Origin of the sequence: Microcystis aeruginosa NIES-2549 (assembly GCF_000981785.2) — a bacterium.
Taxonomy (GTDB): domain Bacteria; phylum Cyanobacteriota; class Cyanobacteriia; order Cyanobacteriales; family Microcystaceae; genus Microcystis; species Microcystis aeruginosa_C.
Genome location: NZ_CP011304.1, coordinates 3,340,723 through 3,398,393 on the forward strand (window position 1 = coordinate 3,340,723; position 57,671 = coordinate 3,398,393).

Genomic DNA, 57,671 nt, shown 5'->3' on the forward strand with positions numbered 1-57,671 from the left:
GGAATTTATTCCTCTCATTTACAGCTGCACTGGGTCACTTTACAAAAACAACCTGAACTTGCCGGTATTTTTCAACAGATTTGTCAAGGGAATCAACCAATGATAGTCGATCCAATTATTGCTTATAAACTTAATAGTATGGGTTTAATTAAACTCAGAGAAAATCAAGCAATTGTCAGCTGTCAGTTGTATCAAAAGTACTTTATAAGCCAATATACTGGTTCAGTATAAATAAATTTTTGAACCATGGTGTTAAGACAGCGATCGCTCAAGCCAATCAGTATTAAATATCGTCTGATAAATCCGATTATGAACGTCCATTTTCCCGTGACGCTTTACCACTAATCCAGATAAAAATAACTCAGGTAAATAGGGATTGTTATCAATCTGTATTGCTTTTTGATGGAGGATTTGTCGATACAAGGTTAATAATTGGGTTCGGTTTGGACTTTGAAGAAGGCGATCTTGAATAGTTTTTAAATGTTCGGGTTGATCCTGCATCTCCCAATCTTGAATAATTTTTTCTGCTACTAAGTTGGCCAACCATTGTTCTTCTTGATTAGAGGGTATTGGTTGCTCACTGTCCCGCATCAGTTGACAGAGTTTTTGAGTTAAGAAAGGTTGCCCTCCCGTCCAGCTTAAGACTTGTTTGAGCATGGTCTGAAGATTGCTGACTTTTTCTGTTAACCCATATAATAAAGGTTGGGCTTCGTGTTCCTTAAAACTTGCTAATTCAATAGCGTTACCAATATTAAAAGGTGTTTTCTGGGGGTCAGTAATTAAAGCTGAAGGTGTGGTAGCACCAAAAAAGGCAAAAGTTAGCTCTTGAAATTGAGGTTGAATCGCTCTCTGGTTATAAAAAGAACGAATTAAAGCAAAAAAGTCAGAGACATCAAATTTTAACCCTAAAATGCTATCAATTTCATCAATAAATATAACAGTCGATTGTCTAGATTGCTGCTGATCAAAATCGTCATTAACTAGAAGAAACTCTTCCATAAATTCTCCTAATCGTTGTACAGGAGGCAGATCTAATTGTTCACTCCACCAAGCTTTAAAAGTTTTCAATTGTTTGATTAATCCAAAACTACGGAGCAGATCAACTGCTAATCCTTTATACCATTGTTCGGGGGTAATATTGTCTGTTCCTAGCCGAGTTAAGTCAATTACTGCACATCTAATTCCCTCCTTTTGTAATTGGCTCATCATCCGCACCATTAAGCTAGATTTTCCCATTTGACGTGCATTTAAAACATAGCAAAATAGACCTTGTTTGAGAGCTTTATAAAGATTGCGATCAGCTTGTCGAACCACATAATTTGGTGCATCCATCGGTAAACTTCCCCCCACTTGATAGACAAATTTGGGAGGTTGTTCAGAACTTTTAAGCAGGTCATTTTCAAAGATAAGTTCTGCTTGGGTTGCTTTCAGTACCTCTAAAGTATTTGTGAGTTCTTTTGTCCTTTCTTCTACTCTTTGTTCTAAGGTTTGATAGAGTCTTGAGTTATCAATAGAGATAGCAGCTTGAGCCACTAAAATATTTAACAGTTCAACTCTTTCTGAGGTAAATGCGCCTGTTGTTAAATTATTTTCTAAATAAACAATTCCTTTTAATTGACCTTGATTGAGTAAAGGAGTACAAAGAATAGATTTAGTTTTTTTAGCCACAATATAATAATCGTTGGTAAATTGACCTTCAGATGTGGCATCATTTAAAACGATAGTTTCTTTTGTACGAGCGACATAATTAATAATGCTAGTGGGTAAAATGGGAATTGAGTTATTATGGTCGATAGATTCTATGGGAATTGATTGTAAGATATTCAGCGTTTCTTGATCAATTGTTCCTTGAGCTTCAATGACCAAATTTCCTTGCTGTTCTAAAATCAAATAACCTTTCTGCGCTCCTGCATTTTCAATAACAATTTTCATTAAGTTTGTTAGGAGATTTTCCAGTTTAATTTCTCCAGAAATCGCTTGCGAGGCTTTGAGAATAGTGTTTAAATCAAGAACTGCTCCGTCATTACCAGTGGTTGAAATAGTGGTACTCAGTCCTTTAGATTTGTTTTGATTGCTGATACCTAATAAATATTGAGGGTATTCTTCTTCTAATTGTTTAACTTTGGCCTTTGCACCCCAACGAATGTAACAATGATAGGCATTTCTGAGGTATAATTTCCCGATTTCTTCTCTACCTAAAGTAAAATAAAATTCAGAGGCGCGTTCATAAGCTAAAGCCTCTTCATGGATAAATTCATACTTTTTTGCTCCTTGAATTGCTTTTTCATAAAATTCTTGAGCTTCCCAGTTTTGACCTAAGACTCTCGCTTTTTCTGCTTCGACTAAATAATATTTATGTTGAAAATTTGCTGGACAATGACTTGCCCATTTTGCCATCTTCTGCTGGTTGTTATCTACTTGTTGTAGTAATTTTTCTTGCTGTTTTATATCACAATTATTGTGATGAGCTAAAAAAGAAAGAGAAGAATAAAAACTATGTTGAGGAGATGGTAAATACGAATCACTACTTTTTATGTATTGTTGTGTTTCCAGTCCATAATGACAAGCTTGATCATAATCTTTTAAAAAATAACAAATCATTGTTTTGAGCAAATAAAAAATACACAATAACCATTCATTAGACTTGTCAAGCCAATTTTTAAGATGTTGATTTTCTTCTATCTGAGAACTACCAATAACTAATTTACTTGGGGCTTCATGAATCAGATTTAGAATAAAACTATAAGAAATTTCGAGATAAAAAATTGAATAGTCTTGTTGGGTTTTATAAATTAATTGTCTGTATTTTGTATAAGTTAGAGAAACCTCCTGCAAATTATATCCTCCAAAGCACTTGATAAAGCAATAAGTTATGGCTGCATAACTAGCAAATTCATTATCTCCGGTTTCTATTCCTTTCTGAATCCCTTGTAATAATTTTTCTTCTGTAACTATATTTCTAAGAGACTGTTTCCAGTGCCATATAAATCCATAGTACAGATGACTAACTTTGGCTTCTAATTTGGGAATATTCAATTGCTCTAGCAACTTTAAAGAAACTTTTCCAAATTCGTACCCCGAATCTATATCATTTAGAGTTCCACAGAGCATGATGCCATAAAATCCATAGATACCGGGAGATTGAGAAGGATTGCCATATTGAATGCAGAGATTGACTTGAATTAGAGTAATAAGAATACATAATAAAAAATTCGTTTGTATTGTTATACCAGAAATCTGTTGCAATATTAATATTACGGCTAATTTATAGGGATCATTCATGGGAGAAAGATTAAGTAAACTTTCAATATTTTTTTCTTCTAGAAAAATTTGAATTTTTTCTTTTTCTTGCTTAATTTTTCTTTCGATCTCCTCTGTTTTTTGAGAAATATCTATTCCTAATTCAGCTAAAAAATTGAGACTAATATCGATTACTTTTTCTTGTTTAAATTTAGCAAAATATGATGAAATCATGTCTTGATATGCTGGCACTTTGTCAATGCTATTTTTAGCATTTTCAAGAACAATTTTATAAAAATATTCGACCTGCTCAAATTTGTTATTCAAATAGAGAGCTTCTATAAGTCCTAAATGAATTTCTAACGTTAACTTATAATGGGTTTTCCAACTATTAACGACTAGCAAATTTAAAGAAATTGTCATATATCTTAGATAGGCTTTATAAGCTGATGATGCTTTGGCTTTTTTCCCTGCTTGAAGATTTAATTTGGCTAACTTATCTTTTTCTAATTGTTCAGTAATTAATTCAGAACCTTCGTTCAGATGATTGACAATATCGAAAATATTTTTCTGCAACTCATCTTGTTTAATATTTTTCAGAAGTAGGCGACCAACTTGTAAATGAATCGGCTTCTTTTCTTCTTGTGGAATTAGAGAATAAGCTGCTTGTTGTACTCGGTCATGTAAAAATTTATAGGGAATATCTATGGAGGACTCAGGCTCGTTTTCTAAAAGTTTACTCGATAATTCTTCGGAGTTCCATAAAAGAGGAACTTTATATTTATTATCTAAAGGAATTACCAGTCCTTCATCTAAAGCTGATTGTAGTTCTTGAGCAGTGATTTTTTGAGATTTATTATTTATAATTGCAATAATTTCTAAATTAAATTGGTTGCCAATACAAGCTGCTAGTTTAAGAATATTTTGAGTTTTATGATTTAACTTTTTGATTTTATGAACCATCAAATCAACGACATTCTCAGTAATAGATACCCTTTCAACTTGTTCGATATCCCATTGCCAATAACCTCGTTCATTATTTTCTGAATTAATCAAAGGAGATTGAGTAGGATTAAATATTAATAAATTATCTTGATACAAAGAATAGATAAGTTGAGTCAGAAAAAAAGGACTGCCACCCGTTTTTTTAGCGATTAACTTAGCGAGCGGTTGAGAAATTTCTGTTGAACAATTAAGGGTATCAGCAATTAATTGATTAATGTGCTTAAGTTTTAAAGGGGAGAGGGTAATCTCCAAAATTGGGACTTGTGCTTGTTTAATATTCTCTAAAGTGTGTACTAGAGGATGGACAGGATTCACTTCATTATCTCGATAAGCTCCGAGCAGAAAAAAATATTTAATATCCGAATCTGATATTAATTGCTCAATTAAGTTCAGAGAAGGTAAATCAGCCCATTGCAAATCATCAATAAAGATCACTAAAGGATATTCTTTTTGGCAAAAAACATTGAGAAATCGTTTAAAAAATAAATTAAAGCGATTTTGACTTTCTGTTCCCCCTAGTGATTCGGCTGGGGGCTGTTTGCTAATAATTTTCTCAAGTTCAGGAATAACATCGATAATAATTTGACCATTACTACCTAAGACTTCTAATATCTTCTTTTTCCAAGTTTGTAGAATTATTTCTGGTTCACTTAGCAGTTGACGAATTAAGTCTTGAAATGCTTGAGAAATAGCAGAATAGGGAATATTTCGCTGTAATTGATCGAATTTTCCCTTAATAAACCGTCCTCGGTGGCGTGTAATAGGTTTATGAATTTCATTAACTAATGCAGATTTGCCAATCCCTGAATAGCCGGAAATTAGAACGATTTCTGTTGTTCCTTGACTGACTCTCTCAAAAGCGGTGAGAAGTTGATTAATGTTCTGTTCTCGACCATAAAGTTTTTGCGGAATCTGAAATCTTTCCGCTATATCCTGACTTGCTAAAGGAAATTGTAAAATTTGTCTTTTCATCTTTAATTGATTCAGACAGTTTTCTAAGTCTGCTTTAATTCCCCACGCACTTTGATATCTTTCCTCTGGCGTTTTCGCTAATAATTTGCTAATGATATTAGAAACAGTTAAGGGAACATCTCGACTGAGTTCATGAACAGGTAAAGCTTGTTGGGCAATATGACAATGAACCAACTCCATTGGGTCTGTAGTTTCAAAAGGAAGTCTGTGGGTTAACAGTTCATAAAAAGTTACACCAAGGGAATAAAAGTCACTACGATAATCAAGTCCACGATTCATTCTCCCTGTTTGTTCTGGGGCAATATAAGCTAATGTTCCTTCTAATTGATGAGGGGGAACAAGCGTAATTAATTCTTGGGATAAACGAGTAGAAATGCCAAAATCAATGATTTGAAGTTGTCCCGTTTTTGGGTTATAGACAATATTAGAAGGGTTAATATCTTTATGGATAATGTTAGCTTTATGGATGGCCGCTAATCCCTCAGTTATCTTAATGGCAATCATTAGAAATTCTTCTAAGCTTAATTTACTTTGGGAGAGTAATAATTTTAAAGATTGACCACCACAATCTTCAAAAAGTATTACTAAGCTATTTTCATATCGCTGTAAGTCATAAGCTTTAACAATATTGTCTACCTTAAGAGAACGGGTAATTTCATATTCTTGTTTATAACGAGTTAGCTCTGAGGGCGTAGGATAGTTTTCTTTGAGAATTTTGATAACAATCGGCTGATTATTTTGATTTAAAGTAGCACGGTAAACCAATGAATTGGGACTTTCGTAAATTTTTTCGACGATTTGGTAGTCTTTCATAATGTTTTAACCCAGTAAGCCATAGGATAAACCCATGTTTAAATTTTAACACTTATTCTATGGCTAGGCTAGGTCTTAGGTATTTAATTAGCTACAAGTTGTTGGAAGATAAGGAACCGGTGGAAAGGGATCGCTAACTATTTCGTTTGGGTTGTTCACATCTACCTTGCTTGTTAACCATGCACGCGGGACATCATCTAAATTAACATTCTCGTCACTGGGTTTGGGAGGATAGGGCAATGTCATAATAAAGAAAGGCCCTTTTTGTTCTAGAGAAGGTTGAGGAATTTCTTGGAGACTTCCTTCAAAGGTATCCCATTTGACTTGGAGGAGAAAATAGTCGATTTCTTCCTGATCAAAAATTGCTCCAAAACTATTATCGGGAAACCAAGGTTCTAACAAATCTCCTTTTTTCCTGTTAGTAAATCTACCATATCTATATATGTCGGACTTTGGCGTTGAAAATCATTGTTCTTAAAGTCGAGAAATATCCGCCGTATTTGTTCGGCCTTTTCATGTTTTATCCAAGAAATAGCTACGAGTTGAGCCAATTTTTTGCACTGTTTTACAATTCGATTATAATAGTTATGTGTAGTCTTTAGACCATCTGAATCTGACGCACGGGAAGCTTTATTGGTATCGGTACTAACAACAAAGCTGTGTAATTGCTTGAGACTTTGAGATGTAATCATGAGCAGAAACTCCTTTGATTTGAAGATTTGTTGAAACAATAGAGACGCTAAATGATGGCTAAACTCCGTAAAAAAATTTCTTTAAGATGCTAAACCATAAAATCGTTGAGGATTTTCCCAAACGATTTTTTTAACTATCTCCTGAGATAAGTTGTCTTCAAGTCCTATAACTTTTTTTACCCCATCAGCCTGATGATCCATGTGAGGATAATCAGACCCGAAGATTAAGTTATCAGAACCGATAAAATCAATGACCTGAGCCAAACAGGGTTCCGAGGGTTCCACTGCAATGTAACACTGACGGCGAAAATACTCCGATGGTAGTAATTTTACCCGACCTTGGACTTCCCAATGTAAATTTTTATACTCTTCGTCAAGCTTCCATAACCAATAGGGAAGCCAACCACACCCTGATTCTAGAAACGCCACTCTCAGCCTCCGATGACGTTCTAAAACCCCCCCTTCAATTAAGGCTAACAGTGCCATCATTTGTTCCATCGGGTGAGAACAAGCATGAAGCGCAAACCGACTATTAAATCGCTCTGCACCAGTGGTGGGTAAGCGGCTATGAGTGCCTTCATGAATTCCTACAGCCATGTCCAAATCCTCGCAGGCCGTCCAAAAGGGTTCATAGGCTGGATCGCTCAAAATTCTGCCTTTAACGGGGTTAGGGCGCAAAAAAACCGCCTTCCAGCCCAACTTTGCCATGCGGTGTAGCTCTTTGACCATATCTTCGGGATCGTGTTGATTGACTGCAGCGACTCCTTTCAGTCTAGCGGGGTCATAGCTACAAAATTCTTCCGATAACCATCTATTATAGGCACGGACAAAAGCCCCCATCACTTCGGCGGGTAGGCTATCAATGGCAAATAACCACAGTCCATAAGTAGGATAAATAAAAGCCACATCGACCCCCATTTGTACCATTGCTTGAACATGGGACTCTGGGTTATAGCGATTGAGATAAGCGTGGGGATGAGCTTGCATCATCTGCTTATTCCCTTCTGCTTGGACTTGTGGGGAGATTTTTTGACTAATCGGTTCTCCTTTGATTTTCATGTCAGCAGAAGGAGCAAATTCCCTAAATTTAGGTTCTAGGTATTGTCCCCACATTGCGGGGGGTTCAATGACGTGGGAATCAGCATCAATAATTTTGTACCCGTTGAGCATAGCGATTTTTCGGCAATTTTCTACCTAAATTATATTTGATTGGGAAAAAGCGGTCCCTTTTTTTAGGCTTTTTTTTAATCCCCTGAAACCGCTACAAGTCAGAGGGTAAAAGGGTTTTGATGATTTTAGTCGCCCGATTAATTCATTAGTTCTACTTTCAGTGATGAGGTAGTCATACCATAAAGTGACCCTTTAAATCTAATACAAATCTAATATAAATCTCATATAAAAGTTAATATTCTGCTCAAAAAAACCTATTAGAAAAGTATTAACTTTAGAGATTGCCATTACTCAAAATAAAACTTATTCTGGTATCAAAGGTCATTGAACAAATCACTTTTAACCCAAAAGACAAGGCATTTTGCTTAAGGCATTATGGCTAATCTAAAAAATTCAGAAATGGATTTTTTTGAGTGTCTTAAGATTTTTAGCCACTCACCTTATTATTTCAGGATAGATAATCATGCAATTACTGTCTTCTTTTGAATTACTGGTACAGCCGATCATTCCTAGCAATTTAGCTAAGATGCTTCAATTAGAATCTGTCGATCCTTTAGTGCTACAATCTTACTTTCTAATTCTTTCAAATGTTAGTTCCGAATCAGTTACAGCAATTCTAGAATTTACAGCAGACACTGGTGGGAATTCTACCTTCAAGGGTAGTCAGGACGGCAACTTTAAACCTGTCTCTGCTTTTCTGGATCTGACTGCCGCCATGCCATTGAGTGAACCTAACTTTGAAATTACTACCCCTTCTACAGCTAAAGCTATTCTGGCACTCGGTGCTAAATCTACTGCTACTTTTCTCCTTCAGCCCGATGTCATCCCTGTAGCTAAAGCTATTAAAGACCCTCAATCTCGTGATTTGAGCTTTGAACTACGAGGAGCAGTTGAAATTTCGGTATCAAGACCTCAATCACTTCTTGTTTCTCCTCAAACGCGGGGAACATTCTTTAAAACGGCTTCAGATACTAATATGCCTCTAGAAGTTTTTGCCGAACAAGCTTACGGTTTACCGACGGCTAATAGTAATTTCATCTAGTATCACTGCTTGAGTTAGGGCAGACTTCTATTCTTTAGTCTTTGTTATTATTAAGCATTAATTCCTGCTTATCTAAAGATCAGATTGTTCTGTCCTAACCAATTAAATACTAAAAAACAACCAGAGGTCTTACAAGTATGAATACTAAGTTTAAATTTATCCCCTTAAGTTTCCATTGGTGCGCTATTCACCCTCAACCAATCGGCGTTGTTTATTTTATTGGTGGTGCATTTTTTGGAACTTTTCCTAATTTTTTCTATCGTTACCTTCTTCAAGAAGTGTTTGAACAAGGCTATACGATTGTCGCTATTCCCTATCGTTTCACTTTTGATCATTGGTCTGTAGCGATCAATATTTTTAAAGACTTAGAGGAAGTTAGGAAAAGTCTTTATCAAGAGGCTCTTTCTTTAAACTATACCACTAACATTGGAATCTACTTGGAATCACCAATTGCTCAAAACTCTTATTATGTATGGATAGGACATAGCTTAGGTTGTAAATATATCCAACTTTTGGAAATCTTAACTGAGCTAGATTCTCCCGATTTAGAGGATTTAAAGAAAAGTCCAATTTTAAGGCAATGTGGCATCCAAGAACAAGCAAAAAATATTAGAAAATCCCTGGATGGTATCACTCTAGCAGATGTTTCACTCAAAAACCAGCCATCTATCTTTTTAGCTCCTGTGATTGCAGGAATTCAGAATGCTATCCCCATTCCTTTTTTAGCTAAATTGTTGCAGTATTTCGGTTTAGATGTACGACCTAGTGTAAAAGAGACGAAGTGCTTAATTAGTCAAAGTAGCTATTTTCAAATACTAGATATAATTGCTTTTAGCAAGGATAAACAAGCCAGTAAAACAGTAGAATGGTTCGATCATATATTCGAGGCAAAAAAGCGGTTGAAGGCTTTAATTGTCTTACCTGATCGTATACATCTTGCTCCTCTTGGCTATCAAGACGGTGATCGAGAAGTTGCCAAAACAGTAATTTACGCTCTTGAAAAATTAAGAACGAAACTATCAATGGTTTTGTTTCAATAGAAGTGCGCTCCTGAAAGCAATGCGTAGCAGTAAACTTATCTTGTGGCTTGGTTGACGAATGTAATGTTTTATCACTGCGATCGCTCCTTCTTCTCGATTGGATTGAAATAACGAAACCCAACACTAATTAAGGTGTGTTACTGCGGTGACATACCTTTTACCTATCAGTTATAATGGAAAGGTTTGAAGCCTAGACTTTCATCAAATGATGCTCATCTCTCTGAAAAATCCTGGTATCGTATCGTACATAGTGTAATGTCGTTGTCACTACATTATGTTAAAATAATTAAGTTTGGAATTACACACCCATCTTATGAGTAGTAAAACAAAAAGTAAGACTCCGCGTAATACCCTAAATTTGCGAATTAAGCCAGAAGAACGCAATTTGATCGATATGGCAGCCAAAGTGCAAGGTAAGAATAGAACTGATTTTATTTTGGAAGCCGCGCGGAATGCTGCGGAGGAAACTTTGCTCGAACGTACTATTTTTTTGGCTAGTCCAGAGGCTTATGCAGAATTTATCGCACTTCTAGATGCACCACCTCAACCTAATGAACGTTTACGCAAAACCATGCAGACGCTCGCACCTTGGGAGAAGGAATGAATTTGACACCACCTGAACCTCTGGCTAGTTATCACTCAATCACTGATTTTTCCTGCGGAATTACTTCTCTTGATGATTGGTTGAAGCGTCGAGCTTATGCTAATCAAGCCAGTGGTGCAACTAGAACTTTTGTTACCTGCGTTGACAATAGGGTAGTTGGGTATTACGCCTTTGCTTCCGGGGCGATTAGTATACAATCAGCTAATGGTAAATTTCGGCGGAATATGCCTAACCCAATTCCAGTGGTAATTTTGGCACGATTGGCAGTAGATACTTCTTACCAAGGTCAAGGTTTAGGATGCGGTTTATTTCGTGATGGTGCGCTACGGGTTGTTAAAGCGGCTGATACCATTGGTAGTCGGGGAATTATTGTTCATGCTATTTCAGAAGAAGCTAAGAATTTTTATTTGGCTTTAGGTTTTGATGTGTCTCCTCTTGAACCGATGACGTTGATGATTACTCTTAATGATTTACGCGCTTGTATTGCTTAGTGCGCTACAGGGGCAACACGGGGTCAACCACAGGGGGTTTGCCCCTACAGGTACGTTTAAGTCCAGAATAACTTTGCTTATGGCCTCATGAACAAGATGTTTGCCCTGATACACTTTACTTAGATTCAGTGCGATCACCAGTTATCTTTAATTAAGTTTCTCCCTTACTTAAATTATTACAAAACAATTGAATTTCATTGATTATGGTTTGATAAGAATTAACAATTTGATGGGCGATGATTAAAACCTTTTCCTCTGCGTTTCGATACATGACATCCGATTGATTAGATAATTCTCTTAAAAATATCTCTAACTGTTGTAGGGCTTGGAGAATTTTATTGAGTTCTTGATTAATTCTATCTTGAATTGATAAATTAGTCATAATTCAACCCCCTGAGCAATTGCTTCTAAAATATAAGGATGAGCCTTTTGAACTTCTACTAAATCCACCTCAAAATCCTGTCCATTATCTAACTCTGCTATCGCCTTAAAATAATCTTTCTCTGGTAAATCCCAAACCGCTAAATCAAGATCAGAATGGGGAGTTATTTCTTCATAATTTAACAATGAACCAAATAAAACAACTTTCGTGACTCCATACTTCTCTTTAAGGAGACTAGCACATTTTTGAGCAATTTTTAACCCTGCTTGTTGCCGTTGTTTCATCTCTAATAGAAATTGTTCGCGGTTTGCTCTCGCTGCTAAAACTTCAGCAATAATCTCTTGTTTTCGTTCTTCAGTTAACTGTGTCATTATGATTACCCCTAAATCATTGAATATCAATAGTTTCTATGATAGCAATGGTTGTGATAAGCGATCGCCGATCTTCTCGATTGGGCTTCGGCCGTGAGCTCAGGCTTCGACGGTGAGACTTCGGACGTTCGGTGAGACTTCGGACGTTCGGCGAGACTTCGGACGTTCGGCGAGACTTCGGCGTGAGACTTCGGCGTGAGCTTTTGTCGAACGCTCAGTCGAACGCTCAGTCGAGCCGCGTGAGCTTTTGTCGAACGCTCAGCCGAACCGCCTGTCGAACCGCCGCGTGAGCTTTTGTCGAACGCTCAGCCGAACCGCCGAACGGTTGAAACAACGAAACCCAACAATATTTTATTTAAGGTGTGTTACTGCGGTGACACACCTTTTACTATCAGTCATCAGGAGAGCTTATTTATTTTGGTTCTTCGGTTTGTCTTATGCAATGGACGGGGTTATAAGGAATGAAACCTTTATAGAGACAGACATTACCGCAATTTTTGTCAATTGTTTGCGATCTGGAGCGAACTAATCAATTAAATCTCTTGCCAGATAAAGATTGAGTCGATTTATGCCCCCATATCGAACCATACCAAGTCCCGAAGAGCCTTTATTTTCTGCTTAGATCAGTTAAAATTGAGGAATGATCGGCCTAGAAATTGGGTTTATCTTCGTACTTAACCTTAACATGAGAGGGAATCAAAGATGCTGGCAATATCGATGTTCTATGGAATCATCGTTTATAGGTATTTTATAGATAACAAACAACACCATATACGGCACATTAACGCTAGGTATCAAGAGGATGAAGTAATTGTCTCAATCCCTGATGGTGAAGTCCTTGAAGGTTCGAGTTAAACTAAAATGATCATCATCTTGCTTGTTAACTAACGAACAATTGACAAACTGATGATCCTGTTATACTAAATTAGGTATAAACCTTAATCATTAACCCCAACATGGGAGATAAACCCATTTACTGGATTGGGACTTCAAGGGAAGATATTAGAGATTTTCCTGAAGACGCAAAGCGTAAAGCAGGTTTTCAACTGAGAGCTATTCAACAAGGAGAGAAACCCAATGATTTTAAACCCATTCCCATTATTGGTCAAGGAACAGAAGAAATTAGAATTTGGACAGGAGAAACCTACAGAATCTTTTATGTAGCAAGGTTTAAAGAAGCGATTTATGTCCTTCATGCTTTCGGTAAAAAAACACAGAAAACCTCGAAAAAAGAAATTGAATTGGGACAAAAACGTTATCAACAAATGATTCAATTTAGACAACAATTACAGGAGGGATAACCATGACACAATCTAACCCTATTGAGATCACTTTTGGTAGCGATAACATCTTTGAAGATTTAGGATTTAACAGTGAAGAAGCAACTAACTTAAAAATTAGAGCCGATTTGATGTTAACCTTGCGGTCTTTTATCCAAGAAAAAAGATGGACACAGCAAGAAGCCGCCACTTTTTTCGAGGAAACACAACCGAAAATTAGTGATTTGATGAATGGAGAAATTAGCCGTTTTACTGTTGATAAATTACTCAGTCTTTTAGATAAAACGGGAATGAAAGTTAAACTCGAAATCTTCACCAAGTAACTTAAAATCATCAACAATTGACCATGAACAAGGGTTACATCCACATGGGAAAAGGATTTAATTCTTCTTCGGTTAAAGCTTCTTTTAACCATCCCATGCTAACAGGAACATCATACAATCTTCCTGCCCCTAAACGCTTCCACATATGACGCATTCCGGGGACAATGACTTTAGCTACCCTTAAACCAATATCAGCACGAGTCTGATCTAATACTAACATTTCCATCCCCTTTGACTCAACAATTCGCTGACACAATTTAACATCCTCTAATAAATCATCACTGGCTAATTGTAAATAATCATAACTTTTTTTCGGTATTATTTTACTATCGGGAACTAAATAAGATTGATTGCTTAACCTTGCCGTTTGCCACCATTTAACCGCCAAAGGATCAGCAGAGGGAGGATAAATCGTTGTCCCATCTTCCTTAAAAGATAACACATTCGGTAAGATTTGATTAACCTCCGTTAACGCCCGACTAATAGCAATTTTCGGGTCAAAATGCGCCCCATATCCTAATAAAATATCCTCCACTTCCCGCCCCTTTCTCGGACTAATAGCAGCAAAACAGGGAATATTCAAATCACTGGTAATATCTAACACCCATAGCTCCCGATTTAACCCCTCATAATATTGCTTTAATTGCTCAAAATATGGCTCATTAAAGCTCTCTAAATTAACGGAAGGTTTAACTAATTGATTATACCACCATAAAGCCACACAATCTCGTTCCAATAACTCCATAAACCCTTGTAAAATCGCTTCCTCTATCGTATTTCCTGCGGCGCAGCCATTAGAATCAGCCCAACAATCTAAGGGTTCAGATTGAGAATAACCATAATAACAATATACCGTCGGTAAATATTTAAAATCTTCAGCAGTTAAAGACCATACAGGAGTCCAATCAATGATTCTAGTTTCATCAAAAGGTTCAGGGACTTTTTGAAACCATCCTTGATTATTCGCATTCCATTCTTCTCGATGTTGATATTGTTTTTCACTAAAATTCATACATTTGTTAGGATGAATAGCTTTATCTCCTAACTCTTGATAACTGGCTTTTTCTCTGATTTCATTCCCTTGAAAAACCCCCGAATACCGCTCAATAGCTTCACAAAATCCACTTGCTTTTGCTTGACTATCTGTACGGCCTTTTCCCGCACTTCTACCTCCAATATTTTGCCGTAAACTGTCTAAATCATCAAAGACACTGCGAAAATGATGTTTAGCTACATAAGTATGAACTAAAGCATTCCCTTGTATCTTATTTAATTCTCGCACAATTCCCGTAATATGACCGATATGATGTTGATAGGTTCTTAAGGTTTCTTCAGGAGAACAAAAACGATGTCCCCCATCATTGGTAAACGCCTTTTTCCGATGTCCCAAAACCACAGGTAAAGGTGTTTTATTCTGAGAATATCCACAACTAGGACAGTTCGGACGTTTAACTAAAATATGCTCTTGAAATTGTAAATTTAAAGTATCATAAGTCATCAGCATTCCTTCTAAACGTTGATTTTTACCTTGAATAATCCACTTAAAAACCTCCATAGCCGTCAGATTTAAAACCGTCTGTATTGTCGCTGAAGAAAACCCTAAAGGAGAAATTAAAGAAATCTTATTTTCTCTCTGTCTAATAATAAATTCCTCCACGGGACGATTATCTCGTAATCGTTGAGCCAAACAATGCCAACAACCAGTTTTATCGGGATCAAATAAGGGACCAATCCAGGCTAGGTTTCCCAGGGGATTAACTAATAACCAAGGCTTGTGCGAGGCTAAAGCTTGTTGATTAATACTCTCTAAATCAGGATGAAGATAATTATCGGTTAAAATAATGGTTAAATCCCCTTCATCTGCGACTTGAACTTGCAAGGAATTTAAAATATTGATCAAATCTTGCTGGGGAATTGAGCCTAGGCTTTTAACCGTAACCTTCAGAGATTGTAATCGTTCAAAAGCTTCGGACTGAGAAACCTGAAGATGATGGCATAAAATTGCTAAATTAGACGGCAATAATTCTTTTTTTTCTAATAAAAACCCTCGTTTATATAACTGAAAAATTGCTTTTTGAATTGCCAGACTATAATTAATAATAACTGCAAGCGAATTAGGATTATTGGGATTAATTTCTTGATTTTGTAACAATTCTAACTGAAGAATATCAATAATTTCATCAAAATTACGTTGACCATCGATTAATCTTACTAAACGATAATAAAGCGGCTCTTGAAAACAGATAGATTCTCGCTCAGATAGAAAAAATACCGTATTTGGTTCTAAGGTTTCAATTGAGTAGGCAGGATTCCAATCAAGCTGGTTAAACACAATTTTTACTCTCTTTTTAAGGGATGTTAAGGTTAATTATATACCTATAATATAAGGTTGATAGCAGTTATCTTAATGGTGAGGTGCGAAGTTTTCGTTTTCGGGAACAGGGAACGGCGAGGGAGCAGCCCATTTATGCCAAAATATAAAAGCGATCGCTAAAATTGATTAAATTTATGCAATATGGAGACAAGTAATTTAGCTTCACTCTCGCCTCTAAGAAGAAATTAAGCTAGGGATTTAGTCAATTTGGTCAAGAATAATCGGTTAGAGGTGAGAAATCAGACCCCTAATTTCTTCCCTGCCTAAAATTTCTCAATTTTTCGGAATAAATTTGAGTACCAAAATCAGGGTAAATAACCCAAATATAAACTTAATAAAGTTTTAATAGACATTTAAGCCCTAATAGATCAATCTTACCTTTTTTAAAGCCGATATGCTGCCTCGATAATCCTTTTAAGACTTGAAAACTGGCTATTCTGTCAGGGGTTGGCCGTGAGAGAGGTCAATTTTCAAGGATAATTTGTAACAGAGTGTTGAAAATTCCTTTAATCTTAGTTATGAGCGATCGCCCACCAGAACTAACCCTAGCCGACCAGGCCCCTGCCAACTACGAATGTCGCTCCTGCGGCTACGTTTACGACCCCAGCAAGGGAGATAGTAAAACCAACACTCCCGCTGGAACCCCCTTCGAGGAATTACCAGAAACGTGGCGCTGTCCCGTGTGTGGTGTGCGTCGTTCCCAATTTATCAACATCGGAGCTAAAGATGCTCCTTCGGGATTCCAAGAAAATCTTAGCTATGGTTTTGGAGTCAACCGTCTCACTCCCGCACAAAAAAATATTTTGATTTTTGGGGCTTTAGCGCTAGGATTTGTTTTCTTTATTAGTTTATATGGTTTAAACTAACTCAAGCACTCATTATCTTTAATCCAACGGCTCTTATGAGCCTGTTACCCATCGGCCACAAACCTTAATCTGTCCCGATTCCTTGACCAATACCTCTGAACCATTGATGAGAAAACTGAAACAATTCGTAATAGTTCTAGCTGTAGCCTTTTTCTGCTTTAGCTGTAGTAATGTGCCATCCCTGAGCAGTAGTCCTTGGCAAATCCTCACCCTCGACACTGACTCTACTTTTGCCGATATCGCCTTTACCGACGACCCGCAGCACGGTTGGTTAGTGGGGACCAAATCTACCCTCTTTGAAACCACCGATGGAGGGGACAGTTGGCAGCAAAAAGTCCTCAACCTTGGCGACGAAAAAGTTAGCTTTAGCGCCGTCAGTTTCCACGACCAAGAGGGTTGGATTGTCGGTAAACCCTCGATTCTTCTCCATAGCGAAGACGGGGGCAGCAGCTGGTCCCGTATACCCTTAAGTGAAAAATTACCCGGTTCCCCCTACGGAATTATCGCCCTCAACGACAAAACCGCCGAAATGGTCACGGATTTAGGCGCTATCTACCGCACCAAAGACGGAGGCAAAACTTGGCAAGCTTTAGTGGAAGGTGCTGTGGGTGTGGCCCGGACAATTGTTCGTTCCCATGATGGTAAATATGTGGCCGTTTCCGCACGCGGTAACTTTTATTCCACCTGGGAACCGGGGTCAACAGAATGGCAACCCCACAATCGTCTTTCCTCCCGCCGTTTACAAAAAGTCGGTTATGGTGAAAAAGGGGAACTGTGGGCCCTGGCCCGGGGTGGTCAACTACAATTTACTAGCCCTAATGATCTCGATACATGGGAAGATAAGGTATTCCCCGAGTTTTCCACCAGTTGGGGACTTTTGGACCTCAACTACCGCACCCCCGAAGAAATTTGGGTCGCTGGTGGTAGCGGCAATCTCTTGGTCAGTGATGACGGCGGCCAGTCTTGGCAAAAAGATCGCGCGGTGGAAAGTGTCCCCTCCAATCTCTATCGAATTGTTTTTATCAATTCCGACAAGGGTTTTGTCTTGGGACAAGATGGGGTCTTACTGAAATATAATCCCCCCAGCGAACCGGCCTAAAACTTGTCTCAGGGTCAAGAAAGTCTCTATTATAGAGATTGAATTTTTCAAGTCCTATCATTCCGAGGAGAACCGTCCATGTCAGGTAGTACCGGCGAACGTCCTTTTGGCGATATCGTTACCAGTATTCGTTACTGGATTATCCATAGCATCACCATCCCCATGCTGTTTATCGCAGGTTGGTTATTCGTGAGTACCGGTTTGGCTTACGATGTTTTTGGCACTCCCCGTCCCGATGAGTATTACACTCAAGAGCGTCAAGAATTACCGATCATTAATGATCGCTTTGAGGCCAAAAATCAAATCGAGCAGTTTAATCAGTAGTTTACTTTAATTAAGGATAAAAACAATGGCTAGTGGTAATCCCAATCAACCCATTTCTTACCCCATTTTCACCGTTCGCTGGTTGGCAGTTCATACCTTAGCTGTCCCCACTGTCTTCTTTATCGGTGCAATTGCGGCAATGCAGTTTATTCAACGCTAGGAGAACAATTATGGAAAGAACACCTAATCCGAATCGGCAAGCCGTCGAGTTAAATCGTACTTCTCTTTATCTAGGTTTACTCCTAGTTGCTGTCTTGGGAATTTTATTTTCCAGCTATTTCTTTAACTAATTAGTCCCGATTTATTGTCATCGCAATTAGGAGGTGTTATTCATGTTCGCAGAAGGTCGTATTCCTTTGTGGTTAGTCGCCACCATCGCCGGTCTAGGCGTTATCGCTGTGCTTGGTCTTTTCTTCTACGGAGCTTATGCCGGTTTAGGTTCCTCTATGTAATTCCATTCCGGGTAATTTTCCCCAGCAAAAAGCCGTTAGTTATTTCTATAACTAGCGGTTTTTTCACTATTCGGTTAAAGGTAAAGCTCGATCGAACTTTATACTAATACTAAATCCCTTGAGTAACGCACAGAAAAAGGGGAGAATAAATAATCAGTTTTTAATAACCGGATTTAGGATAAATCCGTTTTTAATAGTGTGATTAACAAAAAAAAGGAGTCAAAGACTTGACTCCTTTAGTTATAGGGATGATTTAGCTAAAACTAAACTTCTTGTTTACGAGTGCTAAGATCACCCAATTTTTGGAATAAACCGAATTCCACTTGTTCTTCCAGATCTGGATCGACCCCGGCGAATACGTCGCGGTAGATGGTACGAGAACCGTGCCAGATGTGACCGAAGAAGAATAGTAAAGCAAAGACAGCATGACCGAAAGTAAACCAACCTCTTGGAGAAGTGCGGAATACCCCGTCAGACTTCAGGGTTTCGGTGTCAAACTCGAAAGCTTCACCGAGTTGCGCTCTACGCGCAAATTTCTTCACATCAGCAGGATCGCTGAACACCTGACCATCGAGAGAGCCACCGTAGAAAGAAACGGTAACACCACTTTGTTCGATACTCAGTTTCGATTCCGCACGACGGAAAGGAATATCAGCGCGAACGATACCTTCCGAGTCAGTCAGGACAACGGGGAAGGTTTCAAAGAAGTTAGGCATCCGACGCACGCTAAGGACGCGACCTTCGCCATCTTTGAAAACAGGGTGTCCTAACCAAGATTTAGCGATACCGTCACCGCTATCCATGGCACCAGTACGGAATAAACCACCTTTAGCGGGGCTATTACCGACATAATCATAGAAAGCCAGTTTTTCGGGGATTGCTTGGTAAGCTTCGGCGATGGTGGCCCCATTGGCGATGCTGGCCTCCACACGACGCTCAATTTCTTCTTGGAAATAGCCCTTATCCCATTGGTAACGGGTCGGGCCAAAGAGTTCTATCGGCGTGGTAGCATTACCGTACCACATGGTTCCAGCCACAACGAAAGCGGCAAAGAAAACGGCGGCGATACTGCTAGAAAGCACCGTTTCGATATTACCCATTCTCAGGGCTTTATAGAGTCTTTCGGGGGGACGAACGGTTAAATGGAATAAACCGGCGATAATCCCAACGATACCCGCAGCAATGTGGTGAGCTACCACACCCCCGGGGTTAAAGGGGTTAAAACCAGCCGGTCCCCATTCCGGAGCTACGGGCTGCACATGACCGGTTAAACCGTAGGCATCGGAAACCCACATCCCAGGACCCCAAAGGCCTGTTTGATGGAAAGCACCGAAACCAAAGCAAAGTAAACCGGATAAGAACAGGTGAATACCGAACATTTTCGGCAAATCGAGGGCAGATTCGCCCGTGCGGGGATCGACGAATAATTCTAAATCCCAGAAAACCCAGTGCCAAACGGCCGCTAGGAATAGCAGACCGGATAAGACGATATGAGCGGCGGCAACGCCTTCAAAAGACCAGAAACCGGGGTCAACACCAGTTTCGCCGGTGACGCTCCAGCCACCCCATGAACCGGTGACACCTAAACGGGCCATGAAGGGCAGCACGAACATTCCTTGCCGCCACATCGGGTTTAATACGGGGTCACTGGGGTCGAAAATAGCAAGCTCATAGAGGGCCATGGAGCCAGCCCAACCCGCTACCAGTGCGGTGTGCATCAGGTGAACGGAAATTAAACGGCCCGGGTCGTTGAGAACGACTGTGTGTACTCGATACCAAGGTAGTCCCATTGACTACGCTCCTCCTATTAACAATTTAGTGTCCACTTAGACGCTTTTTATATTCAGGGTCAAAATATAAGCCCAACAATCTCGACTGTTAAGTGCAAGAGTTAGCCAACCTACATTATCCCTTGAAAAGTGTATCTATTCTAAAGAAGTGTAACTATTGTTAGAACAGATTTCAAGTGCTTGCGATCGATCTTCCGCCAGAATATTCCAGATAGGGGTGTAGGGTGTGGGGTGTGGGGTGTGGGGTGTAGGGTGTGGGGTGTGGGGTGTGGGGTGTGGGGTGTGGGGTGTGGGGTGTGGGGTGTGGGGTGTGGGGTGTGGGGTGTGGGGAGAATAAATAAAAATAATCTCCCGTCTCCTGAATCCTAACTCCTGAATCCTAACTCCTAACTCCTGAATCCTGATAACTGATAACTGATAACTGATAACTGATAACTGATAACTGATCACTTCCTCAGTAGTTCTTCGGCATTTTGCAGGATTTCGAGGACTTGTTCGGCACTAATCAAGCGTTTTAGCACCACTTGCCCGATGGTGGGGACAGTATCGGCAATTTCGGCACTCTTGGGGGCAACTTCCACCATAATCACGGCTTCTTCCACCTTATAAAGCCATAAAACCTGTTCTCCCTCTAAAATACCGATATTTAATCGCTCTATCTGCGGTGGTCGTCGCCAACTACTCGCATGGTCCCACAAACCGCCAAATTCCCACACCCGTCCTATTGTCCAACCTGCCGTTAAGAAAAAATATTTCACTTTGTTACTCAATCTAGAATCAATCTCTAGCTTTCTGGCTTAATTAGTTTTCAGCCGTCAAATTTTATCAAAAAACTGCTAACGTCCCGTTAATTTCACCACCCCAATGCCCCCAAAGTATAGACCCAAGACCGCCCCTGCTAACAGGGATTGGGTGAGAGGATCTGTAGAAGGGGTTAAAATCGCGCCTAAAATCACCGCCCCCAAAACCACGAAACGCCAACCCGATAACATCGTTTGCGAGGAAATAATGCCTAAAAAGCTTAAAATCAATTGAATAACGGGAATTTGAAAGGCGATGCCAGTACTAAAAAGTAAAAGTAAGACAAATTCAAAATAGCGCTCGATCGACCAAGCTTGTTCGACCACTTCCGCCCCATAACTGACAAAAAAGTTTAAAGCGGCGGGAATCAGGGCAATATAGGCAAAAAATAAACCAGCAAAAAATAAAACACTTGATCCTAACACTACCGGGACAATTAAACGCCGTTCGCGACGGGTTAACCCCGGCAGCACAAAGAGGATAATTTGTAAGAGAATGACCGGACTAGCCACCAGTATGCCGCTATATCCAGCTACTTTTAGGGAGACGAAAAAAAATTCTCCCGGGGCCAACTGCAAAAATTTTACCCCTTGGGCGGGGACTTCCAGCACTTGTACTAGGGGTTTAACGAAGATAAAACATCCCACCGCACCCACAGCCACGGCAATTAAACTATAAAAAATCCGGCGCCGCAACTCCTCCAAGTGGTCAAATAAGGACATTTCCACTTCTCCGGGTAACTCATCGAGGAATTCAGGACTGTCTGGGGGTGGGGTTTTTACTTCTGTCGATGACATGGCTTTGGCTCGATCGTTCTCTACTCAAGCCTTTATCCTAGCATTGATAACCCTTAGCTATTAGCCGTCAGCTATCAGAATCATTCCAACATCGTCGGGTTTGCTCGGTGACAGGTTGCCAATCCAGAACTCAACCCACCAGAGCGGCATCGCACTTTAACCCACAGTTTCAATAAATGTGCATGGTGCGTTCCCCAAAAATCGATCGGTGGAGCAGTAGGACTTGCATTAGGGAACGCACCCTACAGCGATAGCGATCGCACTTTCGGCATATCACGCCTAAATGGGGTGATATGCCGAAAGTTTCCATATATCACCCCCAAAAGCTTGTTAGCCAGATTAGCATATTGCCAAAAACCTTGTTGGCTCTCTTATTTTTTGTGTGATAAGTTTAACTTATATAGTAGTGATCGATCTCTGTGTCCTTTGTGCCTCTGTGGTTCGTTCCATCGGTTTTCAGTTCACCGATTACTGATGACTGTTTACCGATCACTGAACAAACCCCACACCCCACCTCTCCGAACAGTTGTCAAGACTCCCAGCGAAAAATCCTCGTTTGTTTACACAGCTTAATTAAGAGTTGTAACTTTTAATGAACAGGAAGGGAGTGTAGGGCTGAGAGCTTGCTATAGTGAATCCTAGCCGTTTTTTCACGGCTCGTCATTATCATCTCAGAGCCTTTACTCGTCTCAATCATCATCCCAGAGTAAAACCAATAATCCCTATGGTCAGCACGATCCAAAAACCAGAATTCGAGGAAATCCGTCCGGGTATAAAAGTTCCCGCTAAAGAAACGATCCTCACTCCCCGCTTCTACACCACTGATTTTGAAGCGATGGCGGAAATGTCGATCGCCGCTAACGAGGAAGAACTGAAAGCGATTTTAGAGGAATTCCGTACCGATTATAACCGGCATCACTTCGTTCGCAATCAAGAATTCGATCGCTCTTGGGAGCATATTGATGGCGAAACTCGTCGCTTATTCGTGGAATTTCTGGAAAGATCCTGCACGGCCGAATTTTCCGGCTTTCTTCTCTACAAAGAACTCGGCAGACGTTTAAAAAACAGAAATCCCGTCCTCGCAGAATGCTTTAACCTCATGTCCCGGGACGAAGCGCGTCACGCTGGATTTCTTAATAAGGCTTTATCGGATTTTAACCTCTCCCTTGACTTGGGATTTTTAACCAAAAGCCGTAACTACACCTTCTTTAAACCGAAATTTATCTTCTACGCCACCTATCTTTCCGAAAAAATCGGTTATTGGCGCTATATCACCATTTATCGTCATCTCGAACAACATCCCGAAGATCGGGTTTATCCGATTTTTAACTTCTTCGAGAATTGGTGTCAAGACGAAAACCGTCACGGGGACTTCTTTGATGCGATCATGCGTGCGCAGCCTGATATTCTTAATGATTGGCGCGCTCGTCTCTGGTGTCGTTTCTTCCTGCTTTCGGTCTTCGCTACGATGTATCTCAATGATACTCAGCGTTCCGGTTTCTACGCCATTCTCGGTTTGGACGCTCGCGAGTACGATAAGTATGTAATCGAGAAGACCAATGAAACCGCCGGCCGCGTCTTCCCGATTGTTCTTGATGTGGATAGTCCTGAATTTTATGATCGCCTAGAAATTTGTGTTCGCAATAACGAGGGATTACGGGCGATCGATAGCGAAAACAGTGCCGCACCAGTTAAATTCCTGAAGAAATTGCCTATCTTCGCCTCTAATGCTTGGCAATTCCTCAAATTGTACCTGATGAAACCGATTCGGGTCGATAAATTAGCCGGTAGCGTCCGTTAAAAAGTTTGTTTTCTTGAGACATGGTGAGGGTGGGTGAAACCACCCTTTTTTTGTCGATAAAATTCTTAAGAAAATCCTCTGACATTTCTATCCTCGCTAGACTGGATCCTAGGGGTGTTAACTAGCTTTTTACTTTTTACTTTTCACTGTCAAAAATATGGCTATTTATAGTGAATTACCCACAGGACAACGTCTCTATCTCGATAATCAAGGGCTGCAGACGATTGTAACCCTCGCTAGTGGTGCTGTGGGACAACAACAGCAGTCTAGCAGTAGTTTTGCTACGGGAGTTTGGACAAAAGAACCCCAAATAGAGATAATTCCCCAAGGGGCAATTATTGAAATCATCAGTGAAACCGGACCCCACAGAATCCAAATTCAGGGAAGCAGTATCGGTTTTTCCTCCCCTCATACCTCTGGAGTTTCTCAGTCCTCTCAATCGACAACCGCTACCAGTTTCTCCTCCTCACCGATGCAACCGATGCAACCGATGCAACCGATGAAAATGGGTAATATGTCGATGAATTTTGCCCCCATGGAAATGGAGATGGGAGATATGAAAATGAGTATGGGAGACACAAAAACCGTCAGTCAAGTGCGATTTTGTAGTCAATGCGGGGCAAAAGTAGCGGCAACCGATCGCTTTTGTAGTAGCTGTGGTCATCAGTTACAGCAATAAAACCTGTTTAGCTAAATCTATAACTCCTTTTGTGGCAAAATTCTGTTTATATTGGCTGAATTGACCCGCTTCTAACCAGATTAACCCATAGTGATCGCAGTTTTCCCACCAAATCGGTTGTTTGTCTATGTCCAACATTCTTAACAGTGGGGACAAGGGAGGGAAACACTCCCTCCCTTCCCTGATGGGTTACACAAAAGCTAGAACCTCTGGAAGTGTGTTACAAGGGATAGTCTGGCAACGAGGTAAAAAGCACTTTCGGAGCTTCTCGATTTTCTGTGATCATCAGTGCTTATCATTCGATGGAAACTTTTTTTTGAGAATCGGTAGAAATCCTAAAACCAATACTGTACCCAAGATACTTAAGGAGGGTTCAGGGACACGCGTCAAGACAAATCCATTCATCGTAAAGATGCGATTTATATTGCTAGTATTGGTAGTTTGTCCAGTGACACCAAACTGATTACCCCCCGTCCAAAAACGCGCAATAACATCATTGATTCCGTCAGCCTGAAATTTCAACACGGCACTTCGACCCTGATTCAATCCGTAAGCTAAATTGTCGTGAACATTGCTGAAGGATGTTGCCCCGTTTGTACTAAGTTGCACATCCACAACACCATCTTGGTTGTTTGTATCAGTCAAAGGTATCGTGAGCAAATAGGAACCAGCCACTAAGCCAGCAAATTTTAAATCCTGTCCGAGATTTATACCATCACGCCCAGCAAAGTCGCGCAATAACAAATTTGTACCACCTCGATCAATCATGCGAAAAGCCGATGGACCGGAAACAGAAGCCAGCGTCACACCAATGCCGGTACCGCTATCCATTGAGCCAGTGTAACCAGTGGAGCCAGATAAATATGTGCGAGTCCCCGGTGCCGAGTTGTTGTTAAAAATAAATCCTGCATATCCAGAAGCGACGCTGCTATCGTTGGGACTGAAGTCAACTGATAGCTGCGATGCTGCTTGTCCGGGGACAGCAGCCGCCATCATCAGGCCTGCACCCGCCGCTAGGGCGATGGGAGCCAGCTTCAACTTGTCAAAGGTGCTATTTTTCAGTTTTGCATCCATAATTGTTTGATCGAGATTGATAAATTCGTTTGCGATCGCTGTTTCCGTCGGTTGGGTGAAGACACAGCAATACCCAACACCAAAAAGCACCGATGATCATACACACTTACCCCCCCCCACATTGTAGCTAAAAATACAATTTAATAAAATCTTTATATTTTTCTTCTGCCAAGGTTCTACCTGTAAGAAGAAAAGGGAAGGAGTGTCTCCCTCCCCTGAGCGGTTAGACAAGAGCTAGAACCTCTGGAAAGCCTTACAAGGGAGATCCTTGCAACGAGGTAAGACTATACAGAAACGAGAAGAGCCAAGTTATCTTTGAAACTGCTATAATTAATAAAATCTCAAGAATAGTAAAATTATATGAATGCACTAAAATACCAAACAATCATCAAAAATGGTCAACTTAGTTTACCTCCCCTCGACTTACCAGAAGGAACAGTTGTCGAAGCGATTTTATTGATTAAAGAAGCTGCTGAAATGGATGAAACCGACTATCTGCTTTCCACAGAAGCTAACCGTCAACATCTCCAAGAGGCAATAGAATCTCTGAAAAATCCTGATAGTTATATTTATGTAGATGCTGCTAACTGATCAGGAAAGTCGCCTTTCTAACCCGAAGTTTTGATGAGTTTCATCAATGGGCGATCGCAGATAAAAAAGTTTACGCTAAAATTGTCAGCCTGATTAAAGATGTTCAAAGAAAGCCTTTTTCTGGATTAGGAAAACCAGAAGCATTCAAACATGAACTATCAGGATTGTGGTCACGACGCATTACAAAAGAACATCGCCTAGTTTATAGCCTGTCTGATGAAGAAATTGTGATCATTTCCTGTAAATTTCACTACTAATAATCCCCAGAAATTCCAGAACTAGCTGAGAGCAAGGCTCTTCTGGTTTTTGTGTGGAAGGAAGAAGAATAGGGATAATTTGGGTGCATCTCAATTTTGGACAAATATCTAGAGGACATTTTGGGCGCACGCGGTGCGCCCCTACCATTGGCGCAATAATATTAATAATATTATTGTAGGGGCGAATTGCATTCGCCCTCTTTGAATAACTTCTGCTGCTCACCTATAGGTGAGGGAAAGTCACAAATTTAACACTCTTGAACACTTTAAACAGGATTTAGTATTACACAAGAGCTAGAACCTCTGGAAGTGCGTTGCAAGGGAGATCCTTGCAACGGGGTAGAAACGAGAAGAACCCCTTACTGATTAATTTTCCACAAAAGTAAATTTACCATTTTTACCATCGGCATCCATTTTAATTTGTGCCACGGAGAATTTATCCTGAATGATTTCCCCTTCGGGAGTAAAAGCAATATTTCCCAGGACAGTGACATACTTACCCGCTAAAATTTCCTGATTTAATTGTTGGCGAATTTGTTCGAGGGAAAGTGTACTGAGTTTATTTTTATCATCTACCCGTTTTAAGGCCTCGACAAAAACTTGAATTCCCGTAAAAGCTTGAGCGGTAAATTGGGGAGGTGCTTTTTTATTTTCTGCTGTATAAGCGGCGACAAAATCCCGATTAATGGGAATATCTAATTCCGGGTTATAAGCTTGAGCGATGAGAATGCCATCACATTGAGCTTGACAAACTGGGAAAATATTAGAAGTATTTAAACCATTGCCCCCAATAATTAACCCCTGATAGCCTAATTGCCGCAACTGTTTGACCAAATTGCCCCCGTCAGCAACCAAACCAGAAATAACCACTAAATCTGGTTTAATATTGATAGCGGCGGTGGCTTGGTTTTGAAAATCTGTATCGGTGGTTTGGAATTTCTGCACGGTGACAATATCGAGATTTAAACTCTTGAGGGTTTCTTGAAAAGTTTCCGTTTCCGATTTACTAAAAGCATCATTTTGGGCAAAAAATACCGCCACTTTTTTAATCTTGGGATCGATTTTTAAAGCGGTTTTAATCGCATTGGGAGCGACCACAGCCACAGGAGCGGACACCCTACCCACATATTCACCGATCTGGGGGATACCTTTAGCGGTATTAGACGGACCAAGAATGGGAACTTTAGCTCGATCGGCGATCGGACTAGCGGCAAAAGCTTGCTGGGACAGGGACGGACCGAGAATAGCCACCACCTTATCTTGAGTGATCAGGGTATTAATGGCGTTGATCGCCCCCTGTTCATCCCCAGCCACATCCTGGATAATAACTTTAATCGGTGTTCCATTGACTCCGCCCTTTTTATTAAAATATGTTTCGGCTATCTTGACACCGATTACCTGTTCCTGTCCCAATAGGGCGACATTGCTGGTTTGAGCCAAAGCTGCACCGATGGGAATAGCGCCAGTGGCGGCCTTTTCTGCGGGACTGGGGTTTTGACCGGTGGGAGTGCCGGAATTACAGGCCACCACTAGACCGAAAGTGACTAGGGATAAGATTAAGGGGATTAATAAACGTTTTCTGAGCATCTTAACTCTCCGGGGATGGTATTGTTGATGACAATATTATTTCGCGAATCGGGTTGATTTCAGCAATTATTGACGCGATCAAACCGGATTTTACTCCCTTAGCCCCCTTTCTTTCCCTTAATTTTGTCGATTAACCTCCCCGTCTAACCTCCGTTTCCTAAAAACGATTTGCCTTTTCTGGTTCTGTCGCCTAACCTAGTAGTTAGGGAATTTATATATCGCCCTTCCTGTCCACAAACCCCAGCAAGCGAAAACATCCATTTAAGATTATGACTAACCCCGTTATTCACGCCTTTTTCCTCGGACGAGCGATCGCTGAAGTGATCGGTGAACAGCTAGAAGATGCGTTGACCAACGCTTTAAGCGAATTAGGCAAATTTGATGCCGAACAACGGGAAAACCTGCGGCAATTCGTCGAAGAAGTGCAAAAGAGAGCCGATCGAGCCGTGGAAAAGGGAGTATATACTGGTACAGAGTCCAGTGGTTCCTCCAGTGCCGATGTGCAGGAAAACATCGACGAAATGCGGGCTGAAATCGCCCAATTGCGCTCGGAACTAAAAAACCACCGTAATTAACCAAAAACCCTCTTTTAGTCGCTTTAAAGCCCCAAAAATTGCGTGTCAGCCTTTCTACCCGTCCCCGTTACCCCAGAGTTAAACCCAGCAATGCCGGCCCTCGAAGTCGCCCAAAATAGCTATCGTTGGAATCGAGAAAACTATTCCATCAATCGTCGTCGTCTAGATATTTGGCGATTCGTTCTGACCGTACTTTATCAATTCTGGCTCAACGGTAAAAAATGGAGCTATAACGGCGGCTATAGCGAGGAAAAACTCGCCGGCAGACGCAGAAAACAAGCCGCTTGGATTCGGGAAACCATGCTAGAATTGGGGCCGACTTTTATTAAAGTCGGTCAACTGTTTTCTACCCGTGCCGATCTTTTTCCCCTCGAATATGTGGAAGAACTCTCGAAACTACAGGATCAGGTTCCCGCGTTTACCTACGAACAGGCCAGCAAAATTATCGAGGCATCCCTCGGTAAACCCCTCAATCAACTCTTTAAAAGCTTCGATCCCATCCCCCTGGCAGCCGCTAGTTTAGGGCAAGTTCACCGGGCCCAACTGAAAACCGGGGAAGATGTGGTGGTCAAAGTCCAACGGCCCGGATTGAAAAAATTATTTAGTATCGATCTGACCATCCTAAAAAAAATCGCCCAATACTTCCAAAATCATCCCAAATGGGGTAAAGGTCGCGATTGGACGGGGATTTATGAAGAATGCTGTAAAATTCTCTGGGAAGAAACCGATTATCTCAACGAAGGTCGTAACGCCGACACTTTTCGCCGTAATTTTCGCGGGGAAGATTGGGTGAAAGTACCAAAAGTCTATTGGCGCTACACCTCTCCCCAGGTTTTAACCCTAGAATATCTCCCCGGCATCAAAATCAGTCATTATGAGGCCCTAGAAGCGGCCGGACTCGATCGCAAATTGTTGGCTAAACTGGGGGCAAAAGCCTATCTAATTCAACTACTCAACAACGGCTTTTTTCACGCAGATCCTCACCCCGGCAATATCGCCGTTGATAGTGATGGCTCCTTAATTTTCTATGATTTCGGCATGATGGGACAAATTAAAACCAACGTGCGCGAAAAATTAATGCAGACTCTCTTTGGAATTGCCCAAAAAGATGCCGATCGCGTGGTCACTTCTCTGGTGGATTTAGGAGCATTAACTGCCAATGGTGATATGGGAGCAGTGCGGCGATCGATCCAGTATATGCTCGATAACTTCATGGATAAACCCTTTGAGGAGCAATCCGTGGCCTCTATCAGCGATGATCTCTATGAAATCGCCTACGATCAGCCTTTTCGCTTTCCCGCTACCTTTACCTTCGTCATGCGGGCATTTTCTACCCTGGAAGGGGTAGGCAAAGGACTCGATCCCGAATTTAACTTTATGGAAGTGGCCCAACCTTTTGCCCTGCAATTAGTAAATGATATGACAGGAAATCATGGCAGTAATATCCTCGATGAGCTAGGACGGCAAGCAGCCCAAGTGAGCAGCACCGCCCTGAGTTTACCCCGACGCATCGATGATACGATCGAAAAATTAGAACGGGGTGATATCCGTGTTCGGGTACGTTCGAGCGAATCTGATCGACTTTTGCGGCGATTGGGTATGATTCAAATGGGAACCAACTATACTTTACTGATCAGTGCTTTGGTGATCTCGGCGACGCTTCTATTTGTCAGTGGTTTTGGTTGGTTAACTTTAGTGCCGATGGCGATTTCGCTGCTGCCGGGGATAGCTCTTGTGAGACTTTGGCGAAAAATTGAACGTCAGGATCGCATGATGTAATTGATCGCAGGATAATAAATATTGTGTTAGCATCAAAAATTTCCATGAACAACCTTTCTTTTGGAGGAACAACCGATCCTGGTGTAGTGCGATCGGTTAATCAGGACAGTTATTATATCGACCCCGATCGGCGCTTTTTTATCGTTGCCGATGGTATGGGGGGTCATGCAGGAGGCCAGGAAGCTAGTCAAATCGCCACTAAAACTATCCAAGCTCATCTAGAAGAACACTGGAATTCGTCCCTGGCTGCCGGGGAATTGCTGCAGGAGGCAATTACTGCCGCTAACGAGAAGATTATTGAAGATCAGCTGAAAAATCCCGAAAGACAGGACATGGGGACAACCCTAGTCATGGCTATCTTCCGAGACGATGGCCCCTGGTACACCCATATTGGTGATTCCCGTCTCTATCGTTTTCGTGAGCAAAAATTAGAACAGGTGACGGAGGATCATACTTGGATAGCTAGGGCGGTAAAAATGGGCGATATGTCCGAAGAAGAAGCGAAAAACCACCCTTGGCGGCACGTTTTATTTCAATGCCTTGGTCGTCGCGATTTGCCCCCAGTGACGGTGTCTCCCCTCGATGTACAATCTGGCGATAGTTTAATTCTCTGTAGTGATGGTTTGACGGAAGAAGTGTCCGACGAGGAAATTAGCGATTATTTGCAAACTGGTGCCGATTGTCAGGAAATTGTCGAGAATTTAGTGGCAGCGGCCAAAAAAGCTGGCGGTTCTGATAATATCACCGTGGTCATGGTAACGCAAAATTGAGAGGAAGTTTAGCGATCGCTGATCGCTAAACTTGCACTTCTACTCGATCGCTCCTGCTTGTTGTAATAAAGAAACGATCGCCTGATGGTGATTAAACTTAGCTAACATTAAAGCGGTCATTCCCCCTTGATTTTTCTGATTTAAGTTCACTTTTCCCCTGTCTAACAAGACTTTAACCGTGTCGAGACAACCGTGATAACTCGCCCACATTAAAGGGGAAGCGCCGCTAAAATCGAGTTTATTGACATCAGCACCGATATCGATTAACCGGCGCACCAGTTGACTATTATTGCCCTCACAAGCTTTCATGAGGACGGTTTTGCCATCGGGATAAACCGCGTTGGGATTAGCCCCGTAGTCGAGGAGATAACGGCATATTTCCGTAAATTGGCGCTGTAGAGCTAAAGTTAACGGTGTTTCTCCCTGCTGAGTTAGGTTAGGCTCCGCTCCCTGTTTTAACAATTCTAAAACGATCGCTTCGTACCCCTGCACGGTGGCGATGATCAGGGGTGTATCGCCAAAATGGTTACGGTGATTGACAAAAGCACCGGCTTGTAGTAAGGCCTGGACGATCTCTAAATGTCCTTCGATCGTCCCTAAATGCAGGGCCGTTTCTCCGGCCTGATTTTGATTGTCAACACTGGCCCCCTGAGCGAGTAAAAGTCGGACAATATCGAAATATCCCTCAGCAGCAGCGAGCATGAGGGCAGTTTCTCCCTCCTCCGTGATGATATTCGGATTTGCTCCCGCTTGCAGTAAAGTTTGCACGCTGGCGAGATTTCCCTTCTCTACAGCCAAAATTAGGGGAGTTTCCCCAGATAAAGTGGGAGAATCGAGGGGCATACCACGGGTAATAAACAATTCGAGGACTTCTGGGCGATTAGCCTTGAGAGCCTCTAACCAAGCTTCTTGACGTATTTCTTCATCTACACCACTATCGAGCAGTAAACCGACAATTGCGGCGTAATTTTGGCTTATCGCTACAGATAAAGCCGTATCTCCATCCCGATCTCGCATATTGACCCGAGCGCCGGCGATTAATAACTGTTCTGCGATCGCTGTATGACCCTTATAAGTGGCAATCATTAGTGCGGGTGTACCATCTTGGTTGACCTGATTGATATTAGCACCAGAGGCGATTAGTTGAGCGAGTATTTCACCGTGATTGAGGGCAGCCGCTAACATGAGGGGGGTTAAACCTTGAGGTTGTTTACTTTTGTTGATATCAGCCCCAAATTCTCGTAAAATTGCTACAATTTCCCTATGACCCCCCTGCACCGCATAGATTAAAGCCGTAGTATTTTGGGCATCAGTGGCGTTGACATTTGCCCCCTGACTCAGTAAAGCTTGAACCCGCGCGAGATTGCCCTGACGCGTCGCTTGCATTAACAAGATATCCCAATTAGAAGCCATTAACAGTGACCGATCGGCAGAAAGTATTTTTTCTATTATCGATCTTTATAGGCAGGTAAACGGACAGAAAAGCTACTACCCCGTTCTAATTCTGAGGTGACGGCAATAGTTCCCCCATGAGCATCGATAATGCGACGGGAGAGATAAAGTCCTAAACCATTGGTGGAACTTTCTGGGGGACCAGAGTGCAGGCGCTCGAAAATCCTGGGTAGTTCTTCTGCTGCAATGCCTATACCAGTATCCTCGACGACAATGGTGACAAAATTATCTTCCTCTGTAGCGGGGATAAGATGAATTTTCACGTCACCCTCTTGGGTAAATTTAATTGCATTGCCGATGAGATTGGTAAAAACGCGCCGCAGTTCTAAGCGATCGCCAATTAGGGAAACTTCTCCAGTATTTTCGGCATTTAAGCTTAATTCTAGTCCTTTTTCTCGGGCAAGGGGAGCTAACTCCTGACACACTTCTTCGAGAATATCGACAATCTTTAATTTAGTCAAATTCAGTTTTTTTTCACCGTTTTCATGAAAATAAACTTCCAAAAGATTATTAACCATTTCCAAGAGATTCTTATTACTGCGAATAATCACCTGAATGGCTCGAATCATTTCGCCAGTAATTTCACCGTATAAACCTTCTTGAAATAGTTCTAACATCCGATTAGCCGACATTAAGGGAGTTCGCAAATCGTGGGTTATCCTCGAAATAAAATCTTCTTTTTGTTTAGCTAATTGCTCTTTTTGTTGTTTGGCAGTCGCCGCTTCTTTTTCCGCTTCATAGAGGCGTAGGGCGTTTTGGAGCGCTTGATTTAAGCGCAAGGGAGAAAGACGAAATTTATTCAGGTAATCCCAAGCACCGGCTTTCATCAGATCGACGGCAATTTCTTCGTCTCCGTGACCGGTTAAGACAATTAGGGGTGTTTTAACTCCCTGTTGCCGAATTTCCCTCACCAAAGTCAAACCATCTCGATCGGGTAGACGATAATCGATAAATATACAGTCAAAAAGATCATTGAAAATCAGTTCTTTAGCATCTTGATAGTTAGTGGCTTCTGTTATTTGTATTTCCACCTCCGATGCTCTTAAGAATCGGCGCACGGCCATCCGATCCACTTCATCATCATCAATAATTAGAATCCTTAACTGGTTTGACATCGCCAATTTAAATCTGAATTGGATTACTAAGTAAGTGGGTTCAATTAAATTGAAGATAAATTTTGTCTTTGATCGCCCCAACTTCCCCCTTAATAAGGGCGGAGTTATGGGCGGGGGTATCTGACAATTTTTAACACCCACCTACTTGGGCTATTATGTATAATACACTACCAGTAATCGGGTTCGGTAGTCAAGACATTTTCCAGATGGATTGTGACAGCGTTTTTCCTAAAGGTGAAGTGCAACCTAATTTGCCGATGACGAACGAATCCTGACGACTGGCTCCCCCAAAAGGAAAGGTTATACTAAATCTGGTTATTAAAAACTGATTATCTATTGCTCCTTTTGCCGTTCGGCTGAGCTCACGGCCGAAGCCTCTTGCCTTTTGCCTTTTGCCTGTCCTGATATGTAGCCTATACTCAACGGATTTAGTATTAGATATGTGTAATTAATTTTGTCTAGCTACTTATAATCGGAAAAAATACTTAAACAAAACGGCAATGCTTCAACAGAGCGCTTTCCAGTCGGGAATGATATTCTTTTTCGCCGATAGTATAGGCCCCAAATCTAGCCAGATGGGGGTTTTGCATTTGGGCATCAAATAGACAGAAATTCCTTTCTCTGAGATGTTCAACTAACTTGACCATGGCAACCTTAGAACCATCGGGAATTTTATAAAACATCGATTCCCCGATAAAAACCCCGCCAATGGCTAAACCTAAAATCCCCCCCGCTAATCGATCCCCTTGCCAAGTCTCGAAACTGTGGGCCCAACCGGCTTGGTGTAATTGCCGATAGATTTGCATTAACTCTGGGGAAATCCAAGTCAGGGAGCGATCGGCACAACCGGCACAAACCCCAGCAAAATCGCGGTTAATAGCCACCGTAAAGCGATTTTGATTCAAAACTCGTTTTAGGGACTGGGGATACCTAAAACGCTGATCGAGAGGGATAAGAGCGCGATTTTTACTAGAATACCAATCCAGTCTGCCCCCCTCATCGGCCATGAGAAAGTAACCGCGTGCGTATCCTTGTATAATAGAGGCGGTATCCACGACTCCCCCCAAGAATTCAGTTTCGTAGCCTGATCATTCTCTAATTATGCCTGATCATCCCCCACCAATTCCGCCGATTACTTTACCACCGATCGAAAATCCCCAACAGGAACAAACTTGGCTGCGCACGGCTTTACATCGTTGGTTAGATGCAGAATTTATTCCCGAAGCTATTAATGAAACTATCGCTGAACGCGCTAGTCAGATTTTTCTGCGTCAGCGTTTGGAAGGAGAAAACGATCTCGGTAGCTTGGTGATTGCGATTGTTACCGAGATGCAGGCTTTTGATTTTCGCGAAAGTTTTTATAGTGAATTTGCCATCGCTAACGCTGTCAGTGATTTAATTTTAGATAGTTTAGGGATCGATCGCTGTTGTGGCCAAAGTTAGACAGTTTTTCTCCGCTATTGGAGTTTAATTTCTATTAGCTGCTCTGCTAATTTTTCTGTGCGAATGGGGTACTGCTCATTTAAGAAGTTAACAAAATCTTCTTCGGGATGTGCCACGACGATATTACTATAGTTTTGGGCTAATTCCTTTCTGTCCAGAGACTATACTGGGTGGTATTTTGAGCCACAAGCATCTGAAAGGGAGAAACAGCGAATAAAGCGATCGCTATCCAGCCCGTTAGGGAGGAATCGAACAATTCTAGGCATAACCAATAAAGGCAAGGAATGACTAAGATGCTTAAGAAAATCGAGAAAGTTCTGGCCGAATTTTCGATGGGGATTAACTGCATCCAGAAGCGCGCTAACAAATGGTATAGGGGAGGATGTTCTGGATTCCCCATCATAGAGCGCAAGGCATCGGATAGAGAGCGTTCGGAATGAGGATGTTGAAAATATTGTAGGTCTTTCCTGTCAATAATTTCACCGTTGAAAGCCTGCTCCCGCACATCTTGAGTCGTGTATCCCGAAAAACGCATGATACTTCTAACTTCATCGGCACTATAGACTTTTTGATCTATATGAAAAAACCGCAATCCGATACCGATTACTAAAATAGTGATAATCAAAAACTTTCCGAAATTAGCAGCCGATTGATCAGGTAAATATTTTTTCTGGTCTATCATAAGTTGATTTGTCCGTAGGTCATCAATCAACAAGAATTAATTGATAGTTGTTTTAAAAGTTTAATTAATTTCCAGCCCAGCGATCTCAGCGATTGTATAGGCTGGTCTGCCCTTAACTTCTTCGTAAATTCGCCCGATGTATTCCCCTAATATGCCAATACTGATCAATTGTACTGAACCCAAGAAAAACACAGCGATCAAGATAGTAGCTAAACCGGTAACGGGAGAGTCGGGTTGCTGTAAGCGCCAGTAGAGAACCAGTAAAGCCATCAACAGGGCAATTAAAGCGGAAAATAAGCCCAAATAAGTGGAAAGACGCAGGGGAATCTTAGAAAAAGACACCAAGCTATTAATCGCTAAAGCTAGGGATTTTTTAAAAGTGTACTTGACTTCACCGGCAAACCGGGGATCCCGCTCAAATTTAACAGCAGTTTGTCGGAAACCAATCCAAGCGCGCAAACCGCGAATATAACGATTCCGTTCTGGCATAGAATTTAATAGGTCCACTACCTGACGATCCATCAGACAAAAATCCCCCGTGTCCGCAGGGATATCCACGTCGGCTAATTGTCGCAGCAATCTATAGAAAACGTAGGCAGTCAGGCGTTTAAACCAACTTTCTTTTTTCCGTTTTGTTCTCTGGGCGTAAACCACATGATAACCTGCTTGCCAAGACTCGATCATTTTGGGAATCAATTCCGGTGGATCTTGCAAGTCGGCATCGAGGACAACAATAACTTGACCCCTAGCGAAATTGAGTCCTGCTGTTACTGCTGCCTGATGGCCAAAGTTGCGAGCAAAGCTAATATAACAGACCCTAGCATCTCTTTCCTGTAGTTCCCGCATTAATTTTAAGGATCGGTCCCCACTGCCATCATTAATCAGAATCAGTTCCACAGAATCATCTAAACTATCCATGACGGCACTGACACGACGATAGAGTTCTGGAATGGTTTCTTCCTCGTTATAAATCGGAATAATTAGCGAATATTTCGGCATTTTCGAGAGGTTGAACGGACAAAAGCCGTGTTTTTATGGCGGCCGCTACGCTAAATATTCTGCCAAAGTATCGCTTTTGTCAACTTAATAGATTACTGCTAAGCTGCATTGCATTTAAACTGCAAGCCATGAAAGGGAGGCTGATTTCTTGGTCAGCAGCAATAATCAAGCTGATTGCGATCGCTAACGCCGCCAGGGATTTAATTTTAAATAGTTTCGGCAGCGATCGCTATTGTCGCCAAAGTTAGACGGTTTTTCTCTGCTATTGGATTAAATGGCCAAAGAATGATCGAGGGTTGCTTGCCGACGCAAACAATTCCAGTAGGCTGCATAGAGATCCGTCTGTTGACTGTGCAGGGAAGCGATCGCAGGAGCGGCAGGAAAAGGCCAGAGACGATCAAAAACCACTTCTCGATGAGCCAGACGAAACTGTAGCAAATAAACAGAAGAAGGAGCCTGTAAATTATCCATTAATTGCGCTGCCAGCCGATGCAAAGACTTAAGACTCTCTCTTTCCAGACTAATCGGTTGACTGTAGGCGTTGGGGATCATGCCCTCCCCGATCACCTCCCCGTATTCTAAACCCTTAGATGTCACCGTGATCGGCAACCAAAGATCCCCAAAGGAAGAATCTCCCTGACTGGTTTTATAGTGCAGGGTATGGGAAACCCAAGCGCGTCTTTCCTCGATATCCCGACAAGCTTGATAAACTTTTTTACCCGGAAAACTCACCCAATTAGGCAATTGAATTGTTAAGGGACACCAGATTAAATTATTTTGGCTAGTTTTAGCCGACTCTATTTTTGACCACAAAGAAGCCGTACCCGTCACCTCCACCACCAAGGATTTAGGAACCGCGTTTTTTAGGGCAATCACCATCTTTTCGGTAACGGGCGATAGCCGAGACATCTGACCACTGGCTTGAGCTTCGGCATTAACGAGAATGATAACTTTGTCCATTTCTTGTTGTGGGTTGGGTGAACTTGAACGAGCAGCGGTGAGGTTGGTTAAGAGTGGGAACTGACTGGGGTTCAATGCTTCTGTAGTCGCCATGGCAAAAGCTATTTCTCTGGATTTTAGCGGATTATACAGGAGCGCAACTGTTTTTTACAGATTTTTTCAAAAACAACCATCTTCGAGGCGGGATTTTTCTTCTCCCCCTCATAGAATACCCTAAGTAATCAGTGATCAGTAATCAGTGATCGGTGAACTGAAAACTCAACTCTGAATAACTGCTAACTGATCACTGAAATTACTCGTCTTCGGCGAAAATAAAGCGAGTTAGTTCACTAGGATCGGGTTCGGGGCTAGATTCGGCAAATTTAACCGCTTCCTCGATGTCAGCTTGAATTTTCTGCTCGATTTCTTTTAATTCCTCTCTCGTGGCCAGATCTCGCTCGTAGAGGTAGGCGGCAAAGCGAGTGATCGGATCTCTTTCGCCCCAGAATTGTTTCTCGTCAGCACTGCGTAACTCGTCCGGATCTGCTAGAGAGTGACCCCGGAAACGATAGGTTAAGGCCTCAATTAAAGTCGGCCCCTCACCGGCGCGGGCGCGGGCCACGGCCTCTCTGGCGGCGGCATGAACGGCGACCACATCCATACCGTCCACTTCCACACCGACCATACTAAAAACACTGGCTTTTTTATAGATTTCCGGTTGAGAAGTGGCTCGATCGTGGGCCATACCGATCGCCCACTTATTATTTTCCACCACATAGATAATCGGTAACTTCCAGAGGGCGGCCATATTCAGACACTCAAAAAACTGGCCATTATTACTCGCCCCGTCCCCAAAGAAACAGACCGTTACCTGATCGGCACCGGCATCAGCCATGGCTTCGCGACGGTATTTACTTTGAAAAGCCGCTCCGGTAGCGACGGGAATCCCTTCGGCCACAAAAGCGTAACCCCCTAAAAGCTTATGTTCGGCGGAAAACATATGCATGGAGCCGCCCCGTCCTTTACTACAGCCAGTAGCTTTGCCGAATAACTCCGCCATTACCTCTTTAGCGGGAACTCCGGCACTGAGGGCGTGGACGTGATCGCGATAGGTGCTAGAAACGTAATCTTCTCCCTGACGCAAGGCTTTAATAATACCGCTAGATATCGCTTCTTGACCGTTGTAGAGGTGGACAAAACCGAACATTTTGCCCCGATAATACATTTCGGCACATTTATCTTCAAACATCCGCCCCAAAACCATATCCTCGTATAGGCGAAGACCTTCAGCTTTGGTAATAATGATGGAAGCAGGATTAAAGGTTGGTAAAGTACGTTCGGAAATCATAGGGTCTGTAGTATCATTTAGACAACAAAAAAGCAAGGGGAGAGGAAGCAGTAGATTTTTCGAGAATTCTGGCAGTGAATTTTTTGGTCTTAAACCAAGGGGTTCTTGGTATTTTCTCTCTCAAATCTAATCTTAGTCAGTCAGAGATTGGCTAGGATAAGATGGTATCTTGTTATTTTACTCGCTCCGCTCTCACTTACATCATTTAATTCACTAAGGACTCTCCAGAGTTGAGGTACAGCTAACCGTGCGCATTCCTCTCGACTACTACAGGATATTGGGAATCCCCTTTCAGGTGAGTGCCGAGCAAATTGATTTGGCCCACGCCGATCGGGGACGGCAATTGCCACGTCAAGAATACAGTCAAACAGCGATCATCGCCCGTCAGCACTTGTTAGATGAAGCTTACCAAGTGTTAAGTGAGCCAGATCGCCGTCGTGATTACGATGCCCAATTTTTTGACCCCAATCCCTTGCTTCTCAACCCGGAAAGCAGCACCGAAAACCTAGATTCTCACGGGGGGGAGGTGGCCGCCGCTTCGCCAGAATATCTCACTCCCCAGATTACCATTGCTCCCGCCGATCTGGTGGGAGCTTTACTCATCCTGCAAGAGTTGGGAGAGTACGAGTTAGTGATTCGTTTGGCCGAAACTTATCTAGATTCAGAGCCAACTACTCGCCCAGATATGATCTTAACCCTGGCTTTGGCCTACGGGGAATTAAGTCGGGAATATTGGCAGGATAAAAATTATGAACAGGCGGCCAGCACCGCGGCCAAAGCCCTGACTTGGTTGGAACAAGAACAAATGTTCCCGCAAGTGGCCGGCGAGATTCGCCATGATTGTGATCGCCTGCGTCCCTACCGGATTCTGGAATTGTTATCCCAAGAAAAAAAACCTAGTCTTGCCCGTCAGCGCGGTTTAAATCTCTTGGAGGAGATGTTAGAGGCTCGCGGCGGCATCGATGGCCCCGGCGATGACCGCTCTGGGTTGGGGGTGGATAATTTTTTACGCTTTATTCAACAGTTACGGGTTTATTTGACTCAGGCCGAACAGGAGAAAATCTGGGACAAAGAGGCACAACGCCCCTCGGCGGTGGGTAATTATCTGCTCGTCTATGCCTTGATTGCCCGCGGTTTCGCCCAAAAACAACCCGCCGCTATCGTCGCGGCCAGCCAGCGCCTGCAGCAATTACAAAAACATCAGGATGTCTCCCTAGAGCGATCGATCGGCGCCCTGCTGCTCGGTCAAACCGAACAAGCAATCACAATTTTAGAAAAAAGTCAAGAGCGAGAAATATTAAATTATATTAGGGAACAATCCGGGCAATCTCCCGATCTTCTACCCGGTTTATGTCGTTACGGTGAGCGCTGGTTACAAACAGAAGTTTTCTGCCATTTTAGTGATTTAGTCGAGCGGAAAGCCTCACTCAAAGAGTATTTTGCCGAGGAAGACGTACAAAATTATTTAGAAGAATTGTCAGGGGTTCCTGACGAAAAAGTTCCCGTGTCGGTTCGAGAAAAGACTGGCGAACCCTTAGAATCGGAAGTAAATGTTCTCAAAACCCACACCCCCCCCAGCCATTTAAACCCAGTGCCAGGAGCGACACCGATGAGGGAATCTACTTATTCTTCTTCCCACTCTCGTCCCCAAAAACCGTCTTTAGCTAGAGTTAACGGTGAGCGGACAGGCACTGCTGTACCTGCCCTGAGAGCCACCGCTCAGGAGAAAACTTTCACCCCCTATACTCAGGGTACTGTGGTGGTGACGGCAGCCGATCATCAACCGGCACTTAATCCCCCCCGTCGTCGTCCCCGTCGCCCCCGCCCCCCAGCAGCTGGCAACTCCGGGCCGGCAGCCGTAGAAACGGTAAAAACCGACCTAGTCGCACCGAAACGCAGACGACCGGCCCGCAGAAAACTACGACTCGATCGAGTGGCGATATTGGGGGTAGGATTAGTGGGAACGATCGCAGTCTTGGCCCTGGGGGTGAAGGCAATTGTCGATAGTCAATCTCCTTTGGCAGCCTTGCAGGGGGAACAGTTACCGATTTCTCTGCATACTCCCATACTGGAAATTCCCTCGGCTAATGCGGAAGCGATGGACGGGACTCCCTTGGGCAAGGAAACAGCTAAGGAGACGATTCAAGCTTGGTTAGCGGCAAAATCGGCCGCTTTTGGCAGTGAACACCAAAAAGAGCCATTGAAAGAGGTTTTAACGGGTTCGGCCTTAGAAATTTGGCAAAAACGGGCGGCGGCTTTACAGGGAAATAACTATTGGCGCTACGATCATCAGGTGGATGTGCGATCGGTTACTAATAATGTGAAAAATCCTAATTTAGCGACGGTGGAAGCGATAGTCAACGAAAAGGCCATGTATTTCCATAATGGCAAGGAAATTGTCGAGCGTTCCTATAATGAGTCCTTGAAGGTGCGCTATGATTTGGTACGGCAAGGAGATAAATGGTTGATCGAAAAAACCCAAGTTTTACCCTAATTTTTGCCGATTAAATGCCCCAAAAACTAGGTTTTAAGCTGCTCGCACCTCCAATTAAGAGTGTATGGCAGCTTTTTCAGTGATCGCTAAACAGTAAACAGTAATCATTGGGGAGTGGGGAAGTGGGGAGAAGGGGGCAGGGAGAAAAAAGCTGATCACTGATCACTGATCACTGAATTCCGACTGCCCCAAACGAAAACTTTGTACCTCACTATTAAGATAACTTCTATATCTTTAGACTGATAAATGCTCGATTCTCTTAATATTTTTTAACATAAAATATGCTTTTTGATTGCTGTAATTAGTTCCCTAGAAGTCAAGCTAATGAGTTATGATCGTGGGTAGGAACCATAGTTCTTAGAGGAAAAAAGCGGGGCAATCTCAATTTTTTGCCTACCGACAAGACCATGATTTTGATGTTTTAAAAATCTCGCATAAGTCTTTAAGAACTTTTAAAATCAGCATTCACACAGGAGGGATATTATGACAGGTAAGAGTAAACGCGGTTTTGCCTCTATGGATCAGGCTAAACAACGGGAAATCGCTAGTAAAGGTGGTAAAGCTGCTCATCAAAAAGGCACAGCCCACGAATTTACCCCCGAAGAAGCCCGGGAAGCGGGACGAAAAGGCGGTGAAGCGGTTAGCCGAGATCGCGCCCACATGGCGGCTATTGGACGGGAAGGGGGCAAAAATTCCCACAAAGGCAGTCGCAAAAACTCAAACGCCGAAGAAAATTCCCCAGCCAACGAGTCTATGGGTGAAAATTCCTCAGATTTTGGCAACTCGGAAGCAAATAGTTGACTTTGGTTGACTTTTTCTCCGACTAAGAGGGTGTTGGGGATATTTAAGCTGTCAGCCGTCAGCTTTTTTCTCCCTGCATCCCTATTCTGGCGTTGCGGCGTTCCGGTGTTCTTAGGGTTCGATACTGACAATCCAAGTACCAACGTAGAGACGGACGGGAATATTGCCGGAGGCAGTCACATCACAGGTAAAGTAATAAGTGCCTAATTCGGGATTTCTGACATTAGACATGACGATTTCAACTTTGCTGGTCGGATCGATCGCTTGTTCGGGGACAATTTGAATAACGCGAGCATCCTTATCCCAAACCACTTCCTTTAAAGGCAAAGATTTACCGTTGATGCGTACCTCGATTTTATTGGTGTCAAACTGGCCGTTAAAATAATCGGGATAGGAAATAAAAAAAGCTGAAGCCCCCTGGGAGAGTTTTTTCGGGGGAATATAGAGTTTATAACGATCCATTTGCTTGGGACGACCGCCAAATTGCAAGAAATAATCTAAGATATCCTTGCGATCAACGCCACTAAAAATGGTTAGGCCGGGGTTGCCATTGGCTAAAGTTATTTTTGGTAAAATAATTCCCGCACCCACCGCTAAAGATAGAGCGATCAAAGCGGGTGTCCTAGCATATTTAATTACTTTTGTCAAGACTTTTAACATAAATTTTAACCCAAGGTGAGGGGGATGGTGATGGCCGCAAGGGGCCGAATACAGTTCAACTGTAACAAAACGCGCTCGTTTCTGACCTAGACCTTTGCCAGTCCGATAAGTGTCTTGGTTAACGCTTCATCGCTCGCGCCATCTCCCGTTGATCCTGACGACGTTTCAAATCTTCGCGTTTATCGTGTAATTTCTTGCCTCTACCGAGGCCAATGCTGATTTTTACCCAACTACCTTTAAAATACATCTTCAAAGGCACAAGAGTTAAGCCTTTCTGTTCCACTTGACCGATGAGTTTGCTGATTTCCTTTTTGTGCATCAACAATTTTCTCGTCCGGCGCGGATCGTGATTAAAATATTCGCTACTCTGTTCGTAGGCGGAAATATGAACATTAATTAACACCGCTTCACCATTGCGGACTAAAACGTAACCATCCCGCAGGTTTACCTTACCGGCGCGCACAGATTTAACCTCGGTCCCGAGTAACTGCACCCCCGCTTCAAAAGTCTCTAAAATCTCGTAGAGATGGCGTGCTTGCCGGTTATCACTGATAATTTTGATTTTGTCGTCTTGATTAGCCATATAGTCAAGTGAAAAGTGAAAAGTAAAAAAGCGATTGGTAGAGGCAGTATCGGCTAATTATCTCGATTTTTCCATGTCCTTATATTTATATCTTAATCGCTCTTTTGCTCTCTGGGGACTGACTGCTTGCCGCTCTTTGGTGATCACCGGCCTTGTCAGGGGGAACGAGAAGGGGGAAAATGAGAGCAGTGTTAAATTTTTATGAAGTTTGGTTCTGTGGACAAAATTCGTACTGTTTCCGATAGTAAGCGTGATTTTTATACTCGCCACACCCGCCCCATCAATTCGGTATATCGGCGCGTGGTTGAGGAATTATTAGTCGAGATGCACCTGCTCTCCGTTAATGTAGATTTCCATTATGATCCAATTTATGCCCTTGGTGTGGTTACTTCTTTCGAGAAGTTCATGGAAGGCTATCGTCCGGGGGAGGATAAACCGAATATTTTTAATGCTTTGTGCCAAGCGGTTAATGGTAATCCCGAAGTCTATCGTCGTGATGCCGAAAATATGATCGCTATTGCCAAAGAAACTAATATTGATTCCTTGCTTTCCCAACTGCAAAACCCTGCCCTAGGTGGTGACAATCAGTTGTCTGATAGTTTAGTTTCGGTGATTAATGCGGCTAAGTTTAAGTATAGTCGCCTCTTTGCCATCGGTCTCTATACAATTTTAGCCGAAGCACAACCAGAGATGATCAAGGAAAAAGAAAAACGCGAACCAATTTTGCAAAAGTTCTCAGAAATTCTGCATCTCTCCAGCGAGAAACTGCAAAAAGACCTCGATGTTTATCGCGGTAATCTTGATAAAATGGATCAGCTGCTCAAGGTTATCGAAGATGCCCTAGAAGCAGAAAAGAAAAAACGTCAACAAAAAGAACAGGAAAAACAAACCACCCCGCAATAAAGGCTCTCAACCGGAAATTACCGCGTGCAGACAAGGGAATAGGGAACAGAAAAAGGATTAAATCGGCTCTCTTTCTTTACTGTTCCTTCTGACCTCGTTCTACAATTAGGATCGGCAACCCTTAATATTTATTTCCCGTGACTAACTCCTCCATCACCGCACCCGTAACCGATATTTTGGCAAAAGCGCGGTCAGGGGCGGATTTATCGGCGAAAGAAGCGATTATCTTGCTAGAAACTACCGATAACCGTTTAATTGCCCAGATTCGGGAAACGGCCGACTTTTTGCGTCGTCAACAGGCGGGAGATACCGTCACCTACGTTATCAATCGCAACATTAATTTTAGTAACATTTGTGAGCAGCATTGCAGTTTTTGTGCATTCAGACGCGATGAAAACGAAGAGGGGGCTTTCTGGCTTAATTTAGAGGAAATTATCGCTAAAGCGGCGGATGCCGTCCGTCGTGGGGCGACAGAAATTTGTATGCAGGGAGGATTAAACCCAAAAGCCAAGATTAAGGGCAATTCCTTAGACTATTACCTCGAAATTGTTAAAAACCTGAAACAAGCCTTTCCTGACCTGCATTTACACGCTTTTTCACCCCAAGAAGTCCAATTTATCGCTAGAGAAGACGGTTTAAGTTACGAAAAAGTTATCGCTTCCCTGCAAGAAGCAGGAGTGAATTCTCTGCCGGGGACGGCTGCCGAGGTGTTGGTGGATGAGGTAAGACGGGTAATTTGTCCAGAAAAAATCGATGCCGCCACTTGGTTAGAAATAGTCGGTACTGCCCATCGCTTAGGATTACATACCACCAGTACCATGCTCTGCGGTCATATTGAAACCCCTAGCCAACAGGTGCAGCACCTCGAAAAAATTAGAAAACAGCAAGAAATCGCCCTAGAAAATAATTATCGGGCTAAAATCACCGAATTTATTTTATTGCCTTTTGTGGGACAATCAGCCCCCAAACCCCTGAGAAATCGAGTCGGACGAGATCAACCAATTTTAGCCGATACATTAAAATTAACAGCAGTGGCGCGGATTTATTTGGGCAATAGCATTAAAAATCATCAACCCAGTTGGGTAAAATTGGGCTTACAGGGGGCGACAGAAGCCTTAAACTGGGGTTGCAACGATCTCGGTGGCACTCTCATGGAAGAACATATTACCACTATGGCCGGGGCCCTGGGCGGTACTTGTTTGACCGTCGAGGAGTTAGAAACGGCGATTAAATCCCTCGATCGCCCCGCCCGTCAACGGGATACAATCTATTAACTAGGACTTGCTGAATAAGTTTTTTTAGCTTAATCAAGCCCAACAATCTCCCCCTTGCCGGCAATCACTTCGCCGATTTGGTAGGCATTAATCCCAGAGGATTGTAGTTGATTAATAGTCGATTGCGCCAGATCTGATGGGACAATGATCACAAAACCGATACCCATATTAAAAGTATTAAACATGGCTTCGGAATTAACCGATCCCATCTGGGCTAACCAGTGAAAAATCGGCAAAATTGGCCAACTTTCGCGGTATATCTGCACAGAATGCCCTTTACCTAAGCAGCGGGGCAAATTTTCCGGGATGCCGCCCCCGGTAATGTGGGCCATGGCGTGAATATCTAACCCAGAGCGCAGCAGTTCTAGCACAGGTTTGACATAAAGTCTAGTAGGAGTTAACAAAACTTCACCTAAGCTAGAGCCAGCCAAAATTTCGGGGCAATCTTGCCAATTTAAGCCCTGAGTCTCGATAATCTTACGAACAAGACTAAAACCGTTACTGTGAACCCCACTACTGGCTAAACCGATAGCCACATCGCCGATTTGCACCTTACTGCCGTCGAGTAATTGACTTTTTTCGACAATACCGACGCAAAAACCCGCTAAATCGTACTCTCCGGCCGAATAAAACCCCGGCATCTCCGCCGTTTCCCCTCCCAAAAGAGTACAACCACTATCACGACAGGCCCTAGCGATTCCCGATACCACCGCCGCTAACTGTGACGCTTCCAGTTTACCGGTGGCGAGATAATCCAAGAAAAATAAGGGTTCGGCCCCGGAGGTTAAGACATCGTTGACGCACATGGCCACGAGGTCAATTCCCACCGTATCATGGCAATTGAGACTATGGGCAATTTTCAGCTTGGTTCCTACGCCATCAGTTCCCGATACTAACACCGGTTGCCGATAACCGGAAGGTAACTGAAAATAGCCCCCAAAACCGCCTAAACCGCCGATAACTTCAGGACGGAAGGTACTTTCCACATTTTGGCGAATTTTCTCGACAAAAGCGCGTCCCGCTTCCACATCCACGCCCGCTTCTTTATAATCCATGCCCAATTGACCGATTGTAACTCTCAAATTTTACCCGGATTTCGGTCGCACTCGCTCCCTTTTCCAGTGCAAGTCGGCTAATTTTTGCCGGCACTTATGCTGGGGTTTCGGGATTTGATACTAAAATCCTGTTTAAAATGTATAAGTAAGTAATCCCAATTAATTGTTAGATAGTGGGACAGGCTTCTGGTTCTTTGTATTTTATCTTTAATTGTAACCGGCTACTTAGTTGATGATAGGTGGTGCGTTACGACGGATTGTTACCTTCCAGTCAAAGCAGCAATTTTTGTCGTCTAACGCACCCTACTGGACTGTTTCAGCTAATTTGGTGTATTAGAAAAATGCTATAAATTCTATAATCTAAGACTTTAAGCCGAAATCTATTGCCCTATTTTAGTTGAAACAGTCCACTACGTTTTACTAAACCTAACAACAATTTTTGATTTTTACAAGAGGTCTAATCTTCTTGGGGATATTTTTCCCAAAGATTCGTGATTTGGCGAAGACTTTGGAAGTTGCCATTACCGAGGATCAAATGATCTAGGAGAGGAATGGCTAGATAGGTGGCCCCCTGTAATAATTGTTCTGTGAGTAAAATATCGTCTTGACTAGGCACAAGTGACCCGGTGGGGTGATTATGGGCGATAATTAACTTAGTAGCTGATTGTTTAACCACTTCTCGAAAGATTTCTCGCGGATGTACCAGTGTTTCCGTGGCTGTGCCGATAGTAATCACTTTGAGTGCGATTAACTGATTTTTGACATCGAGTAAAATAACGGCGAAACGTTCCTGAGACTGATACATTAGTTCGTGTCCAAGGATAGCGGCAGCGGTATCGGGACTATCGATAACCATTTTTTCCGTCGGTCGTCGTTGAAAAGCTCGTTTTCCCAATTCGATCGCCGCTAGAATAGTAGTAGCCTTAGCCGGTCCAATGCCATGAATAGCGGTTAATTCTTGGGGCTGAATATCCCTCAAAACGTCCAAGGGATCCCGGCGATATTTGCTCAATTCGTTGAGAATATGCTGTCCTAAACCCACTGCCGAGAGTTTCCCCTTACCTTGACCTGTAGCCAGTAAAATCGCTAATAATTCGGCGTTACTGAGGTTTTTCGCCCCGACACTGATTAAACGTTCCCTTGGTCTTTCACTGACAGGAATATCGGCAATTCTCAGGCTGTAGGTCATGGAAGTGGCAAGCTACCGCGATAAAATTCCATCATACAATTTTAGTCAGCGCCTAGAGGGATTTGGCCGGTTCAGGGGGAAAAATTCTCCTCACTGATAGCGAATTCCTGCATCTTCGAGGCGCTGTAAAGCTTCCCCTAACCGCTGGATATCGGCGATTAAACTGACGCGCACATAACCTTCCCCTCCCTCTCCAAAAGCATTGCCCGGAGTGACGACGACGCCAGTTTTTTGGAGGACGCTGAGGGCGAAATCCGTGGAAGTCATGCCGACGCTACAGGGAACCCAGAGATACATTGTCGCCTTAGAGGGGGGAATATCCCAACCTAATTGCCCCAAACCTTTGATTAAAAAATCTCGTCGCTGCCGGTATCTTTCCTGTACTTGTTTGACGTATTCATCCGGCAGTTGTAGGGCGGTTTCGGCTGCCTTTTGGATGACGGAAAAGATGCCATAATCGAGATTAGTTTTCAGGGTGCGTAACCCTTGAATAATATCGGAATTGCCCACGACAAAACCGACGCGCCACCCGGCCATATTATAGGTTTTCGAGAGGGTATGAAATTCCACACTAATCTCTTTTGCCCCCGGAATTTCTAATAAACTGGTGGGCTGATAACCATCAAAACTCAATTCAGCATAACAGAGATCATGGACGAGCATAATCTCATATTGCCGGGCCCAAGCAACGATTTTTTCAAAAAATTCCCGAGGGGCAACGGCGGCGGTGGGGTTACTGGGATAGTTAAAATAGAGGATTTTCGCCCGTTTAGCCACATCTTCGGGGATAGAATCGATATCTATCAGCCAATCCTGTTCCGCTTTTAAAATGATCGGGTATAGTGTCGCCCCGGCAATCAAGGGACCGCGAAAATGGGCGGGATAGGCAGGACTGGGAACCAAGACCACATCGCCGGGGTTAACATAAGCTAGGGCGAGGTGAGATAGGCCCTCTTTGGAACCGAGTAGGGGTAAAGCTTCGTTATCGGGATTGAGTTCCACACCATAAGAGCGATCATACCACTTAGCGATCGCTTCTCGGAAACTGGCGGTTCCTTCAAAGGGTGGATAACCGTGAAATTGGGGGGTTTCAAAAGCTTGAATGGCCGCTTCGATAACTGGACGCGGGGCAGCACCATCCGGGTTGCCCATGCCTAAATCGATTAAATCTAGTCCTTCTTTGCGGGCTAAGGCTTTTAATTCATCCAAGCGGGCGAAAACGTAGGGGGGTAAGGCACTTAATCGCTTGGCGCGGCTATTCGTCCAATTTACACTCATTACTTCTTGGCTTACTGATCGAGGTAATCTAACATTATGGCACGAGTGTATGGCTAATTTAGCAGTTAGGGACTTGCGCTTTGATAATGTACCTTTTGGGCGAACGCAGTTCGCCCCTACATTGTGGACAAAATCCGTTACTGTAGGGGCGCAAAGCTTGCGCCCTCCGATCGATTGGGATATTATTCCCACGCAAGTCCCTTAGTTATTAGCTGACTTCTTTGTGCTTCAGTATGGCTAGAATTGCCTGACATCGGAGATGGGGAGCCAAACTAAGGTAATCTGATTAACAGAGGCCCAAAATTACCGATTAGCCCCAGCATTAACCCCATTCTTCGCCATTATCGGCCGGTAAGTCCTGACTCCTCACTCCTCAATTCTTTTCTCAAATATGACTGCGATTGCTGCCCAGATAACTTCTATTTTACCCCCCGACACGACGGTTATTGCCTGGCCACAAGTGCCAAAAGAGGAACAAGAAAGATTATCAAGGGCAATTAGGGGCAAAAGTCCTGAAATTCTAGTTTATCCCGCTAATACGGCCGCTTTAGCCTCTCTGGTGCGTTTTGCCAACGAAAATCGTCTGTCTTTATTGGCCTACGGTCAAGGCAGTAAATTAGATTGGGGTGGATTAGTCGAGTCGCCGGATATTTTAGTCAGTACCCAAAATCTCAACCGGATTATTGACCATGCTAGGGGAGATTTAACTATAACCGTGGAAGCTGGGCTTAAACTAGCAGATTTACAGGCTTTTTTGGCTCCTAGCGGTCAATTTATTCCTCTAGATCCCAGTTATGCCCATAATGCCACGATTGGCGGTATTATGGCCACGGCCGATGCGGGAACATGGCGGCAAAGATACGGTGGTGTCCGGGATCTGATCCTAGGATTCTCCTTTATCCGTCACGATGGCGAGATTGCTAAAGCTGGAGGGCGTGTGGTCAAAAATGTGGCGGGATACGACATGATGAAGCTATTTACGGGTTCCTACGGCACTTTAGGGATTATCGATCAAATTACCCTACGACTCTATCCCGAAACTGCTAACTCAGAAACCCTGATAATTAGAGGAAATAGCGAAAATATTAGCAAATTGAGTCAATTTATTCGGCAATCGTCCTTAACTCCCACCGTGGCTGAATGTTTAAACCCAGAGATGACGCAAGCACTAGGATTAGGGGAAAAAGTCGCTTTACTGCTGCGTTTTCAAAGCATTCCCGAAAGTATTAGCGAACAATCGCAACAGGTGAGTTATTTAGGACAACAGTTAGATTGTCAGACTAATTATTATCGGGATGAGGAAGAAATTTCTCTATGGCAAAGATACCGAAAAACAATGGATAATTATGACCAAGAGGGCAATTTTTTCGGCAAAATAGGATTATTACCCAGCAATTTAGCTCTAGTTATCGACCAAATTAACGGACTAGCCTCGATTAATATTAGTAGTGGGGTGGGTAAAGTTATCTTAAAATCGGAGGAAAATCTTGACAAAATTCGCTCTTTATGCAGCGCCAATCAGGGTTATTTAACGGTGTTAACTGCGCCTCCATCGCTAAAAGAAAAAATTGAACCTTGGGGTTATACAGGTAACGCAATTACCACGATGAAAACCCTAAAAACTAAATTCGATCCTCAAGGTATTTTTAGTCCTAAACGCTTTCTTAACAAAATCTAATTTAAAATCATGCAAACCTCCGAACATTCCGTTAACTTTCAAGAATTAATCGACCAAAAAAATCAAGGATTTGACCCCAAGAATCCCCCCGCTCAAGAATTAATCGATAGTTGTGTTCACTGTGGTTTTTGTCTATCTACCTGTCCCAGTTATCGAGTCATTGGCAAAGAAATGGACTCCCCCCGGGGCAGAATTTATCTGATGAATGCCATCAATAAAGGGGAAGCAGTTTTAGACGAAACCACTAGCCAACATTTTGATACTTGTTTAGGCTGTTTAGCCTGTGTTAGTACCTGTCCATCGGGAGTACAATACGATCAATTAATCGCCGCAGTTCGTCCGCAAGTGGAACGCAATCAACCCCGCAGTTTTAAAGATAAAATTATTCGTTTTCTCATTTTTAATCTCTTTCCCTATCCCGTCCGTCTCAAATTATTTTTACCCTTCCTCTGGTTATATCAAACCCTGGGATTACAAACCCTAGTCAGGAAATCGGGTATCTTAAAAATGCTCTTTCCCCGTCTAGCGGCCATGGAATCAATTTTACCCCAAATTACTCTAAATTCTCTGTTTAAAAACTATGCCGATGTTATTCCCTCCCAAACGGAAAAACGCTATCGGGTGGGAGTAGTTTTAGGTTGTGTGCAGAGACTCTTTTTCTCGCCGGTAAATGAAGCAACAGTGCGGGTTTTAACTGCTAATGGTTGTGAAGTGGTTATCCCAAAAACCCAGGGTTGTTGTGCCGCTTTACCCGCACACCAAGGACAGGAGAAACAAGCGCAAAGTTTAGCCAGACAAATGATAGATAGTTTCGCAGCAACCGAGGTCGATTATATTATTATCAATGCGGCGGGTTGTGGTCACACTCTCAAGGAATATCATCATATTTTAGCCGATGATCCTGAATATAAAGATAAGGCTAAGGAGTTTGTGGCTAAAGTACGCGATGCTCAAGAATTTTTAGATGCAGTGGGGTTAACTGCTGATTTATCGCCGATTACCGAGACAGAATTAACCCTAGTTTATCAAGATGCCTGTCATCTTTTACACGGACAAAAAATCTCGGTGCAGCCACGACAATTATTGCAAAAAATCCCCAATATTAACTTAAAAGAACCTATCGATGCGGCCTTGTGTTGTGGTAGTGCCGGAGTTTATAATATGCTACAGCCAGATACTGCCGATCAATTAGGTCAGCAGAAAGTACGCAATTTATTAAATACTGGGGCTGCGGTGATTGCTTCTCCTAATCCGGGTTGTTCCCTACAAATTAAAAAACATTTACAATTACAGGGAAAAGATACACCCGTTATTCATCCTATCGAATTATTAGATTATGCGATTCGCGGGCTGAAAATTGGCTAACTCCCACCATTTAAGCTGTGTTAGTGGCCTAGGGGAAGCAAAAGAAAACCCCACAGACAAAGACCTTGTAATGATAAAATCGACAATGGCGAGGGCTTGGCCATTAGTATTTTTTGCGTCGGACTAGCAGGAGATAAAAGCGTGACCTTTAAGATTGGTTTACTCGGTTTCGGGGTTGTGGGGACGGGAACAGCGAAAATCCTCCTCGATCCTTTTGGTCGTCATCCCGTACTCAAAGAGATTACCATTGGACGAGTGGGAGTTAGATCCCTAGATAAACCGAGAGAAATCGAGCTTTCCCCCCAACTGTTGACCACTGACCTAGAATCGATCGTTACTGACCCCGAAATTGATATTATTGTCGAATTATTGGGGGGTTTGGAACCAGCACGCTCTTTAATTCTCCAGGCAATCGCATCGGGAAAGCACGTTGTTACGGCAAATAAGGCGGTTATTGCCCGTTTTGGTGACGAAATCTACGCAAAGGCCAACGAAAAAGGGGTTTATGTCCTTCTAGAAGCGGCCGTGGGTGGTGGCATTCCCGTCATTAAACCCTTGAAACAATCCCTCGGCGCTAATCGTATCAGCAGCATCATGGGAATTGTCAACGGCACAACTAACTATATTCTCACGGAAATGAGCCAAAAAGGGGCAGATTTTAGCGAAGTGCTGGCCAAAGCGCAGGAATTAGGCTATGCAGAAGCGGATCCCACTGCGGACGTGGATGGATTCGACGCGGCCGATAAAATCGCCATTTTAGCTTCTTTGGGTTTTGGAGGTCGGGTAAAACGGGAAGATGTTTACTGTGAAGGTATCCGACAAGTTAGCGCCGTCGATATCGCCTACGCTGATAGACTGGGATTTGTGATTAAATTATTAGCGATTGCGAAAGATACGGTTAAGGAGGATTCCGATACCCTAGAGTTGCGGGTTCATCCAACCCTAGTACCGAAAAACCATCCCCTCGCTAATGCTAACGGAGTCTATAACGCTATTCTCGTCGAGGGGGAACCCTTGGGACAAGTGATGTTTTATGGACCGGGTGCCGGTAGCGGACCGACGGCCAGCGCGGTAGTATCGGATGTGATGAATATCGTCGGAATTTTAAAAAGTAGTGGCAAAACCAAGGAACTTGACCCGCTTTTAAGCTGTGTTCACCAGCATTATTGTCAAATCGCCCCGATGGAGGATTTATCGACCCGTTTTTATGCTCGTTTTCTCTGTCGCGATGTGCCGGGGGTCATCGGTCATTTAGGTATGGCTTTCGGCGACCATGGGGTTAGTCTAGAATCCGTGGTACAAATTGGTATTAGGGGTGATTTAGCCGAAATTGTCGTTGTCACCCACGATGTGCGCGAGGGCAATTTCCGCAACGCTTTAGTGGCAATAGAGTCTTTAGAAGCTATTGACAGTATTCCCAGTATTCTCCGGGTTTTGTAATTAAGAAATCGCTTTTTTTATGGTCATGGGTCGGAGAATCAAACGTGAGAAAATTTGGCTAAGTTTCACTAGCACAATTTTGTTTTTTTGTCTAGGTTTTTTGGGCTTAAATCAAAAATTAATTTTTGCCCAAGGGTCTGATAATGTTTGTCCCCTGCCGATTTTATCAAGGTTACAACGCCATAAAATCCAAGCGGGAGAAACAATCGCCTCCATCGCCGAAAAATACGCTCTTATCCCGGCAACGATAATTAAACTCAATCCGACTATTCTCAAAAATGGTTTGGCCCCCGTCGGTCAAGAAATCTTCATTCCCCCCATAAACGGCATTCGCATCGAAGCACCCAAGGGTTCCACTTGGCGAGATTTAGAAGCAGCATCAGGTATTCGTGCTGATATACTCTTTGAGCTTAACGGTTGTGGTCGTCGGCCGACAATAGTTTTTATCCCCGGCACCAATTGGTCTGCCGCCGGCAAGCGCTCGGATTATACTGGATTAAGTTCTTATCCCTTACCCTTGGCCAGTACCGTCGGATTAGCCTACGGTTGGCAAAAAAGCCCCACGGAACAGAAAAATCTCTTTCATAGTGGTATTGATGTTCTTTCCCCTATTGGTACAAATGTTTTAGCTGCCGAGGATGGTCTAGTGATTTATGTGGGTCAGGAAGGGGCCTATGGTAATTTGGTAGTGATTAATCATTTAGGTCGCCGGCAGACCCGTTATGCCCATTTAAGCAGGGTTACAGTGAGAATTGACCAACGGGTACGAGCAGGAGACGTTATCGGTGCGGTTGGGACCACGGGACAACCGGATATTATTCCCCCCCATCTTCATTTTGAGGTGCGCTTAGATACTCCCGTCGGTTGGACAGCGCAGGATCCAGCTTTGCATTTGCCCCAAATTGGCCCGCAATCAAGTCAAAAGTAAACGGTCAAGTGGGATTAAGTAGTTGGACAAAAGTAAAGTTAACTGTGGGGTAAGGAGTCAGGAGTCAGGAGTCAGTAGCCGGTCGTTTCAGGCTTTGTTGCCCTCTTTTTTTGTACCAAATAATGATAATGCAAGGTTTTTGGCTCTCTTATTCTTTGTATGATAAGTTTAACTTATATAGTAGCGATCAGTCTTTGTGTCCTTTGTGTCTCTGTGGTTCTTTCCACTCACTTGCCCGGAAGACTGTATCTTAGAATACATTTTACCCACCAAACCTAAGAGAGCCAAAAATCCCCCTCTTTGGGGAGAAGGGGAAAAGCCAACCCAAGATTAACCCTGCACCATCACAGAGGCAGCCGCAGCCACACCGGCGCCGGGGGTGACACCTTCGACACCTAACTCGATTAAAGTCGCTTCAATGGCAGCGATAACCGTGAGGATATCCCTCTCACTGGCAAAACCTAAATGACCGATACGGAAGATTTTACCCTTGAGGTGATCCTGACCACCAGCCACAGCGATGTCGAACTTTTTATTGAGAGTCGAACGAATTTTTTCCGCATCTACTAGAGTGGGGGCCACCGCAGTAATCGCCGTGGAAGCGCAGGAATCCGCCGCGTAGAGGGGCAAATTCAGGGCCTGCATACCGGCCCGCGTCATCTTCGTTAAGCGTTGGTGACGGGCGAAAATTGCCGCTAATCCCTCTCTTCTCATCATTTGCAGAGAAGCTTGTAAACCGTACATCAGGTTAACTGGAGGGGTAAAGGGGGAACTATCCTCATCGGTGGCTTTTTTGTATTTGCCCAAATCTAGATAAAAACGGGGCAGTTTGGCGGTTTCGTAGGCTTTCCAAGCTTTTTGACTTACGGAAACAAAACCTAAACCGGGAGGAATCATATAACCTTTCTGGGAACCAGAACCGACCACATCTAAACCCCATTCGTCGATGGGAATATGATAAGCCCCTAAACTGGTGACGGCATCGACGATGATTAAAGCTTCCCCGTGGTTTTTTACCGCTTTGTTAATGCTTTCCAAGTCATTGAGGACCCCGGTGGAAGTTTCCGAATGGGTGATAATTACCGCTTTGATGGCTTTTTCCTTGTCTTCGGTCAGTTTAGCAGTGAATGCCTCGTGATCTAGGGGTTTACCCCATTCTGCCTTAATGATATCCACATTTAAGCCGTAGGCTTTCGCCACTTTCGCCCAACGTTCCCCAAATTTACCATTATCCCCCACCAAAACTCGATCGCCGGGGCTGAGAAAATTAATAATTCCCGCTTCCATGACACCGGTTCCCGAAGCGGTTAACATTAAAACATCGCCACTGGTTTGATGCAACCATTTGAGATTTTCGGTTAATTCGGCGATTACCTTGCTAAAAGCACCCGTCCGATGACCTATCGGTGCTTTAGCCATAGCCAATAATACCGCTTCCGGCACTGGTGTGGGGCCGGGAATCATCAACATATTTTTATTTTCCATGGTTCGTCCTCTCTCGTTGGGCCATATTTAACAAAGATAAAAAACCAAATCTCGATCGCATCAATTCTGAGGGGTTGATTTAAGATTTGGCAAACTCTGATTATATCCCGGCAGATAGCCTTGTCAGTTATCAGTGATCAGTTAGCAGTTATCAGTTATCAGATGTGAGTTTTCAGTTCACTGATTACTGTTTACTGTTTACTGATCACTGAACTTGCTATGGTTCGATAGGGTGGCATAAATCGACTAAATCCTTATCTGGCAAGAGTTCTATTGATTAGTTCCTTCTAGAGCGAAAACAATTGACAAAAATCGCTAAATGTCTTTTTCTATAAGGGTTTCATCCCTTATAACCCCGTCCATTGCATAGCACAAACCGAAGAACCATAACTGATAACTGATGACTGAAAAACCCCTAACCGAGATTTTCAAAGAGTTTTTGGATACCTGCGGCAGGATCGGGCAGTTTTACCAAAGATTCGCCGATTAGAACCGCATTTGCTCCCGCTTGCTTCACTTTCGCCACATCTGTTGCTGTGTGTAATCCCGATTCGCTGACGATCAGAATACCTTTTTCTCGCACCTTTTCGCCCCTGGCTTCTAGTAATTGGCGAGTATTGTCTAAATCGACTTTAAATGTCTCTAAATTGCGGTTATTAATGCCGATTAGTTCGATTCCCTCAATGGCTAACACTCGATCGAATTCGGCCAGACTATGCACCTCTACCAAAGCTGTCATCCCTAAACCCTTGACAATTTTGACAAAATATGCTATGTCTTGATCGCTTAAAATAGCGGCAATTAAAAGGACAGCATCGGCTCCTTGAGAGCGAGCGTAGTAGATTTGATAGGGATAAAGGATAAATTCCTTGCATAATAGGGGTAAAGATACCGCTTGCCGGACGAGGCTAAGATTTTCGTAACTACCTTGAAAAAACTTACTATCGGTTAAAACCGATAAACAAGTGGCCCCTCCCTGTTCATAGGTACGGGCGATCGCTACAGGATCAAAATCTTCGCGGATGACTCCCTTGCTAGGGGAAGCTTTTTTCACTTCGGCAATCAAAGCGGGTTGGGTTTTACCCTGTTTTAAGGCGGCTAAAAAGTCGCAAGGTGGCGCAGTATTGGCTATTTTTTTGCGTAATTCCAATAAAGGCAACCGCTCGCGCAATTTATCGACTTCGATCTCCTTATGCCAAACGATTTCTTCTAAAATATTTTGTGGTTGTGCCTCTGGCACTTTCACCACATAACTCAAACTCTCAACTTTGACGGCAGGATTGGGGTGTTTTCTTCGGATCTGCATTTTCTCACTGTCCAGAGCGTGAACAGTGATTAGTTTAACAGTGATTAGTTATCGGGAATATCTCTAGAGACGCAGTCAACCACGTCTCTAGAGATATTCATCTATAACTTTTGTGGATATTGCCAGTCTTCACCAATCTCCTCAAGGCTATTGCATAGCTTCGATCGAACGTTCTAAAATTTGATCTTGACGTTTTTCTTCTTCTTGGCGATT

58 protein-coding genes (2 of these 58 only partly in view) are annotated in these 57,671 nt (G+C 42.9%); 31 read left to right on the forward strand and 27 right to left on the reverse strand.

What is annotated here, in order from left to right; genetic code table 11:
• Positions 1-231 carry the 3' portion of an AAA-like domain-containing protein gene (locus myaer_RS16425; RefSeq protein ID WP_046662880.1) on the forward strand. It extends 1,107 nt beyond the left edge of the window, so 231 of the gene's 1,338 nt are visible here — the last part of the coding sequence; the start codon falls outside the window, past its left edge; the stop codon is at positions 229-231.
• Between the two features lie 21 nt (positions 232-252).
• Here the strand turns inward: myaer_RS16425 and myaer_RS16430 are convergent, their stop codons facing one another.
• The 3 genes from myaer_RS16430 to myaer_RS16445 form a co-directional block, all read right to left on the reverse strand.
• Positions 253-6,030, reverse strand: coding sequence for an AAA family ATPase (locus myaer_RS16430; protein ID WP_046662881.1), 5,778 nt, complete (start codon positions 6,028-6,030; stop codon positions 253-255).
• An 87-nt stretch (positions 6,031-6,117) separates the two neighbouring features.
• Positions 6,118-6,432: a hypothetical protein gene (locus myaer_RS16435; RefSeq protein ID WP_046662882.1), complete on the reverse strand. Its 315-nt coding sequence runs from the start codon at positions 6,430-6,432 to the stop codon at positions 6,118-6,120.
• A 371-nt stretch (positions 6,433-6,803) separates the two neighbouring features.
• Positions 6,804-7,892, reverse strand: coding sequence for an amidohydrolase family protein (locus myaer_RS16445; RefSeq protein ID WP_046662884.1), 1,089 nt, complete (start codon positions 7,890-7,892; stop codon positions 6,804-6,806).
• 463 nt (positions 7,893-8,355) lie between these two features.
• Here myaer_RS16445 and myaer_RS16450 point away from each other — a divergent pair, with 463 nt between their 5' ends.
• The 4 genes from myaer_RS16450 (at position 8,356) to myaer_RS16465 (ending at position 11,069) form a co-directional block, all read left to right on the forward strand.
• The gene (locus myaer_RS16450; protein WP_046662885.1) at positions 8,356-8,934 is read left to right on the forward strand and encodes a hypothetical protein; all 579 of its coding nucleotides are present in this window, start codon (positions 8,356-8,358) and stop codon (positions 8,932-8,934) included.
• A 137-nt stretch (positions 8,935-9,071) separates the two neighbouring features.
• Positions 9,072-9,974 (forward strand): DUF1350 family protein, encoded by a 903-nt coding sequence (locus myaer_RS16455; protein ID WP_046662886.1) that lies wholly within the window; start codon positions 9,072-9,074, stop codon positions 9,972-9,974.
• A gap of 313 nt (positions 9,975-10,287) precedes the next feature.
• Entirely contained in the window at positions 10,288-10,578 is a 291-nt protein-coding gene (locus tag myaer_RS16460) for a DUF1778 domain-containing protein (RefSeq protein ID WP_002799472.1), read from the forward strand.
• A complete protein-coding gene (locus myaer_RS16465) occupies positions 10,575-11,069 on the forward strand; it encodes a GNAT family N-acetyltransferase (RefSeq protein WP_046662887.1) in 495 nt (164 codons plus the stop codon). The genes myaer_RS16460 and myaer_RS16465 overlap by 4 nt, the downstream gene beginning before the upstream one ends.
• Before the next feature lie 151 nt (positions 11,070-11,220).
• On the opposite strand, the gene myaer_RS16470 is transcribed toward myaer_RS16465, so the two are convergent.
• Both myaer_RS16470 and myaer_RS16475 read right to left on the reverse strand, forming a co-directional pair.
• The gene (locus tag myaer_RS16470) at positions 11,221-11,451 is read right to left on the reverse strand and encodes a hypothetical protein (protein ID WP_046662888.1); all 231 of its coding nucleotides are present in this window, start codon (positions 11,449-11,451) and stop codon (positions 11,221-11,223) included.
• The gene (locus tag myaer_RS16475; protein WP_002757633.1) at positions 11,448-11,822 is read right to left on the reverse strand and encodes a nucleotidyltransferase family protein; all 375 of its coding nucleotides are present in this window, start codon (positions 11,820-11,822) and stop codon (positions 11,448-11,450) included. The genes myaer_RS16470 and myaer_RS16475 overlap by 4 nt, the downstream gene beginning before the upstream one ends.
• Positions 11,823-12,539: 717 nt before the next feature.
• On the opposite strand from myaer_RS16475, the gene myaer_RS16480 reads away from it, so the two are divergent.
• The 3 genes from myaer_RS16480 (at position 12,540) to myaer_RS16490 (ending at position 13,425) form a co-directional block, all read left to right on the forward strand.
• On the forward strand, positions 12,540-12,677 hold the full coding sequence (locus myaer_RS16480) for a DUF4160 domain-containing protein (protein WP_235614862.1): 138 nt from the start codon (positions 12,540-12,542) through the stop codon (positions 12,675-12,677).
• Positions 12,678-12,778: 101 nt separating this feature from the next.
• Positions 12,779-13,123, forward strand: coding sequence for a type II toxin-antitoxin system RelE/ParE family toxin (locus myaer_RS16485; RefSeq protein WP_004163940.1), 345 nt, complete (start codon positions 12,779-12,781; stop codon positions 13,121-13,123).
• 2 nt (positions 13,124-13,125) lie between these two features.
• Positions 13,126-13,425 carry a helix-turn-helix domain-containing protein gene (locus tag myaer_RS16490; RefSeq protein WP_012266232.1) on the forward strand — a complete coding sequence of 100 codons (300 nt, stop codon included), beginning with the start codon at positions 13,126-13,128 and terminating at the stop codon, positions 13,423-13,425.
• Between the two features lie 34 nt (positions 13,426-13,459).
• Here myaer_RS16490 and myaer_RS16495 read toward each other — a convergent pair whose 3' ends face one another.
• Positions 13,460-15,757, reverse strand: coding sequence for a TOMM precursor leader peptide-binding protein (locus myaer_RS16495; protein ID WP_046662889.1), 2,298 nt, complete (start codon positions 15,755-15,757; stop codon positions 13,460-13,462).
• Positions 15,758-16,317: 560 nt separating this feature from the next.
• Between myaer_RS16495 and myaer_RS16500 the strand changes: the two genes are divergently transcribed.
• The 6 genes from myaer_RS16500 (at position 16,318) to myaer_RS16525 (ending at position 18,540) form a co-directional block, all read left to right on the forward strand.
• A complete protein-coding gene (locus myaer_RS16500; protein WP_002757647.1) occupies positions 16,318-16,665 on the forward strand; it encodes a rubredoxin in 348 nt (115 codons plus the stop codon).
• A gap of 106 nt (positions 16,666-16,771) precedes the next feature.
• Positions 16,772-17,764, forward strand: coding sequence for a photosynthesis system II assembly factor Ycf48 (locus myaer_RS16505; RefSeq protein ID WP_046662890.1), 993 nt, complete (start codon positions 16,772-16,774; stop codon positions 17,762-17,764).
• A 78-nt stretch (positions 17,765-17,842) separates the two neighbouring features.
• The gene (gene psbE / locus myaer_RS16510) at positions 17,843-18,088 is read left to right on the forward strand and encodes a cytochrome b559 subunit alpha (RefSeq protein ID WP_002749269.1); all 246 of its coding nucleotides are present in this window, start codon (positions 17,843-17,845) and stop codon (positions 18,086-18,088) included.
• 25 nt (positions 18,089-18,113) lie between these two features.
• Entirely contained in the window at positions 18,114-18,248 is a 135-nt protein-coding gene (psbF, locus tag myaer_RS16515) for a cytochrome b559 subunit beta (protein ID WP_002736175.1), read from the forward strand.
• 10 nt (positions 18,249-18,258) lie between these two features.
• Positions 18,259-18,378, forward strand: a complete 120-nt coding sequence (locus myaer_RS16520) for a photosystem II reaction center protein L (protein ID WP_002735805.1) — start codon at positions 18,259-18,261, stop codon at positions 18,376-18,378.
• 42 nt (positions 18,379-18,420) lie between these two features.
• Positions 18,421-18,540 (forward strand): photosystem II reaction center protein J, encoded by a 120-nt coding sequence (locus myaer_RS16525; protein WP_002736108.1) that lies wholly within the window; start codon positions 18,421-18,423, stop codon positions 18,538-18,540.
• 263 nt (positions 18,541-18,803) lie between these two features.
• On the opposite strand, the gene psbB is transcribed toward myaer_RS16525, so the two are convergent.
• The 3 genes from psbB to tatC form a co-directional block, all read right to left on the reverse strand.
• On the reverse strand, positions 18,804-20,330 hold the full coding sequence (gene psbB / locus myaer_RS16530; protein ID WP_002735904.1) for a photosystem II chlorophyll-binding protein CP47: 1,527 nt from the start codon (positions 20,328-20,330) through the stop codon (positions 18,804-18,806).
• A gap of 446 nt (positions 20,331-20,776) precedes the next feature.
• Positions 20,777-21,088 carry a hypothetical protein gene (locus myaer_RS16540; protein WP_002749272.1) on the reverse strand — a complete coding sequence of 104 codons (312 nt, stop codon included), beginning with the start codon at positions 21,086-21,088 and terminating at the stop codon, positions 20,777-20,779.
• A 78-nt stretch (positions 21,089-21,166) separates the two neighbouring features.
• Positions 21,167-21,928 (reverse strand): twin-arginine translocase subunit TatC, encoded by a 762-nt coding sequence (gene tatC / locus myaer_RS16545; protein ID WP_002783793.1) that lies wholly within the window; start codon positions 21,926-21,928, stop codon positions 21,167-21,169.
• A 724-nt stretch (positions 21,929-22,652) separates the two neighbouring features.
• On the opposite strand from tatC, the gene acsF reads away from it, so the two are divergent.
• Together acsF and myaer_RS16560 are read left to right on the forward strand one after the other, a co-directional pair.
• The gene (gene acsF, locus myaer_RS16555) at positions 22,653-23,729 is read left to right on the forward strand and encodes a magnesium-protoporphyrin IX monomethyl ester (oxidative) cyclase (RefSeq protein ID WP_002752007.1); all 1,077 of its coding nucleotides are present in this window, start codon (positions 22,653-22,655) and stop codon (positions 23,727-23,729) included.
• Between the two features lie 157 nt (positions 23,730-23,886).
• Positions 23,887-24,408 carry a zinc ribbon domain-containing protein gene (locus myaer_RS16560; protein WP_046662891.1) on the forward strand — a complete coding sequence of 174 codons (522 nt, stop codon included), beginning with the start codon at positions 23,887-23,889 and terminating at the stop codon, positions 24,406-24,408.
• On the opposite strand, the gene myaer_RS21385 is transcribed toward myaer_RS16560, so the two are convergent.
• Both myaer_RS21385 and myaer_RS21390 read right to left on the reverse strand, forming a co-directional pair.
• Complete coding sequence (locus myaer_RS21385) at positions 24,397-24,546, reverse strand: hypothetical protein (RefSeq protein WP_158269544.1); 150 nt, start codon at positions 24,544-24,546, stop codon at positions 24,397-24,399. The genes myaer_RS16560 and myaer_RS21385 overlap by 12 nt on opposite strands.
• A gap of 147 nt (positions 24,547-24,693) precedes the next feature.
• Positions 24,694-25,482 (reverse strand): hypothetical protein, encoded by a 789-nt coding sequence (locus tag myaer_RS21390; RefSeq protein WP_158524808.1) that lies wholly within the window; start codon positions 25,480-25,482, stop codon positions 24,694-24,696.
• A 360-nt stretch (positions 25,483-25,842) separates the two neighbouring features.
• Here myaer_RS21390 and myaer_RS16575 point away from each other — a divergent pair, with 360 nt between their 5' ends.
• Both myaer_RS16575 and myaer_RS16580 read left to right on the forward strand, forming a co-directional pair.
• On the forward strand, positions 25,843-26,073 hold the full coding sequence (locus myaer_RS16575; protein ID WP_046662893.1) for a hypothetical protein: 231 nt from the start codon (positions 25,843-25,845) through the stop codon (positions 26,071-26,073).
• Complete coding sequence (locus myaer_RS16580; RefSeq protein WP_201262019.1) at positions 26,073-26,330, forward strand: Txe/YoeB family addiction module toxin; 258 nt, start codon at positions 26,073-26,075, stop codon at positions 26,328-26,330. Before myaer_RS16575 ends, myaer_RS16580 begins: the two co-directional genes overlap by 1 nt.
• Before the next feature lie 366 nt (positions 26,331-26,696).
• Here the strand turns inward: myaer_RS16580 and myaer_RS16590 are convergent, their stop codons facing one another.
• Positions 26,697-27,917, reverse strand: coding sequence for an ABC transporter substrate-binding protein (locus tag myaer_RS16590; protein WP_046662894.1), 1,221 nt, complete (start codon positions 27,915-27,917; stop codon positions 26,697-26,699).
• A gap of 269 nt (positions 27,918-28,186) precedes the next feature.
• Between myaer_RS16590 and myaer_RS16595 the strand changes: the two genes are divergently transcribed.
• The 3 genes from myaer_RS16595 to myaer_RS16605 all read left to right on the forward strand — a co-directional run bounded on the left by myaer_RS16595 (position 28,187) and on the right by myaer_RS16605 (position 31,041).
• Positions 28,187-28,492, forward strand: a complete 306-nt coding sequence (locus myaer_RS16595; RefSeq protein ID WP_046662895.1) for a DUF6825 family protein — start codon at positions 28,187-28,189, stop codon at positions 28,490-28,492.
• A gap of 90 nt (positions 28,493-28,582) precedes the next feature.
• Entirely contained in the window at positions 28,583-30,271 is a 1,689-nt protein-coding gene (locus tag myaer_RS16600) for an ABC1 kinase family protein (protein WP_103672720.1), read from the forward strand.
• Between the two features lie 44 nt (positions 30,272-30,315).
• Positions 30,316-31,041: a Stp1/IreP family PP2C-type Ser/Thr phosphatase gene (locus myaer_RS16605; protein ID WP_046662897.1), complete on the forward strand. Its 726-nt coding sequence runs from the start codon at positions 30,316-30,318 to the stop codon at positions 31,039-31,041.
• A 39-nt stretch (positions 31,042-31,080) separates the two neighbouring features.
• Here the strand turns inward: myaer_RS16605 and myaer_RS16610 are convergent, their stop codons facing one another.
• The 3 genes from myaer_RS16610 to aat all read right to left on the reverse strand — a co-directional run bounded on the left by myaer_RS16610 (position 31,081) and on the right by aat (position 34,675).
• Positions 31,081-32,454, reverse strand: a complete 1,374-nt coding sequence (locus myaer_RS16610; RefSeq protein ID WP_046662898.1) for an ankyrin repeat domain-containing protein — start codon at positions 32,452-32,454, stop codon at positions 31,081-31,083.
• Between the two features lie 35 nt (positions 32,455-32,489).
• On the reverse strand, positions 32,490-33,608 hold the full coding sequence (locus myaer_RS16615; RefSeq protein WP_046663817.1) for a hybrid sensor histidine kinase/response regulator: 1,119 nt from the start codon (positions 33,606-33,608) through the stop codon (positions 32,490-32,492).
• A 485-nt stretch (positions 33,609-34,093) separates the two neighbouring features.
• Positions 34,094-34,675 (reverse strand): leucyl/phenylalanyl-tRNA--protein transferase, encoded by a 582-nt coding sequence (gene aat / locus myaer_RS16620; RefSeq protein WP_071846482.1) that lies wholly within the window; start codon positions 34,673-34,675, stop codon positions 34,094-34,096.
• Positions 34,676-34,709: 34 nt separating this feature from the next.
• Here aat and myaer_RS16625 point away from each other — a divergent pair, with 34 nt between their 5' ends.
• Positions 34,710-35,051 carry a hypothetical protein gene (locus myaer_RS16625; RefSeq protein ID WP_004162710.1) on the forward strand — a complete coding sequence of 114 codons (342 nt, stop codon included), beginning with the start codon at positions 34,710-34,712 and terminating at the stop codon, positions 35,049-35,051.
• Between the two features lie 139 nt (positions 35,052-35,190).
• On the opposite strand, the gene myaer_RS16630 is transcribed toward myaer_RS16625, so the two are convergent.
• Both myaer_RS16630 and myaer_RS16635 read right to left on the reverse strand, forming a co-directional pair.
• Positions 35,191-35,733: a glycosyltransferase family 39 protein gene (locus myaer_RS16630; protein ID WP_046663818.1), complete on the reverse strand. Its 543-nt coding sequence runs from the start codon at positions 35,731-35,733 to the stop codon at positions 35,191-35,193.
• A 60-nt stretch (positions 35,734-35,793) separates the two neighbouring features.
• The gene (locus myaer_RS16635; protein ID WP_046662900.1) at positions 35,794-36,732 is read right to left on the reverse strand and encodes a glycosyltransferase family 2 protein; all 939 of its coding nucleotides are present in this window, start codon (positions 36,730-36,732) and stop codon (positions 35,794-35,796) included.
• Between the two features lie 35 nt (positions 36,733-36,767).
• Between myaer_RS16635 and myaer_RS16640 the strand changes: the two genes are divergently transcribed.
• Positions 36,768-36,980, forward strand: coding sequence for a hypothetical protein (locus myaer_RS16640; protein WP_046662901.1), 213 nt, complete (start codon positions 36,768-36,770; stop codon positions 36,978-36,980).
• Between the two features lie 22 nt (positions 36,981-37,002).
• Here myaer_RS16640 and myaer_RS16645 read toward each other — a convergent pair whose 3' ends face one another.
• Together myaer_RS16645 and pdhA are read right to left on the reverse strand one after the other, a co-directional pair.
• Positions 37,003-37,785: a hypothetical protein gene (locus myaer_RS16645; protein WP_046662902.1), complete on the reverse strand. Its 783-nt coding sequence runs from the start codon at positions 37,783-37,785 to the stop codon at positions 37,003-37,005.
• 199 nt (positions 37,786-37,984) lie between these two features.
• On the reverse strand, positions 37,985-39,019 hold the full coding sequence (gene pdhA, locus myaer_RS16650; RefSeq protein WP_046662903.1) for a pyruvate dehydrogenase (acetyl-transferring) E1 component subunit alpha: 1,035 nt from the start codon (positions 39,017-39,019) through the stop codon (positions 37,985-37,987).
• A gap of 247 nt (positions 39,020-39,266) precedes the next feature.
• Between pdhA and myaer_RS16655 the strand changes: the two genes are divergently transcribed.
• Both myaer_RS16655 and myaer_RS16660 read left to right on the forward strand, forming a co-directional pair.
• The gene (locus tag myaer_RS16655) at positions 39,267-41,513 is read left to right on the forward strand and encodes an IMS domain-containing protein (protein ID WP_046662904.1); all 2,247 of its coding nucleotides are present in this window, start codon (positions 39,267-39,269) and stop codon (positions 41,511-41,513) included.
• A 483-nt stretch (positions 41,514-41,996) separates the two neighbouring features.
• Positions 41,997-42,314, forward strand: a complete 318-nt coding sequence (locus myaer_RS16660) for a KGG domain-containing protein (protein WP_046662905.1) — start codon at positions 41,997-41,999, stop codon at positions 42,312-42,314.
• Positions 42,315-42,425: 111 nt separating this feature from the next.
• Here the strand turns inward: myaer_RS16660 and myaer_RS16665 are convergent, their stop codons facing one another.
• Together myaer_RS16665 and smpB are read right to left on the reverse strand one after the other, a co-directional pair.
• Positions 42,426-42,974: a DUF2808 domain-containing protein gene (locus myaer_RS16665; protein WP_004160333.1), complete on the reverse strand. Its 549-nt coding sequence runs from the start codon at positions 42,972-42,974 to the stop codon at positions 42,426-42,428.
• A gap of 118 nt (positions 42,975-43,092) precedes the next feature.
• Positions 43,093-43,557: an SsrA-binding protein SmpB gene (gene smpB, locus myaer_RS16670; protein ID WP_046662906.1), complete on the reverse strand. Its 465-nt coding sequence runs from the start codon at positions 43,555-43,557 to the stop codon at positions 43,093-43,095.
• A 216-nt stretch (positions 43,558-43,773) separates the two neighbouring features.
• Here smpB and psb29 point away from each other — a divergent pair, with 216 nt between their 5' ends.
• Together psb29 and cofH are read left to right on the forward strand one after the other, a co-directional pair.
• Entirely contained in the window at positions 43,774-44,460 is a 687-nt protein-coding gene (gene psb29, locus myaer_RS16675; protein ID WP_174236418.1) for a photosystem II biogenesis protein Psp29, read from the forward strand.
• Between the two features lie 137 nt (positions 44,461-44,597).
• Positions 44,598-45,734, forward strand: a complete 1,137-nt coding sequence (gene cofH, locus myaer_RS16680) for a 7,8-didemethyl-8-hydroxy-5-deazariboflavin synthase subunit CofH (protein WP_046662908.1) — start codon at positions 44,598-44,600, stop codon at positions 45,732-45,734.
• A gap of 29 nt (positions 45,735-45,763) precedes the next feature.
• On the opposite strand, the gene purM is transcribed toward cofH, so the two are convergent.
• The 3 genes from purM to myaer_RS16695 form a co-directional block, all read right to left on the reverse strand.
• A complete protein-coding gene (gene purM, locus myaer_RS16685; protein ID WP_046662909.1) occupies positions 45,764-46,789 on the reverse strand; it encodes a phosphoribosylformylglycinamidine cyclo-ligase in 1,026 nt (341 codons plus the stop codon).
• Positions 46,790-47,246: 457 nt separating this feature from the next.
• On the reverse strand, positions 47,247-47,978 hold the full coding sequence (gene radC, locus myaer_RS16690) for a RadC family protein (RefSeq protein WP_046662910.1): 732 nt from the start codon (positions 47,976-47,978) through the stop codon (positions 47,247-47,249).
• 90 nt (positions 47,979-48,068) lie between these two features.
• Positions 48,069-49,256 carry an aspartate aminotransferase gene (locus myaer_RS16695; RefSeq protein WP_046662911.1) on the reverse strand — a complete coding sequence of 396 codons (1,188 nt, stop codon included), beginning with the start codon at positions 49,254-49,256 and terminating at the stop codon, positions 48,069-48,071.
• Between the two features lie 391 nt (positions 49,257-49,647).
• On the opposite strand from myaer_RS16695, the gene myaer_RS16700 reads away from it, so the two are divergent.
• From myaer_RS16700 to myaer_RS16715, 4 genes are all read left to right on the forward strand, one after another.
• Positions 49,648-50,934 carry an FAD-binding oxidoreductase gene (locus myaer_RS16700; protein WP_046662912.1) on the forward strand — a complete coding sequence of 429 codons (1,287 nt, stop codon included), beginning with the start codon at positions 49,648-49,650 and terminating at the stop codon, positions 50,932-50,934.
• A 9-nt stretch (positions 50,935-50,943) separates the two neighbouring features.
• Complete coding sequence (locus tag myaer_RS16705) at positions 50,944-52,299, forward strand: (Fe-S)-binding protein (RefSeq protein ID WP_046662913.1); 1,356 nt, start codon at positions 50,944-50,946, stop codon at positions 52,297-52,299.
• Between the two features lie 141 nt (positions 52,300-52,440).
• The gene (locus myaer_RS16710) at positions 52,441-53,739 is read left to right on the forward strand and encodes a homoserine dehydrogenase (protein ID WP_046663819.1); all 1,299 of its coding nucleotides are present in this window, start codon (positions 52,441-52,443) and stop codon (positions 53,737-53,739) included.
• Positions 53,740-53,758: 19 nt separating this feature from the next.
• Complete coding sequence (locus tag myaer_RS16715) at positions 53,759-54,667, forward strand: LysM peptidoglycan-binding domain-containing M23 family metallopeptidase (protein ID WP_046662914.1); 909 nt, start codon at positions 53,759-53,761, stop codon at positions 54,665-54,667.
• Between the two features lie 330 nt (positions 54,668-54,997).
• Here the strand turns inward: myaer_RS16715 and myaer_RS16720 are convergent, their stop codons facing one another.
• The 3 genes from myaer_RS16720 to myaer_RS16730 all read right to left on the reverse strand — a co-directional run.
• On the reverse strand, positions 54,998-56,152 hold the full coding sequence (locus myaer_RS16720) for a pyridoxal-phosphate-dependent aminotransferase family protein (protein WP_046662915.1): 1,155 nt from the start codon (positions 56,150-56,152) through the stop codon (positions 54,998-55,000).
• A 415-nt stretch (positions 56,153-56,567) separates the two neighbouring features.
• Positions 56,568-57,458, reverse strand: coding sequence for an indole-3-glycerol phosphate synthase TrpC (gene trpC / locus myaer_RS16725; protein WP_046662916.1), 891 nt, complete (start codon positions 57,456-57,458; stop codon positions 56,568-56,570).
• Between the two features lie 147 nt (positions 57,459-57,605).
• Positions 57,606-57,671: the 3' portion of a hypothetical protein gene (locus myaer_RS16730; RefSeq protein WP_046662917.1), read on the reverse strand. It continues 147 nt past the right edge of the window; the window shows 66 of its 213 coding nt (coding positions 148-213); the start codon falls outside the window, past its right edge — the gene reads right to left on this strand; it ends in the stop codon at positions 57,606-57,608.

Coding starts and splice junctions, on each gene's coding strand:
- myaer_RS16430 (WP_046662881.1), bottom strand. CDS start 6,030: ATGAAAGACTACCAAATCGTCGAAAAAATTTACGAAAGTCCCAATTCA.
- myaer_RS16445 (WP_046662884.1), bottom strand. CDS start 7,892: ATGCTCAACGGGTACAAAATTATTGATGCTGATTCCCACGTCATTGAA.
- myaer_RS16450 (WP_046662885.1), top strand. CDS start 8,356: ATGCAATTACTGTCTTCTTTTGAATTACTGGTACAGCCGATCATTCCT.
- myaer_RS16455 (WP_046662886.1), top strand. CDS start 9,072: ATGAATACTAAGTTTAAATTTATCCCCTTAAGTTTCCATTGGTGCGCT.
- myaer_RS16460 (WP_002799472.1), top strand. CDS start 10,288: ATGAGTAGTAAAACAAAAAGTAAGACTCCGCGTAATACCCTAAATTTG.
- myaer_RS16465 (WP_046662887.1), top strand. CDS start 10,575: ATGAATTTGACACCACCTGAACCTCTGGCTAGTTATCACTCAATCACT.
- myaer_RS16470 (WP_046662888.1), bottom strand. CDS start 11,451: ATGACTAATTTATCAATTCAAGATAGAATTAATCAAGAACTCAATAAA.
- myaer_RS16475 (WP_002757633.1), bottom strand. CDS start 11,822: ATGACACAGTTAACTGAAGAACGAAAACAAGAGATTATTGCTGAAGTT.
- myaer_RS16480 (WP_235614862.1), top strand. CDS start 12,540: ATGTTCTATGGAATCATCGTTTATAGGTATTTTATAGATAACAAACAA.
- myaer_RS16485 (WP_004163940.1), top strand. CDS start 12,779: ATGGGAGATAAACCCATTTACTGGATTGGGACTTCAAGGGAAGATATT.
- myaer_RS16490 (WP_012266232.1), top strand. CDS start 13,126: ATGACACAATCTAACCCTATTGAGATCACTTTTGGTAGCGATAACATC.
- myaer_RS16500 (WP_002757647.1), top strand. CDS start 16,318: ATGAGCGATCGCCCACCAGAACTAACCCTAGCCGACCAGGCCCCTGCC.
- myaer_RS16505 (WP_046662890.1), top strand. CDS start 16,772: ATGAGAAAACTGAAACAATTCGTAATAGTTCTAGCTGTAGCCTTTTTC.
- psbE (WP_002749269.1), top strand. CDS start 17,843: ATGTCAGGTAGTACCGGCGAACGTCCTTTTGGCGATATCGTTACCAGT.
- psbF (WP_002736175.1), top strand. CDS start 18,114: ATGGCTAGTGGTAATCCCAATCAACCCATTTCTTACCCCATTTTCACC.
- myaer_RS16520 (WP_002735805.1), top strand. CDS start 18,259: ATGGAAAGAACACCTAATCCGAATCGGCAAGCCGTCGAGTTAAATCGT.
- myaer_RS16525 (WP_002736108.1), top strand. CDS start 18,421: ATGTTCGCAGAAGGTCGTATTCCTTTGTGGTTAGTCGCCACCATCGCC.
- psbB (WP_002735904.1), bottom strand. CDS start 20,330: ATGGGACTACCTTGGTATCGAGTACACACAGTCGTTCTCAACGACCCG.
- tatC (WP_002783793.1), bottom strand. CDS start 21,928: ATGTCATCGACAGAAGTAAAAACCCCACCCCCAGACAGTCCTGAATTC.
- acsF (WP_002752007.1), top strand. CDS start 22,653: ATGGTCAGCACGATCCAAAAACCAGAATTCGAGGAAATCCGTCCGGGT.
- myaer_RS16560 (WP_046662891.1), top strand. CDS start 23,887: ATGGCTATTTATAGTGAATTACCCACAGGACAACGTCTCTATCTCGAT.
- myaer_RS21385 (WP_158269544.1), bottom strand. CDS start 24,546: ATGTTGGACATAGACAAACAACCGATTTGGTGGGAAAACTGCGATCAC.
- myaer_RS21390 (WP_158524808.1), bottom strand. CDS start 25,482: ATGGATGCAAAACTGAAAAATAGCACCTTTGACAAGTTGAAGCTGGCT.
- myaer_RS16575 (WP_046662893.1), top strand. CDS start 25,843: ATGAATGCACTAAAATACCAAACAATCATCAAAAATGGTCAACTTAGT.
- myaer_RS16590 (WP_046662894.1), bottom strand. CDS start 27,917: ATGCTCAGAAAACGTTTATTAATCCCCTTAATCTTATCCCTAGTCACT.
- myaer_RS16595 (WP_046662895.1), top strand. CDS start 28,187: ATGACTAACCCCGTTATTCACGCCTTTTTCCTCGGACGAGCGATCGCT.
- myaer_RS16600 (WP_103672720.1), top strand. CDS start 28,583: ATGCCGGCCCTCGAAGTCGCCCAAAATAGCTATCGTTGGAATCGAGAA.
- myaer_RS16605 (WP_046662897.1), top strand. CDS start 30,316: ATGAACAACCTTTCTTTTGGAGGAACAACCGATCCTGGTGTAGTGCGA.
- myaer_RS16610 (WP_046662898.1), bottom strand. CDS start 32,454: ATGGCTTCTAATTGGGATATCTTGTTAATGCAAGCGACGCGTCAGGGC.
- myaer_RS16615 (WP_046663817.1), bottom strand. CDS start 33,608: ATGTCAAACCAGTTAAGGATTCTAATTATTGATGATGATGAAGTGGAT.
- myaer_RS16625 (WP_004162710.1), top strand. CDS start 34,710: ATGCCTGATCATCCCCCACCAATTCCGCCGATTACTTTACCACCGATC.
- myaer_RS16630 (WP_046663818.1), bottom strand. CDS start 35,733: ATGATAGACCAGAAAAAATATTTACCTGATCAATCGGCTGCTAATTTC.
- myaer_RS16635 (WP_046662900.1), bottom strand. CDS start 36,732: ATGCCGAAATATTCGCTAATTATTCCGATTTATAACGAGGAAGAAACC.
- myaer_RS16640 (WP_046662901.1), top strand. CDS start 36,768: ATGGCGGCCGCTACGCTAAATATTCTGCCAAAGTATCGCTTTTGTCAA.
- myaer_RS16645 (WP_046662902.1), bottom strand. CDS start 37,785: ATGGCGACTACAGAAGCATTGAACCCCAGTCAGTTCCCACTCTTAACC.
- pdhA (WP_046662903.1), bottom strand. CDS start 39,019: ATGATTTCCGAACGTACTTTACCAACCTTTAATCCTGCTTCCATCATT.
- myaer_RS16660 (WP_046662905.1), top strand. CDS start 41,997: ATGACAGGTAAGAGTAAACGCGGTTTTGCCTCTATGGATCAGGCTAAA.
- myaer_RS16665 (WP_004160333.1), bottom strand. CDS start 42,974: ATGTTAAAAGTCTTGACAAAAGTAATTAAATATGCTAGGACACCCGCT.
- smpB (WP_046662906.1), bottom strand. CDS start 43,557: ATGGCTAATCAAGACGACAAAATCAAAATTATCAGTGATAACCGGCAA.
- purM (WP_046662909.1), bottom strand. CDS start 46,789: ATGGATTATAAAGAAGCGGGCGTGGATGTGGAAGCGGGACGCGCTTTT.
- radC (WP_046662910.1), bottom strand. CDS start 47,978: ATGACCTACAGCCTGAGAATTGCCGATATTCCTGTCAGTGAAAGACCA.
- myaer_RS16695 (WP_046662911.1), bottom strand. CDS start 49,256: ATGAGTGTAAATTGGACGAATAGCCGCGCCAAGCGATTAAGTGCCTTA.
- myaer_RS16700 (WP_046662912.1), top strand. CDS start 49,648: ATGACTGCGATTGCTGCCCAGATAACTTCTATTTTACCCCCCGACACG.
- myaer_RS16705 (WP_046662913.1), top strand. CDS start 50,944: ATGCAAACCTCCGAACATTCCGTTAACTTTCAAGAATTAATCGACCAA.
- myaer_RS16715 (WP_046662914.1), top strand. CDS start 53,759: ATGGTCATGGGTCGGAGAATCAAACGTGAGAAAATTTGGCTAAGTTTC.
- myaer_RS16720 (WP_046662915.1), bottom strand. CDS start 56,152: ATGGAAAATAAAAATATGTTGATGATTCCCGGCCCCACACCAGTGCCG.
- trpC (WP_046662916.1), bottom strand. CDS start 57,458: ATGCAGATCCGAAGAAAACACCCCAATCCTGCCGTCAAAGTTGAGAGT.